46 protein-coding genes and 1 CRISPR repeat array (2 of these 47 cut by a window edge) are annotated in these 57671 nt (G+C 39.4%); of the genes, 30 read left to right on the top strand and 16 right to left on the bottom strand.

The window, feature by feature from the left end; translation table 11 throughout:
- The 4 genes in view from A3G3_RS0110325 to A3G3_RS0110310 are tightly spaced (at most 40 nt apart) and all read left to right on the top strand, a layout consistent with a single transcriptional unit that may run on beyond the window.
- Positions 1 to 645 carry the 3' portion of an HvfB family MNIO-type RiPP peptide maturase gene (locus tag A3G3_RS0110325; protein WP_019520442.1) on the top strand. The gene continues 255 nt to the left of window position 1, outside the view, so the window shows 645 of its 900 coding nt (coding positions 256-900); its start codon lies beyond the left edge, outside the window; the stop codon is at positions 643 to 645.
- Entirely contained in the window at positions 642 to 1451 is an 810-nt protein-coding gene (locus tag A3G3_RS0110320; protein WP_019520441.1) for an HvfC family RiPP maturation protein, read from the top strand. Before A3G3_RS0110325 ends, A3G3_RS0110320 begins: the two co-directional genes overlap by 4 nt.
- A 3-nt stretch (positions 1452 to 1454) precedes the next feature.
- Positions 1455 to 2084 carry a sigma-70 family RNA polymerase sigma factor gene (locus tag A3G3_RS0110315; RefSeq protein ID WP_156802156.1) on the top strand — a complete coding sequence of 210 codons (630 nt, stop codon included), beginning with the start codon at positions 1455 to 1457 and terminating at the stop codon, positions 2082 to 2084.
- A 40-nt stretch (positions 2085 to 2124) separates the two neighbouring features.
- On the top strand, positions 2125 to 2340 hold the full coding sequence (locus A3G3_RS0110310) for a hypothetical protein (RefSeq protein WP_019520439.1): 216 nt from the start codon (positions 2125 to 2127) through the stop codon (positions 2338 to 2340).
- Between the two features lie 19 nt (positions 2341 to 2359).
- Here A3G3_RS0110310 and A3G3_RS0110305 read toward each other — a convergent pair whose 3' ends face one another.
- Positions 2360 to 2650 (bottom strand): cell division protein ZapA, encoded by a 291-nt coding sequence (locus tag A3G3_RS0110305; RefSeq protein WP_019520438.1) that lies wholly within the window; start codon positions 2648 to 2650, stop codon positions 2360 to 2362.
- A gap of 63 nt (positions 2651 to 2713) precedes the next feature.
- Positions 2714 to 3118, bottom strand: a complete 405-nt coding sequence (locus A3G3_RS0110300; protein WP_019520437.1) for a hypothetical protein — start codon at positions 3116 to 3118, stop codon at positions 2714 to 2716.
- A gap of 174 nt (positions 3119 to 3292) precedes the next feature.
- Between A3G3_RS0110300 and A3G3_RS0110295 the strand changes: the two genes are divergently transcribed.
- The 9 genes from A3G3_RS0110295 to A3G3_RS0110250 all read left to right on the top strand — a co-directional run bounded on the left by A3G3_RS0110295 (position 3293) and on the right by A3G3_RS0110250 (position 11943).
- Positions 3293 to 4057 carry a UPF0149 family protein gene (locus A3G3_RS0110295; protein ID WP_019520436.1) on the top strand — a complete coding sequence of 255 codons (765 nt, stop codon included), beginning with the start codon at positions 3293 to 3295 and terminating at the stop codon, positions 4055 to 4057.
- A 23-nt stretch (positions 4058 to 4080) separates the two neighbouring features.
- Positions 4081 to 4797: a nuclease-related domain-containing protein gene (locus A3G3_RS13665; RefSeq protein WP_019520435.1), complete on the top strand. Its 717-nt coding sequence runs from the start codon at positions 4081 to 4083 to the stop codon at positions 4795 to 4797.
- Between the two features lie 26 nt (positions 4798 to 4823).
- The gene (argE, locus tag A3G3_RS0110285; RefSeq protein ID WP_019520434.1) at positions 4824 to 6029 is read left to right on the top strand and encodes an acetylornithine deacetylase; all 1206 of its coding nucleotides are present in this window, start codon (positions 4824 to 4826) and stop codon (positions 6027 to 6029) included.
- Positions 6010 to 6231, top strand: coding sequence for a hypothetical protein (locus tag A3G3_RS0110280; RefSeq protein ID WP_156802155.1), 222 nt, complete (start codon positions 6010 to 6012; stop codon positions 6229 to 6231). Before argE ends, A3G3_RS0110280 begins: the two co-directional genes overlap by 20 nt.
- A 90-nt stretch (positions 6232 to 6321) precedes the next feature.
- Positions 6322 to 6513, top strand: coding sequence for a hypothetical protein (locus A3G3_RS0110275; protein ID WP_156802154.1), 192 nt, complete (start codon positions 6322 to 6324; stop codon positions 6511 to 6513).
- A 114-nt stretch (positions 6514 to 6627) separates the two neighbouring features.
- Positions 6628 to 7968, top strand: coding sequence for a Xaa-Pro aminopeptidase (pepP, locus tag A3G3_RS0110270; protein ID WP_019520431.1), 1341 nt, complete (start codon positions 6628 to 6630; stop codon positions 7966 to 7968).
- A 380-nt stretch (positions 7969 to 8348) separates the two neighbouring features.
- Complete coding sequence (locus A3G3_RS0110260) at positions 8349 to 9761, top strand: sodium-dependent transporter (RefSeq protein ID WP_019520429.1); 1413 nt, start codon at positions 8349 to 8351, stop codon at positions 9759 to 9761.
- A gap of 131 nt (positions 9762 to 9892) precedes the next feature.
- Positions 9893 to 11218 (top strand): phosphopyruvate hydratase, encoded by a 1326-nt coding sequence (gene eno, locus A3G3_RS0110255; RefSeq protein ID WP_019520428.1) that lies wholly within the window; start codon positions 9893 to 9895, stop codon positions 11216 to 11218.
- 194 nt (positions 11219 to 11412) lie between these two features.
- Positions 11413 to 11943 (top strand): inorganic diphosphatase, encoded by a 531-nt coding sequence (locus tag A3G3_RS0110250; protein ID WP_019520427.1) that lies wholly within the window; start codon positions 11413 to 11415, stop codon positions 11941 to 11943.
- Between the two features lie 127 nt (positions 11944 to 12070).
- Here A3G3_RS0110250 and A3G3_RS0110245 read toward each other — a convergent pair whose 3' ends face one another.
- The 10 genes from A3G3_RS0110245 to A3G3_RS0110200 form a co-directional block, all read right to left on the bottom strand.
- Positions 12071 to 12760 carry a hypothetical protein gene (locus tag A3G3_RS0110245; protein ID WP_019520426.1) on the bottom strand — a complete coding sequence of 230 codons (690 nt, stop codon included), beginning with the start codon at positions 12758 to 12760 and terminating at the stop codon, positions 12071 to 12073.
- A gap of 42 nt (positions 12761 to 12802) precedes the next feature.
- Entirely contained in the window at positions 12803 to 13294 is a 492-nt protein-coding gene (locus A3G3_RS13660; RefSeq protein WP_019520425.1) for a YaiI/YqxD family protein, read from the bottom strand.
- On the bottom strand, positions 13294 to 13623 hold the full coding sequence (locus A3G3_RS0110235) for a TIGR01244 family sulfur transferase (protein ID WP_026212988.1): 330 nt from the start codon (positions 13621 to 13623) through the stop codon (positions 13294 to 13296). Before A3G3_RS0110235 ends, A3G3_RS13660 begins: the two co-directional genes overlap by 1 nt.
- 28 nt (positions 13624 to 13651) lie before the next feature.
- Positions 13652 to 14644 carry a hypothetical protein gene (locus tag A3G3_RS0110230; protein ID WP_040631748.1) on the bottom strand — a complete coding sequence of 331 codons (993 nt, stop codon included), beginning with the start codon at positions 14642 to 14644 and terminating at the stop codon, positions 13652 to 13654.
- Positions 14645 to 14687: 43 nt separating this feature from the next.
- Positions 14688 to 16484 (bottom strand): SulP family inorganic anion transporter, encoded by a 1797-nt coding sequence (locus A3G3_RS0110225; protein WP_019520422.1) that lies wholly within the window; start codon positions 16482 to 16484, stop codon positions 14688 to 14690.
- A complete protein-coding gene (locus A3G3_RS0110220; RefSeq protein WP_026212985.1) occupies positions 16465 to 18846 on the bottom strand; it encodes an esterase/lipase family protein in 2382 nt (793 codons plus the stop codon). Before A3G3_RS0110220 ends, A3G3_RS0110225 begins: the two co-directional genes overlap by 20 nt.
- A 143-nt stretch (positions 18847 to 18989) precedes the next feature.
- Entirely contained in the window at positions 18990 to 19982 is a 993-nt protein-coding gene (locus A3G3_RS0110215) for a tetratricopeptide repeat protein (RefSeq protein WP_019520420.1), read from the bottom strand.
- Positions 19983 to 20100: 118 nt separating this feature from the next.
- Positions 20101 to 23934 carry an AAA family ATPase gene (locus A3G3_RS0110210; RefSeq protein WP_156802153.1) on the bottom strand — a complete coding sequence of 1278 codons (3834 nt, stop codon included), beginning with the start codon at positions 23932 to 23934 and terminating at the stop codon, positions 20101 to 20103.
- 62 nt (positions 23935 to 23996) lie between these two features.
- The gene (locus A3G3_RS0110205) at positions 23997 to 25424 is read right to left on the bottom strand and encodes an exonuclease SbcCD subunit D C-terminal domain-containing protein (RefSeq protein WP_019520418.1); all 1428 of its coding nucleotides are present in this window, start codon (positions 25422 to 25424) and stop codon (positions 23997 to 23999) included.
- 16 nt (positions 25425 to 25440) lie between these two features.
- Complete coding sequence (locus A3G3_RS0110200; RefSeq protein WP_019520417.1) at positions 25441 to 26340, bottom strand: hydrogen peroxide-inducible genes activator; 900 nt, start codon at positions 26338 to 26340, stop codon at positions 25441 to 25443.
- Between the two features lie 329 nt (positions 26341 to 26669).
- Here A3G3_RS0110200 and ahpC point away from each other — a divergent pair, with 329 nt between their 5' ends.
- From ahpC to A3G3_RS0110170, 5 genes are all read left to right on the top strand, one after another.
- Positions 26670 to 27236: an alkyl hydroperoxide reductase subunit C gene (gene ahpC / locus A3G3_RS0110190; RefSeq protein ID WP_019520415.1), complete on the top strand. Its 567-nt coding sequence runs from the start codon at positions 26670 to 26672 to the stop codon at positions 27234 to 27236.
- A 135-nt stretch (positions 27237 to 27371) separates the two neighbouring features.
- Positions 27372 to 28013 (top strand): hypothetical protein, encoded by a 642-nt coding sequence (locus tag A3G3_RS0110185; RefSeq protein ID WP_019520414.1) that lies wholly within the window; start codon positions 27372 to 27374, stop codon positions 28011 to 28013.
- Positions 28014 to 28215: 202 nt separating this feature from the next.
- Entirely contained in the window at positions 28216 to 29331 is a 1116-nt protein-coding gene (locus A3G3_RS0110180; protein ID WP_228702730.1) for an efflux RND transporter periplasmic adaptor subunit, read from the top strand.
- A 1-nt stretch (position 29332) separates the two neighbouring features.
- Entirely contained in the window at positions 29333 to 31300 is a 1968-nt protein-coding gene (locus A3G3_RS0110175; RefSeq protein WP_019520412.1) for a MacB family efflux pump subunit, read from the top strand.
- Positions 31301 to 31303: 3 nt separating this feature from the next.
- Positions 31304 to 32677 (top strand): TolC family protein, encoded by a 1374-nt coding sequence (locus A3G3_RS0110170; RefSeq protein WP_019520411.1) that lies wholly within the window; start codon positions 31304 to 31306, stop codon positions 32675 to 32677.
- 55 nt (positions 32678 to 32732) lie between these two features.
- Here A3G3_RS0110170 and A3G3_RS0110165 read toward each other — a convergent pair whose 3' ends face one another.
- Together A3G3_RS0110165 and A3G3_RS0110155 are read right to left on the bottom strand one after the other, a co-directional pair.
- The gene (locus A3G3_RS0110165) at positions 32733 to 34682 is read right to left on the bottom strand and encodes an Lnb N-terminal periplasmic domain-containing protein (protein WP_228702729.1); all 1950 of its coding nucleotides are present in this window, start codon (positions 34680 to 34682) and stop codon (positions 32733 to 32735) included.
- Between the two features lie 114 nt (positions 34683 to 34796).
- Positions 34797 to 35021 (bottom strand): YdcH family protein, encoded by a 225-nt coding sequence (locus tag A3G3_RS0110155; protein WP_019520408.1) that lies wholly within the window; start codon positions 35019 to 35021, stop codon positions 34797 to 34799.
- A gap of 349 nt (positions 35022 to 35370) precedes the next feature.
- Between A3G3_RS0110155 and ahpF the strand changes: the two genes are divergently transcribed.
- From ahpF to cas6f, 7 genes are all read left to right on the top strand, one after another.
- Positions 35371 to 36927 (top strand): alkyl hydroperoxide reductase subunit F, encoded by a 1557-nt coding sequence (gene ahpF / locus A3G3_RS0110145; protein ID WP_019520406.1) that lies wholly within the window; start codon positions 35371 to 35373, stop codon positions 36925 to 36927.
- 265 nt (positions 36928 to 37192) lie between these two features.
- Positions 37193 to 42743: direct repeats of the CRISPR family, unit length 28 nt; unit sequence TTTCTAAGCCATCTATGCGATGGTGAAG.
- Positions 42744 to 42991: 248 nt separating this feature from the next.
- Complete coding sequence (gene cas1f / locus A3G3_RS0110140) at positions 42992 to 44032, top strand: type I-F CRISPR-associated endonuclease Cas1f (RefSeq protein ID WP_019520405.1); 1041 nt, start codon at positions 42992 to 42994, stop codon at positions 44030 to 44032.
- Positions 44033 to 44074: 42 nt separating this feature from the next.
- Positions 44075 to 47467, top strand: a complete 3393-nt coding sequence (gene cas3f / locus A3G3_RS0110135) for a type I-F CRISPR-associated helicase Cas3f (protein ID WP_019520404.1) — start codon at positions 44075 to 44077, stop codon at positions 47465 to 47467.
- A gap of 4 nt (positions 47468 to 47471) precedes the next feature.
- On the top strand, positions 47472 to 48740 hold the full coding sequence (locus tag A3G3_RS0110130; protein ID WP_169333205.1) for a type I-F CRISPR-associated protein Csy1: 1269 nt from the start codon (positions 47472 to 47474) through the stop codon (positions 48738 to 48740).
- 3 nt (positions 48741 to 48743) lie between these two features.
- On the top strand, positions 48744 to 49718 hold the full coding sequence (csy2, locus tag A3G3_RS0110125; RefSeq protein WP_019520402.1) for a type I-F CRISPR-associated protein Csy2: 975 nt from the start codon (positions 48744 to 48746) through the stop codon (positions 49716 to 49718).
- Between the two features lie 38 nt (positions 49719 to 49756).
- Entirely contained in the window at positions 49757 to 50761 is a 1005-nt protein-coding gene (gene csy3 / locus A3G3_RS0110120) for a type I-F CRISPR-associated protein Csy3 (protein ID WP_019520401.1), read from the top strand.
- On the top strand, positions 50758 to 51366 hold the full coding sequence (gene cas6f / locus A3G3_RS0110115; RefSeq protein WP_019520400.1) for a type I-F CRISPR-associated endoribonuclease Cas6/Csy4: 609 nt from the start codon (positions 50758 to 50760) through the stop codon (positions 51364 to 51366). Before csy3 ends, cas6f begins: the two co-directional genes overlap by 4 nt.
- 124 nt (positions 51367 to 51490) lie before the next feature.
- Here the strand turns inward: cas6f and A3G3_RS0110110 are convergent, their stop codons facing one another.
- Positions 51491 to 51730, bottom strand: a complete 240-nt coding sequence (locus A3G3_RS0110110; RefSeq protein ID WP_019520399.1) for a glutaredoxin family protein — start codon at positions 51728 to 51730, stop codon at positions 51491 to 51493.
- 232 nt (positions 51731 to 51962) lie between these two features.
- Between A3G3_RS0110110 and mtgA the strand changes: the two genes are divergently transcribed.
- From mtgA to scpB, 3 genes are all read left to right on the top strand, one after another.
- Complete coding sequence (mtgA, locus tag A3G3_RS0110105) at positions 51963 to 52649, top strand: monofunctional biosynthetic peptidoglycan transglycosylase (RefSeq protein WP_026212983.1); 687 nt, start codon at positions 51963 to 51965, stop codon at positions 52647 to 52649.
- Positions 52650 to 52775: 126 nt separating this feature from the next.
- Positions 52776 to 54944, top strand: a complete 2169-nt coding sequence (ppk1, locus tag A3G3_RS13655; RefSeq protein ID WP_019520397.1) for a polyphosphate kinase 1 — start codon at positions 52776 to 52778, stop codon at positions 54942 to 54944.
- Between the two features lie 4 nt (positions 54945 to 54948).
- Positions 54949 to 55494: an SMC-Scp complex subunit ScpB gene (gene scpB / locus A3G3_RS0110095; RefSeq protein ID WP_019520396.1), complete on the top strand. Its 546-nt coding sequence runs from the start codon at positions 54949 to 54951 to the stop codon at positions 55492 to 55494.
- Positions 55495 to 55511: 17 nt separating this feature from the next.
- On the opposite strand, the gene yiaA is transcribed toward scpB, so the two are convergent.
- Positions 55512 to 56009 carry an inner membrane protein YiaA gene (gene yiaA / locus A3G3_RS13650; RefSeq protein ID WP_019520395.1) on the bottom strand — a complete coding sequence of 166 codons (498 nt, stop codon included), beginning with the start codon at positions 56007 to 56009 and terminating at the stop codon, positions 55512 to 55514.
- A gap of 106 nt (positions 56010 to 56115) precedes the next feature.
- On the opposite strand from yiaA, the gene A3G3_RS0110085 reads away from it, so the two are divergent.
- Positions 56116 to 57120, top strand: coding sequence for a hypothetical protein (locus A3G3_RS0110085; RefSeq protein ID WP_019520394.1), 1005 nt, complete (start codon positions 56116 to 56118; stop codon positions 57118 to 57120).
- Positions 57121 to 57195: 75 nt separating this feature from the next.
- Positions 57196 to 57671, top strand: partial view of a 23S rRNA pseudouridine(2605) synthase RluB gene (rluB, locus tag A3G3_RS0110080; RefSeq protein ID WP_019520393.1) — the 5' portion only. The gene runs 370 nt beyond the window's last position; 476 of the gene's 846 nt are visible here — the first part of the coding sequence; the start codon lies at positions 57196 to 57198; its stop codon lies off the right edge, out of view.

The raw sequence follows: 57671 nt of genomic DNA, 5'->3' as shown, positions 1-57671 counted from the left end.
TTAAATGTACCTTTTGTTAAAAATATTGCTAAATTTTTAGACTATCACAATATTGCTTTGTTCACTGAGCATTTGGCATGGTGTTCTGATACGCAAGGTCATTTATATGATTTATTTCCAGTTGCTTGTACTGATGAAGCCGTCATGTGGGTAGCCTCTCGTATTAAACAAATTCAAGATATTCTAGGACGACAAATTGCCATTGAAAATGCGTCTTATTATTACCAACCCAAGATAAGCACGCTATCCGATAGCGAATTTATCACTTGCATTGTGCAAGAAGCTGACTGTTTGTTGCATTTAGACGTCAATAATATTTATGTCAACAGTCAAAACTTTGGCTTTGATGCTAAGAATTATTTACAAAGTTTGCCTCTGGAACGTACTTGCTATCTACACATTGCTGGGCATTATCAGGATAATGATTTATTGATTGATACCCATGGCAATGCGGTAATAGACCCTGTATGGGGATTGCTTGACCATGCTTATGCACTCATTTATCAAAAAACGCAAAAAAATCCTTGTCTGCTACCAACTTGTTTGGAACGTGATTTTAACTTTCCGCCTTTAACAGACCTATTAGACGAAGTGAAGATTATCCATCAAAAACAACACGGATTTTGCGAGCAAAGTGCCTCATGACCAATTATCCTACCGCTCCTAGGCTATCTAGACCGCTTAATAAGCTGTTTGTGGCTCATCAGCAGGCATTTGCGACCTTTTTACGTCAGCAACGCTTCTATAACGAGTCTGTAGTATTAGCTGATACAGCCGATCAGCCTTTACTTGATGATTTGTCGCCCCGCATTGGTAAATTATATCGATCGCTGGTGTATAACAATGTATCAAGTTTTATCAATCAGTGTTTTCCTGTGTGTCAAACAATGGTGGACAGTAGGCTTTGGCAAACCTTAATCCAGTTATTTATAGCATCAAATCATCTAAAAAGTCCCTATTTTGTTGAAATTAATCAGCAATTTTGTGCATTTTTGGCAGAAACTGCTTTTGATAAACTTGATATACCGCCATTTTTGGGTGAGCTTGCTCATTATGAATGGATTGAGTTATTGGTAGAAATGTTGCCAGATGAGCCCTTTTGTCGGGTGTTGCCAACGTTATATCTTAATCCAACGTTGCAAGTATTGCATTATGATTGGGCAGTTCATAACATCAGTGCTGATAGAGTGCCTGACGCTACCGCGACTTTTTTATTGGTATATCGTCAAGAAACGGCGGTAAAGTTCATGCAGACCAATAGTTTGACGTATTTGTTGTTGGATTTTTTGCAAGCAACATTAGCAAATCATCATACCTTTGAAGACCCCAATGCTTTACTCACTGCCTTTGCCGAGGCGTATGAATTGCCAACATTGTCGCTTGATGAATTTGAACAATGGGTCAACCAGTTTAGCCAACATCATATTTTTTGCACCACTGAGGCTGTTTAGCTTATGATGAAAACACCCCCGTTTGCAAAAAATTCGTATTTAAACGATGAATTTATCCAACAAACTTATGCACAATTATTAAATTTTGCCAAAAATCAGCTCGGCGATAGTGATGAAGCCTTTGATGTGGTGCAAGAAACTTTTGAAAATGCCTATAAATACGCCACACATTTTAAGGGTAATTCCGCCTTTAAAACGTGGGTTTTTGCCATTTTAAAAAATAAAATCGCCGACCACATTCGCCAAAAACAAAAATATGTGAGTTTAACTAACCTAAACATAGATGAAAGTTCTGATAATAGGTTGGACGACGATATTTTGCAACGTCTGTTTGATGAAACTGGGCATTGGCAAACGGCGACAGGCATTGCGGCGTTCGATGACAGTTGGCAAAATCCAGAACAGCACGCTGAGCAGGACAGTTTTTGGCAAATTATGGAATTATGTTTGGCAAATTTACCCGAAGACCAAGCCCAAGCGTTTTTGATGAAAGAATATATTGAGCTATCCACCCCTGAAATTTGTCAGGAAATCGGCATTAGCACGCAAAATTTTTATGTACTCATTCACCGTGCTAGATTGCGTTTGCAACGCTGTTTGTCGGTGCATTGGTTTAACCACGATGATGTTTAAAATTAAACAATTACTTTAAAAAAATTAATAAATGAAAGAAATGCCCATAAAAAAAATCTCACGCCATATCACCACTCGTTTTACGTTAAGCTGTAAACAAGCGACCGAAAATATCAGCTTATCGCACGAAATGACTTTGCCAAAATCTACCCAGTGGCGGTTAAGAATGCACCGAATGCTCTGCAAAGAATGCGAACAATTTTATCAAAATGACCAAGAATTAACTCGGATTATTGATGCCCATAAACAGCGTTGATAGATTTAATTAAATCGTTTTAATGAATAGACTTTTTAATATCAGTTAATATTTCATCTAGTAACCCATTGGCATCGGCAAAACCGTCCAATTCATTTTGCAGATTTTCTGCTTTTTCAAATAATGTTAACGCACATAGCACCAACAATTCTTCTTGTGGTAATTGTGGGGCAGAACGGCGGATTTCTTGGATAAAGTTATTGATATAGCTAGACGCACGTTGTAGGGCTGGTTCTTCTCCTGCAGGACAGTTGATGCCATAGCTACGTCCATTGATAAAAATATCCACTTTTTGGCTTTGATTTGACATAAAAATTCCTTAATATTTTTTTAAAATTAATTGTTAAGTTAATCTTTTAACTGATTGATTTTATTAATTTTCGCTATCAATTTTGGCAAGCCGTTCTAACACGAGTTTGGTGTGTTCGGATGCCACATGATTTTTTTCAATTAGCTTTTGATTGGTTTGAGTCAGCGTTTCAATTTGGGCTTGGGCTTGTTCGTATTCGTTGCTTAGTATACTGTGCGAGTCGGCGAGCGATTGATAACGGTTTTCTAGTTCAGCGTGTTGTTGTTCGTGTTTGACAATGAGCTGTTCAAGTTTTTCAATACGTTGTTGGGTGTTGTTCAATTCGGTTTGTACAGCTGACATTTGTTCGCTACTGATGCTTGGCTGGGTTTTAATGCGGGCTAATTCACTGCTAAGATATTGATTTTTATCGGTTAATTTTCCGATGTAGCCTTTTAGTTCGGTTAATTGTGAAAGCAGGTTGGTCATGATAACGTCTTCAAAAAAATTAAGATAATGTGAAAAAATGAAAGTAAAAATTTACCCTTTAATAATGCCACAAAAGCCCCTATAATGGCTAGTGTTTTTTGCAAAATTGTTAAAAAAGAAAGGCAATTTTTGCAAAATTTTTAAAATTTCCATAAAAATTGAAAAGGTGAAAAAATGGACGATTATTTATCAGGTTGGCAAGATTGGCATGAAGCATTGCATGGTTGGCACGATGTGTCGGTGAGTGAGTTGCATGGGCTGATGACAGGCGTGCTTAGCGTGTGCGATGCACCTACACCTGAGATTTGGCAAGCCTTACTGACAGAGCTGAGTTTTACCGAGCTTGAGCCAAAAGCCCTTGAGCTGTTGAGCGAAGAAGGCGAAGATTTGGTGGCGTTATTGACTGATGATGAAGATAGCTATCAGTTTTCGCCGTTGTTGCCTGATGATGAGCATCCATTGTATGAGCGACTGCAAGCGTTGCGAAATTGGGCAAACGGCTATTTGACAGGATTTGGTGTCACGGATAGTGCGTTGCGTCCTGAAGAAAATGCGTTGTTTAACGACTTGGCAAAAGTTGGGGCGTTACGTATTGATGAATTTGACGAAAATTTGCAAAGCAATGCCAGTGACGAGATTAACCCTGAAGGCGAAGTGCAATATATGGAGTTGCTTGAGTTCGTGCGAATGATACCTGTGAGCGTGGCAAGTGGGCGTGTGCGAAAATTGGTGGCAAAATTGCCGTTGATTGCAGGATTTAGCATGACGGCGAGCATTGGCAAACCGTTGGTAAGTCAAGATGAGCAACACCTTGATTTTATTGAAAATGTGCAAGTGTTTGATAATGATGAGTTGGATTGGCAAGCGGAAAAAGATGCCAATGATGCGTTCGTGACCAATATGGTGATTGATGCGATGAATGGGAAAAAGCGGTCTTGATTTTTTGATAATTGGAGTGCTGGATGTTTTCAGAGTTTAGGGCAGGGTTCACAGGTTTGTTGGGCGAAACAGTCATTAGTTTGGCAGCATGGATAAAGTTAGATAGCGATATTTATTTTAAAATTGATAATGTTACCTTGCCTTTGTCAAATGGCGGAACAACACAAATAGACCATGTGATTGTATCTAAATTTGGCATTTTTGTGATTGAAACCAAAAATTATAAAGGTTGGATTTTTGGTAGTACAAACCAGGCTCAATGGACGCAAGTTTTGTATGGTGGCAGAAAATTTAAATTTCAAAATCCATTAAGACAAAACTACTTACACATCAAAACGTTAGCAAATTTGTTAAATCTTGAAGAAAAATACTTTCATTCCGTGATAGCTTTTATTGGCGAATGTGAAATAAAAACTCAAGATGAATTACCCGAAAATGTGATGAATCAAGGTATGATGCGTTATATAAAAACCAAACAAGATGTTTTATTTTCATCGGAACAGGTTCAGAGTATCTATCAAGCGATTAAACATAGCCGATTAGATGACACATTGCAAACAAGAATGGAGCATAAGGAATTTATTAGAAATAAACAACAATCTGATAGCAATAATCCCAAATGTCCAAGCTGCCAAAGTTTAATGGTAAAAAGGGTTGCAAAAACTGGCAGTAATGCAGGCAAAGAATTTTGGGGTTGTTCACAGTTTCCTAGATGTCGTAGCATTTTTAATGTATATTAAATTGATAATAAAAAGGAAGTTTGAAATTGATTTACCCAAAAACCACCCTTGAATGGCTAAAAATATTAATTAGTTTTGATACCACTAGCCGACATTCAAATTTAGCACTCATAGACTATATTGCCCAGTTTTGCCAATCGCTCAATCTCACGCCACGCCTGACGTTTAACTTTGATAAAACCAAAGCCAACCTATTCGTTACCGTCCCTGCCACTGCCGATAACCAACAAATTTTGACAGGTGGCATGGTGTTTTCTGGGCATACCGATGTCGTGCCTGTGGACGGGCAGGCGTGGGATAGCGACCCCTTTGTCGCCACCGTAAAAGACGGTAACGTCTATGGGCGTGGCACGTGTGATATGAAAGGGTTTATTGCTTGTTGTTTGGCGATTTTGCCAAATATTGTTAAATTATCGATTGAAAATAAATTAATGAAGCCCATTCATTTTGCTTTATCATTTGATGAAGAAGTTGGCTGTTTAGGCGTGCCGTTTTTGCTAAAAGATTTGCAAAATCAAGGAATTATGCCTGATTATTGTATCGTGGGCGAGCCGACCATGATGAAAATGGTCACCGCTCACAAGGGCATACAGACCTTTCGCTGTCGGGTGCATGGCAAATCGGCTCATTCATCGCTGACACCGCAAGGCGTGAATGCGATTAGTTATGCCAGTCAAGTCATTGGTTTTATTGATAATTTGGCAGAAAAACTACAACAACAAGCCGAGCCGTTACGCTTAGTCCAAGGTTTTGACGTGCCATTTTCTACGCTGTCGGTTGGGACGATTTCAGGCGGAACGGCGACCAACATTGTGCCGAATTTTTGCGAATTTAGCTTTGATTTTCGCAATTTGCCCCACGTTTCGCCAACTGCGGTTATTGAGCCAATTCGTGAATTTATCCAAAAACTTAGCCAACACATGTCTGCCAAAAATACCGACAGTTATATTGAACTTATTCAAGACTGCCAAGTACCTGCGATGACTGACAGTGAGAGCCACGCTTTGCAGGGCTTGATTGAGCATTTGGTGGCGGACAAGGTGCGGTACAAGGTGGCGTATGCGACCGAAGGCGGACAGTTTACTGAGTTTGGCGTGCCGACTGTGATTTGTGGCTGTGGCGATATCGTGCAGGCTCATAAACCCAATGAATTTGTTAGCCTTGAGCAGTTGGATTTGTGTGAACAATTTTTGGGAAATTTGGTGAAAATGTGTGAGTATTCAGATGAATGAATTTTGGCGAGAACATTTTTTTGCGATAAAACAACTTATTCAAGATGAAAAGAAACATTTTATAGTCGGCTTATTTTTGATATTGATTGTTGGCTATGCTATTGGCGGTTGGTTAATGGCTGGGTTGATGTTAGGTTTATTTTTATTAGGTATATTTCTGATGCCTTTTGCATCTTGGGAAGATGCTTTTCACGATAATTAATTTTTGTAAAAGGTTGCACAAGACCAAACTTTGAACCCTTTCAAGGCATGGATATAAGGGTTTTTTATAGCCGAAATGATTGTTATCCAAATGAATAATATTTTAAAGAAATACAAAACGTCGCTGAAAAAATGCACCAATTTCCAAAATATTTTGTTAAAATTGAAAGTCATGCGTCCAAAGCCCAAAAAAAATCCTGAAAAAATAAGCCGTGAACGAGCAGAAATTTTGGCTCAAATTTTAAAAGAAAAATACGGATTGATGAAAGTCGTATTAGCATAAAATTTTATGAGACTGAACGTCCGATTGTGGACAATAAAACAGCAGAAGGGCAAGCCATAAACCAAGGAGTTTATGCTATTGCTATAATTAATCTTAAAAGCAACAAGGAAACATATGAAAATCAATCTATTAGAAAAACTTCCCCAAAGCGAATTTGCCAAACGCCGAGCCAAATTTGCCAAAAAATTACCCAATAATAGTTTAGCAATTTTATCCACCGCACCACACCACATACGCAATAACGATGCCGAATACAAATACCGCCCTGACAGCAGTTTTTTTTATTTAACAGGCTTTAGCGAGCCTGAAAGCACCTTAGTTTTGGAAAAAATTGACAATAAAATCAACTACATCTTGTTTTTACGAGAAAAAGACAAATTGCGTGAGATTTGGGACGGTAAACGTGTCGGCTTGGACGGAGCGATTAGTGAACTTGGGGCGGATAAAGCCTTTGCCATTAGCGAGCTTGATGCACAAATTCCACAACTTATTTTGGGGAAACAACATTTGTTCGCTCGTTTTGAGAGGTCTGTGGGTGAGTGGTTGGCAACCGCAAAAAACTTGGTGCGTGGCGAAGGTGTGGTTAATGAAATTTATAATATTGACAGTATTATCAATGAGATGCGATTGCTGAAAGATGAACAAGAAATTGCCTTGATAAAAAAGGCCTGTCAAATCAGTAGCCTAGCCCATGTGCGAGCCATGCAAAGTGTGCGACCGCAAATGTACGAATACCAGTTAGAAGCCGAGCTAAATTATGTGTTTGGGCAATATGGCTGTGTGCCGTCCTACAACAGTATCGTGGCGAGTGGCGATAACGCCAACATTTTGCACTATGTGGAAAATGACCAAGCCATGCAAGACGGCGATTTGGTGATGATAGATGCAGGTGCGGAATATCAGCTGTATGCAGGCGACATTAGCCGAACGTTCCCTGTTAATGGCAAATTTAGCAATGTGCAAAAACAGATTTATAATATTGTATTAAAAGCCAATGTAGAAGCAATTAATAGTTTAAAAGCGGGCGTACATTGTAAAATCCACCACGAAACGGCTTTAAGAGTGCTAACCCAAGGCTTGATTGAGCTTGGGATTTTGTCGGGTGATATAGAAACCTTGATTAGCGAAAAAGCCTATCAACCGTTTTATATGCACGGCACGGGGCATTGGCTTGGGCTAGATGTGCATGATGCGGGGCGGTATTTTACTGATGAAATCGTGGACGGCGAAAAACAGCCACGCTTGCTACAGCCTGGCATGGTGATGACGGTTGAGCCTGCTTTGTATTTTGCTAAAGATAACGAGCTTGTACCTGAGCAATATCGTGGTATCGGTATCCGTATTGAAGATGATGTGCTGATTACCGAAACTGGGGCGGTGGTACTGACAAGCGATGTACCAAAAACGGTGGCAGAAATTGAACAGTTAATGGCGAAAGAACAGAAAATTTGTTAGAACCTGTATTCATAACATTTTTCATGCAAAAGCAAACTTTTATTGACTAATTTTACAAAAAAATTAAGTTGCGTAAGGTTGTGAATACAGGTTCTTAATAATGAGTAATGATTTGCCAAATAATAGCCAAAATTTATAATGGCTATAAAAAGAATTTATATTTTTAATAAAATTTTTTAAATAATTGATTTTATTATTTTTTTTATAAAAAGTAACGGCAAAATTTGTCGTTTTTTTGTTTTTGCACACAAATTTTAAAAAGATAGTTTGACTTTATGGCAGATTGCATTAAAATTTGGAATATAAATCACAAAATGCTTACAAATTTTTGCATTTTTTAACAGTTTCACAAACTATAAATTGAAAAAAGGAGCAATGAGATGAGCCAAAATCATAAATCTTCTCATGCACAATGGAGTTCAAAGATCGGCTTTTTGATGGCGGCGGTTGGTTCTGCGGTTGGTCTGGGCAGTATTTGGAAGTTTCCCTATATGACAGGCGATAGCGGTGGTTCTGCGTTCGTGTTGGTGTTTATTGTTAGTATTACGTTGATTGGTTTTCCTGTGTTGGTAACCGAATGGCTGATTGGTCGGCGTGGGCAGTCAAATCCACAGGCGAGTTTTAAGAAAGTTGCATTGCAAAATAATACTAGCCCTGCGTGGGCGTTGCTTGGGGTGTTTGGGTTGCTTGCCGCCTTTATGATTTTGTCGTTTTATAGTGTGATTGGCGGTTGGTCACTCAATTATACGGCAAAGGCAGGCACGAATGTGTTTTCTGGCATGAATGCAGATGCCACAGGGACGATGTTTACCGATATGTTGGCCAGCCCAATGCAAATGGCGGTTTGGCATACCGTATTTATGGGTTTGACTGCGTTTATCGTCGCAAGTGGTGTAACTTCTGGTGTGGAAAAAGCGTCTAAAATCATGATGCCTGCCTTGGCGGTGATTATGGTGCTTATCGTGGGTTATAATGCGATTAATATGGATTTTGCCAAAGGCATTGAATTTTTGTTCAAGTTTGACTTGGCTCGTATGCAAGAAGTTGGCGTTGGTAAGGTGTTAATGGCTGCCTTGGGTCATGCGTTTTTCTGCTTGTCGCTTGGTATGGCGATTATGGTGAGTTATGGCTCGTACCTAAAACAAGAGGTGAACCTGCTAGCCACCGCTCGCACGGTGATTATTTGGGATATTATTTTCTCGTTAATGGCGGGTTTGATGATTTTCCCAATTTTGTTTAGCAACGGTTTAGACCCTGCGGCAGGTCCGGGCTTGATTTTCGTTACTTTACCGATTGCTTTTGGTCAAATGGGTTTTGGTGTCGTTGTTGGGACATTGTTCTTTATTTTGCTAACTTTTGCTGCCTTGACATCGTCAATTTCAATCTTAGAACCAATTACCGAATTTTTAGAAGAGCGTACGCCACTTAGCCGTAAAGCATCTGCGTTGGTTGGTGCGCTGGCGACTTGGGCGGTTGGCATATTGGCGTTGTTGTCGTTTAACGTGTTGAGCGATTTTGCCGTATTTACCATTACCGTGGGTGGTGAAGCCAAACCGCAGGGCATCTTTGACGCATTAGACTACATTTCTAGTAAAATCATGTTGCCGTTAACAGGACTTGGTACAATCATCTTAATGGGTTGGTTTATGAACCAAAAATCAGTGCAAGATGAACTTGGAATAACAGGTACCAAATGGACACTTTGGCAAGTGGCGGTAAAATTTATCGCACCGCTTGGCGTGATTGCCGTCTTTTTAACCGAATTAGGCTTATTTGACTTCTTAATTAAATAAATTTTTTAATTTTGTTAAATAAAGTCCCAAAAATTATTTTTTGGGATTTTTTCATTTACCAAATCCGTTCTATCCCTTATAATAACAAATGATTTTTTATTTTTTTAACTGTTAACGCCAAGGAAAAACTTATGTACGCCGAAGAAACCACCAACACTATACAAATTAAAGACATCATCGCCCGTGAAATCTTAGACTCTCGTGGCAATCCAACCATTGAAGCGGACGTGATTTTAGCCGATGGCACGATTGGGCGTGCTGCCGCTCCAAGTGGGGCGTCAACGGGTTCCCGTGAAGCGTTGGAACTCAGAGATGGCGATAACTCTCGCTATCTGGGCAAAGGGGTAAAAAAAGCGGTGGCGAACGTCAATAGTGAAATCCGCTCGGCGCTCGTGGACAGCGATGTCACTCACCAACAAGCGATAGATGATAAACTTATCGCTTTAGACGGTACGGACAACAAAGCCAAACTCGGGGCAAATGCAACGCTTGCGGTATCTTTGGCGGTAGCTCGTGCAGCATCCCAAGCCAAAAAATTACCACTTCATCAATACATCGCTAACTTACGTGGGCAAACATCGCTATCTATGCCTGTACCGATGATGAATATTTTAAACGGTGGGGCCCATGCGGATAATACCGTGGATATTCAAGAGTTTATGATTGAACCTGTGAATTTTACCAGTTTTGGGGAAGCATTGCGTGCAGGAACAGAGGTTTTTCACAGCCTAAAATCCGTTTTAAAAGCGCAAGGTTTAAACACGGCAGTGGGCGATGAGGGTGGTTTCGCCCCAAATCTACGCTCTAATGAAGAAGCGATTACTGTCATTTTAACAGCGATTGAACAAGCAGGCTACAAGGCAGGTCAAGATATTTATTTGGCATTGGACTGTGCGTCATCAGAATTTTATAAAGACGGTCAATATATCTTAGCAGGTGAAGGCAATAAGGCGTTTAGCTCACAAGGATTTGCAGATTATTTGGGTGATTTGGTACGTCAATATCCAATTATTTCTATTGAAGACGGCTTGGATGAGAGCGACTGGGACGGCTGGGCGTATTTAACTGAAAAACTTGGCAAAACTGTGCAGTTAGTTGGTGATGACTTATTTGTTACCAATCCAAAAATTTTGCAAGAAGGCATTGATAAAAATATTGCCAATGCGATTTTGATTAAATTTAACCAAATTGGTACATTGTCAGAAACGCTGGATGCAATTTATTTGGCAAAACAAAACGGCTATGCGACCGTGATTAGCCACCGTTCTGGCGAAACTGAAGATAGCACCATTGCAGATTTGGCGGTGGGTACAGCAGCAGGTCAAATCAAAACAGGCTCGCTCTGCCGTTCTGACCGTGTGGCAAAATACAACCAATTGTTACGTATTGAGCAAATGGTAACCGCAAGCTATCACGGACGTGATGAGTTTATCGGACTGCGCAACCCAAAAGCGTAATGTGAGCTTGTCACTTAAGAAAATGGGCGATGCAGATAGCCCATTTTTTTGGCAAAGTGAAACATGGCAAAAATTCCAAAAATGAATAACTTTAGCCCAAATTCTACCCTAGAGAAATGAAGCAAACTTTGTTATAATCGTTGCACTTTTTTACCTTAACTTCATTTTTTTAAATCTATCAAAAAGGAAATGCTATGGCAGACTTTAACCAAATCCTTGACGCAGGTGATGTTGACGGCGGTGTTATTCACGTGGTAATTGAAATCCCTGCAGGTTCAAACAATAAGATTGAATGGAACCGCAAATTAGGCGTGATGCAACTTGACCGTGTTGAGCCAAAATTGTTCGCAAAACCAACCAATTACGGCTTTATCCCCCAGACCCTTGACGAAGACGGCGATGAGCTAGATGCACTCATTATCACCGACGAGCCATTACCGACAGGTATTTTTATGCAAGCCAAAGTGATTGGTGTGATGAAATTTGTAGATGATGGTGAAGTGGATGATAAAATTGTGGTTGTCCCTGCCGATGACCGAAATAATGGCAATGCAATCAATACCTTAGCGGATTTGCCACAACAGTTGATTAAACAAATTGAGTTCCATTTTAATCATTACAAAGATTTGAAAAAAGCAGGCACGACTAAAGTTGAAAGTTGGGGCGATATTGACGAAGCCAAAGCGGTAATTAAAGAGTCGCAAGCTCGCTGGAAAAATCAATAATTTTAGCCGTTGATTTTTAGTGGATTGAAATTTTTATAAAATCAATAACTTATATCCTGTGAAATGGTGGGTTACGCCCAAAAAGATGGGCTAACCACACCCTACATTTTGAATTATTTCAAAAAAATTAAACCAACGTATCCCATGCCACTGCCAGCTGATTTGCCACACGGCTAAAGGCTGTCGTATCTTGACCGCCCATATAAAACGCATTGGGCAAATTCATCTCATTAAATGATAGCATGAACACGGTTTTGTAATCGTCAATTTGAAAAAATCGCTCGTGTTCTTGTTGTAATTCGTTAATTTCTAGTGCACCGATATTTTTCAGTTTTTCCCCGATGTCGCTCGGAATAGTATCGCCAATAAAATCAAACACTTGTGCGTAATGATTTAAGCCACCATTCACGCCATTAAAAATTGCTTGAGCCAACAAAAAACTCGCCAACGGCAATTCTTTTATCCAATGAATATCGGCAAGGTCGTAAGTATCATGGTTGCGACTGACGAACACGAGCGGATTGGTTTGGTTTGGGTCGTCTTGATGAATGCCCCAAATCGCTTCGCCATGACTGTCTTTGGCAATCACCAAATGTTCGGCGGTTTTAGCAAACGGTAACGGCAATAGCACATGGTGGCTGTGGTTGAGCGGTTGCACCTTGCCCAATTCTCGGCAATAATGAAACAATAATGGCGGTAATGTTAGCTGGCTAAGCTGTTCTAAATCGCTAATTTCGTCAATATCAAAACCCAAAATTTCTGGGTTATGCTTGTCTAATTGGTACAATTTTTTGATTAACACAATCGGATTTATCATGCAATATCACTCATTACTATTAATTATCGGAATAACGATAAGCTAATTAGAAAAACGGTTGGGTTTTGGCTTGGCAGATGATTGTAGCCAACGGTTTAATATATTAGCAAAATTTTGTTTATCTTTTTCACTGTAGGGAGCTTGTCCGCCCATTTGTTGCGGTTGTAATACGCCAGTACTTCGCATGGTATCCATAAAATCTCGCATATTGAGCTTTTGCTTGATATTGCTTTTATCATAAATTACACCACGAGCGGTACAAACTTTGGCATTGTTATCAATACAAGCATTGGCAAGCGGAATGTCGCTGGTAATAACCACGTCATTTTCGCTCACATTTTCGGCGATATAGTCATCGGCTTTATCAAAACCATCTGCCACCACAATCATCTGCAACATCGGCAAACGTGGCAAGGCAATCGTACGGTTAGCGACAAAAATCGCTGTGGTTTGCGTGCGTTCGGCGGTTTTGATGATAAGCTGTTTGGCAACGTTGGGAATAGCGTCAGCATCCACCCAAATTTTGCAGGTCATTAGTCTAATAAATCCAGTTGTTCGGTGGCTTGGAATAAAATGTTGCAACGGTTGCCAGTGCGACAGAACATAAATACAGGTTTTTCGGCTTGATTAAAAATGTTGGCAAAATCTTCGCAGTCTTGGGCGTTGATTTGGCTTGGCACAACAGGTTGAAAATGGTAGGCAATGCCAACCTCGTTTGCCATTTTTTCAATGTCGGCATTTAAGGGTTGGTTGGGTTCTTCGCCATCTGGGCGGTTGTTGATGATAGTTTTGTAGCCTTGAGCTTTGATTTGGGCAACGTATTCTGGGGTGATTTGCGGTGAAAATACGGTGTTGTTTGGCATTTTGATTGTTCCTTGTTGAAAAAAATTATTAATGAGTGGTGTTGATATCATGGTCGCATTTTGCAAAAAATAAAGCCTTTTTGCTAATGCTTAAATCGTCCAATGACATAGGTGTTTTTGTGCTTTCTAAAAATGTATAACGGCGAATGGTATCAAGTCTTCCATCAGAATTGTCATAAGCAATTTCACCCATTTCATCGTAAAATTGGGTTTTAAGAGAATAGGTATTTAGTTTTTCATTATACTGATAATATTTCGTGTCGTCAGGAAAATCATTAAACTCATTACGCAGTACTGATGTGGGCTGTGTATCGCTATCCATTTTTGAGCTTAATGCTTTAAACTCAAGTATTTCTTTGTCGTTTTTATTCAAAGCCTTCACTACATGGCTAGGTTTGCCGTCATAATCTAACAAAAATACTTTGTTATTTTTATACAAAAATGGCACGCTAGTCGGTGTATAAACATCATCATCAGCATCTAAATAGTTGATAATAATACGGTTATTTTTTTGGGGTAATTGATATTCCCAAACATAATCCTTGCCTTGTAAATGTGAAAATAGCTGTATTGTTTTAACAGAAGGAAGCGTTTTAAAAGATGGATAGGATATGCAATTTGGACTGCCATTAAATATAGGCTGAAAATTTTGTTTATCAAAACTTACTAAAGCGTCTGTATTATCAAAACCATCAAATTGAATATATACGCCCTTTTGTTGTGGGTCATAAGTGCTAGTTACTTCAAACATTTCTGGACGCATAAAAGCCATATCAATCGTATCTTGTTTGATTTGATAATTACCGAATTTTAAAAAACCAAAACCAGCGCCCAAAAATTTGCCATTTTTAAAAAAACAAACTTGACTACTGCCTTCAGGATTACGCGAACTCTCATCAAGGGCAGAAATACAGCCTTCAAAGGTTTTTGGCACGGTGTTTGTTGCTCTCTCTGTTTCGTTTGTTTTGGCGTGGCTCATTGTTGCTACCAATAATAGACTGGTCATTAGTAATTTTTTCATTTTTAATTTAAATCTTTGATGTTAAAATTATTTTAAAAAACAGTTAAGAAAGTTTATTTACCGCTTGTTGTGTACTTAAAAACACTTGTCCACTTAAATCTTTTATCACAGGCGTTTGCTCTAAAATATCCATGATAGGTCCTTTAATCTCAGAAAAATGTAGACGAATACCACGACTTTGTAACGCACGATTTAGCTCGGTTAACATCTCTTGAGCGGTTAAATCTACATGGTTCACCGCCGATAGCATGAGTACCAAATGTTCACAATGCATATTGATGGTTAACTGTTGCTCAATAAACCCACGCACCGACATGGCATTGCCATAAAACAAACGCTCGTCAATCCGAATAATCAGCAGTTTATCATGCTTGGTAACTTGATGTCGTTGTATATTGCGAAAATGCCCCGTATCGCCAATTTGCCCAACCACCGCAATATGTGGATGGCTAGATTGCCAAATCAGCCCTGCAAATGACACCAAAATTCCCACGATTAAACCAATATTTAAGCCAAAAATTAACACACCGCTAACCGTTGCCAAAAAAGCCAACGCATCTAGCTTATCAAATTTTAACGCATAATGTAACGTTTGTAAATCAATCATGCTGGCGATACTTGCCATAATCATCGCCCCAAGCACCGCATACGGTAACGGTGCAAATAGATTGCCAAAAAATAACAAAGTCACCACCATAACAAACACGCTAATCACGCTTGCCAACGGCGTTTTTGCCCCTGTTGCGGTGTTAATCGCCGTGCGAGACAGTCCACCTGTTACCGCAAAACTTTGAAAAAATGCCCCAATGACATTTGCCAAACCCAAGCCTTTTAGCTCTTGATTGGCATCAAACGGTTGTTGAAATTGTTTGGCAAAACTGCTCGCCACCGCATGGCTAGACACGAACGCAATTAACGCAATCAGCCCTGCGGACGGCAACAGATGAATGAGCGTGTTGATTTCCATGATTGGCAAAATCGGGGCTGGCAACCCTTGAGGAATGGCGTTTACCAAGGCGATATTGAGTGTTACAAAGCCAAAAATTTGACTACAACCAATCATCAACATCACCCACAATAACGGCAACATTCGGCAAATTAATGTGATGGTGGGAGCCGATAGTGGCAAAATGGCGAACCATCTGGGAAAATGCGTGCGGTTTAACCAAAACACCGCCAATGACAATGCCCCAATCACAAAGGTCGGCAAATGAAAATCGTCAAAATCTCGCCACAACGACACCGTATTTTCTAGCAGGGTGTTGCCTGTGATAGGAATGTGGGTAATGACTTTGAGCTGACTGATAAAAATCAACAAGGACGCCCCACTGACAAAGCCTGCGGTGACGCCACGACTGATAAATTGCGTTACCCAACCGAGCCGAAATATGCTTGCCAAGGTTAATAATACGCCAACCAATAATGCCAAACTCACCGCAAAATGGGCGTATTCATTACTCGGCAAATGTTGATAATCTGATAGGGCTTGTGTGGTCATTACCGCGGTGAGTGACACTGCACCGACCGCATTGACCGAGCTTGAGCCAACCCATGCATAAATCAACACAGGCACAATGGACGCATACAGACCGTATACAGGTGGTAATCCTGCTAACACCGCATAGCCTAAACTTTGTGGAATAACCACCGCACCGACCACCAAGCCTGCAATCACATCTGCGGATAAATCTGCTTTTTGATAATGACGCAACCAATGGGGACACTTGGGCAAACTGCCAAAAAAATCTACCAACAACCGCAAAAATTGCCGAAACAATCCTTGTACGTTCTGTTTGTCAAGGTAAGGTGGCTGAAGCGGATTAGGGTTGTTGGTCTTCATGTTTTGGATTGGTATTGGCAACGGTGGTTAACTGTTTATGCAAAATCCGTCTTAACTCTAGCACTGCTTGCGGACTGGTATGTACGTTGTGCTTGCCTGACAGGATTTTTTCACTTTCCACGTCTTTTAAACTGGCACTTTGATACGGTACAATACCGTCAGATAGGCGTTCGGTCGCCCCTTGGCTGACTTGTTTTAGCAGTTGTTGGCGTTGGGCTTGTAAACTTTCGGCTTTATTTAAATTGGCACGGTTATATAAATATGAGTTTTGGCTTGATTGGTTAAGTTGCTTAGATTGGTTATTGTTGAAATCGGTTGGCAAATTGGTAATTATTTGGTCATTATTGTTAAGCTTATTTTGTAAGGTATCATTTTTTAACGCATCGTACAAATCCCTATCATCGGTGGCAATCAAGGTATTAATCGCCACATTGTCGGCGATGCTAATCGACTTGGTAAGTTTGACAAAAAATGATTGATCGCTTAATTGGCTCGCCCCATTTTCCAAAAATAGCCCTGCTAACGGATTGTTGGCTAATTGGGCATCACTCAATAACGCATTTAGGCTTGCAGTAACGGTTTTGACAAAACCTGCAGGAATGGACACAATTCGGCGTAAACCCCTTGTAAACCAACGGTCAGCATAATCCGTCCCTGCAAAGGGGGCGGAAATAAATACCGCTCGGTCAACTTGAGGCAGAGCGTGTAACTGCAAACGTTTACTGAGTTCTAGCTGTTCATCGTTGTTTAGACGTTCAAAATTGCGATAAACGCTCGGTAATTCTTGTTTTTGGATATGATTTTCAATCATCTGTTTTAAATTAACCGTTAAATCGTCATTAGATACCAATAATCGCCCAATCACACCGCCCATACTATGCCCAATCAGTACAGCGTGCTGACTGGCAAGGTCATCTTGTTCAGGATCAACTTGATGAAAAGCGTTGTTAATCAAGCTGTGAAGCTGATAACGATTTTCCAAAATTGGGATGTTGGTCGGATAAAACAACTGCCAAACTTGATAATTATCCCGCAACGTTGGGTCGTTAAAAATATCGTTGGTTAGGCGTATCCACGTTTCAGGGCTAGATGCCAAACCATGAAGCATTAAGATAACTTGCTTGTTTGGGTTATAAGGTTCAAGCATAAATAATTGTGGTTGGCTGTTTTGGTACGCCGAGCCGAGCATATTAAAAATGCTTAACGGCTCAAGAGAATTTTCCTTAATCCACAAGCCATACGGTGCAGAAAAATTTGCCGACAACGCAAACGGTTTGCCCAAAATAGTGACACGGTTGGTTTGATAAGGGTCATACAAGTCAAAACGAAAATCGGTGGTGGTTAAAATCTCGTCTATACTATCGCCTTGTGGTAAAAGTAGGGCGGTAACAGGCAAATGCCCTGTGGGGTGAATGCGTTCACTCGCAGGCAAATCATGTTGATTTTTGTTCAAAATCTGATTGCGAATGGACGTGGTATAACGGTCGTCTAACACCGCCACATAATTAATACCAAAACCGTCACGACGACTAATACTATTTAGATTGGTTAAATTAATTTGGTAGCTAGAGATGAGTTTTCCTGTGTTGTTTTGGCGTTTTTCCTTGTCAAAACCGTGAAAAGTGACGTGAATATGGTTGCGAGTAATTTGGTAATTATCTTGTAGATTTTTTTCATACAGACTGTCGCCTAACTCATCAATCGCCACATAATACAAATCTTGGATTTGGGTATCTCGCTCTTTCGGCAAATACACCAAGGTATTGTTAGCTTGATTACTAGTGGTTTGATTAAGCATATCATACATCAAATACAAATAGGAAAACCGCACCGTTTGTAACAAATCATCTTGTTTTGCCATCTCACAGTCAATGCGGTTGTCAGTTTTTTGAGTGATAGATCGCTCGGTTTTCTGTTGTTCAGATTGCTGGGATTGATAACGTTTGCCAACGTCGGTGGCAAGTTCTCGCTTGGCAGATTGGCAATTGATGGCTTGTGAGCGTTGTCTTGACGATGCAAAAAATAGCTCCGCCACCGCTCCGTACAGCCCTTTGTCAGGTTGTTGATTGAGTTCGGCTTGTTTTAATTGCACGATGCAGTTAGGCATATTGGCAAGGCATTCGCCTTCTTCTAGCCCTGCCTGTATCAGTCGGCTCTGCGTGTCATTGCTTAGTCGAGAGCCTGTCAGCACGTTGGCACGCTCTTCCATAATCGCCGTGGTGGTGCTACGTTTGGTCGTCATTGTGCTACAAGCGGTAAGATTAAGCACTATCAGACTAAAACAAGCAAGTTTGACAGATTTTGTCAATGGGTGTTTTTTCCATGGGCGAAAATGCGTGAAAATGGGACGTAAGTTGTGCATACAAAACCGTGTCAAAAGTGTTGTTAAAAAAGGTAGGGTATTGATAACCAAAAAACACGCAAGCTGGGCGTAAAACCCAGCTTGTTTTTTAACCAAAATATCAAAGATTGGTCAAATTTTAAAACGATTTTCAACGTTAAAAATTAACGCACCACTTTTGCAGGGATTTTCCAAATGTAATATTCACCGCTATTTACCAAACGCAGTTGTTCGTCAATATATGGATCGTTTGGATACTTGGCTTTAAAGTCGTTTAGGCGTTGAATGGCACGTTCCTTATTGTCATTTAACAAATCAGCTTGGGCAAGGCTTTGGCTTGCTTCGGCAAACCCCATTTTTTCGGCTTTTTCTAGATATTTTGAGCCTGTTTCAAAACCGCCCCCTTCCGACAACATCGCTCCGTATAAGAAGTTCGCTTCGGCGGTATTGTTGATTTTCATCGCACGCGTGACATATTCGCTAGCTTTTACTGCATAATCCGAGCCTAAATCTAGATTGCGAGCCATGGCGTTGAGCTTAGTAGCACGCAGTAGCACGTCATACGATGCGTTTGGGTCTTTGGCATAGCCATCAATCCAAGTGCTTAATTGTTTGATTTTTTGAATGGCGTTATAGCTTTCAGTGCGGTTACGAAACACGGGCGGATAGTGGCGTGCCATAGGCGAAATTTCGGTGATAAAATCATCAATCACGCTTACATCAATTTGTCTCGTGCCTTGTGTCGTTGTCGGAATAACCACGGTCGGCACGGTGCTAACATTACTTAAAGTGAGCGTTGGGCGTGGTACATTAATCGCTGAATTTTGCAAATCTGAACCGACAAATTGTACCGTGTTAAACTTTGGATAAGTCACTGTGGTTAATGATAAATCGTTGCTCGTTGTACTGTTCAAGGTGTTGTTTACAGGTTGATTTGACAAGTTGTTTAAACTTGCCAAATCAGGCGGTAGTTGATTGCTAATTTGTAAGGGTTGTGACTGATTTGCCGTTGGGCTAGCGTTGCTAATATTAGCCACTTTTTGTTGCACATTTTGCATAGTTTTCGGCTTTTCTTTGATGATTGCTGAATTGGCAGGCAATGCCAATGTTAACGCACCCAATGACAATAAGGCAGGGGCAAGCGATTGTTTTAACATAATCGTTCCTTTCAAATTTTAAACTTAACGTAAATTCTAAAAAAATTCGCTATATCATGCAAAATTTTTGACAAAAAATCAGTAATGATATTGTTAATTTTTATCAACCGATTGCAAATTATGCCAATTTTTTCACCCCTTGACCGACAATTTTACTCACACCGCCTGTGGTCGGCATGACTGTGATTTTACTGCTAATACGTTCTTTCAACGCTTGAATATGCGAAATCACGCCAATCAATTTGCCTGATTGTTGCAAGGTTGACAAGGTGTCTAACGCCGTATCCAACGCTTCATCGTCCAATGTGCCAAACCCTTCATCTAAAAACAATGAGTCCACCTGCATTCGATGACTTGCCATATTGGATAAACCCAACGCCAACGCAAGGCTGATGATAAAACTTTCTCCGCCCGACAAATTTTTACTGGTTCGCACTTCACCGCCTTGATAATTATCAATCACGTTCAAATTTAGCGGTTGCTCACTGTCGGCAACCAACAAATAACGCTCGCTCATTTTGCCTAACTGCTCATTGGCGTGGTTAATCATTAACGAAAAAGTCAAACCTTGGGCAAAATTACGGAATTTTTTACCGTCGCTTGAGCCGATTAAGCTGTGTAAATGTTGCCATTGTTCATGTTGTTGCTGATGTGTTTGTAAGGCTTTGACCGCTTCTGCCTGTCGTTGTTTGATACGTTCGTTATTGGCTAAGTTTAATGATAAACTGCCCAGTAATTGTTGTTTTTCATTAAACAAACTTTGTTTTTGGTTTAATTTGTCTTCTAATATTTCTAAGGTTAAATCCGTTAAATTTTGTGCGGTAAGCTGTTGATATTCATCATGAATTTCTTGTAATTTATGTTCGGTAAGTTGCTGTTGTTGCTGTAAGGCATCGGCAGTTTTTTGTAATTTTTCCCGTTCGACATCGGTTAAGCAGGCTTGTAAATACGCATCAATGCTGTCAAAACCAACATCATCTAGTTTTTGTAAAAAATGTTGTTGTGTTTGATTAAATGTTTGCTGTTGTTTGCCAATCAAGGCAGTGATTTGTCGCAAATTTTCCGTTAACACGTGCCAATCTTGGCTAAGCTGTTGCGTGGCTTGGCTGGCGTGTTGCCACGCCTCAAAGGCTTGCGATTTTTGTGTTAATAATGCTTTTTCGGCTTGGTTTACGTCTTTATCACCAAATAAGGCAAAACGGCTTTGTTTTAGTTGCTCGCTTTGTTGGTTAATTTGGCTAAGCTGTTGATTTAACTGTTGATTTTGTGAGGTTAAATGCTCGGTTTCGCTTTGTAGCGTTAGCAGGGTTTTTTCTGATTGTTGCTTATGTTCATTGAGCTGTTGTAACTGTTGTTGCTCGGTTTGACATTGCTGAAATTTTTGCTCAAGCTGTGTCAAGGTCGGTGCAAGCGTGCTATTTTTAACTTGTTTAACCGTATTGGATAATAAATGCCCAAACGGCTGTAAAATCTGCTCAATTTTCGTATGAATTTCAATCAGTTGGCTGTTTGCTTGCTCAAGCTGTGCAGTGAGTTGTTGCTCATTAGCCATTGCCTGACGCTGTGCTTGCTCGGTAAGGTGGCGGTCGTGCTGTAGCTTGTGACTTTTTTCAGTTAGGGTTTGTTTCTGCGAATTGAAGGTGTCTAATTGACGTTGATACTCGGCTAATTGTGCGATAATTTGTTGTTTTTGGTCTATATTTTGGTGAATTTGTTCGGCAAAATCCGTCAAGTCTGTTGACAAATCCGTTGACAAGGTTGCTAAATTAGCATTTTGCCAATCTTGAATATGTTCAAAAGTTAACAAATGTGGATAATTTTGATAAAAATCACGCATTTGGTTAATAAGCATTGACGCTAATTCGGTTAAATGTTGCTCAATTTTTTGTTGGTTTTGATTCAAATGTTGCTCGGCTTGGTTGAGCTGAGCCAATTTTTTTTCGCTATTTTGGCGGTTTGCTTGCGTGGTGGCAAGTTTTTCTTTGGCAATTTTCAACTGTTGTTCAGTTTCACTCAAGGCATGTTCAGCATTTGGCTGTTGCTTGGCATACGGATGCGATGTCGCACCGCAGAGCGGACAGGGTTCACCGTTGATTAGGGCGTGGCGTTCGTGTTGTAGATTGATGATTTTATGCTGTAATTGTTGATTTTGCCATAGCAAATCGACTGTTTGTTGCTGTTGTTGCTCGCTTTGCAAAAGTTGTTGACACTCACGTTGTGTCTGGCTTATCGCTTGGGTGAGTTGGGTTTTTTCTTGTTGTAACTGATGGGCATCTGCCACCGATGTTTGCCATCGCTGATGTTGTTCTTGTAAGGTTTGTAGCAAAAATTGGGCATGTTGCAGTTGATTTAGCACCTGATGTAACGGTTGGATAAAATCGCTCGGCACACTCGTAATCAGTGCGTCAGAAGTCGGCGTGTTCGGCTCTAAATGATTGCAAAAAGATTGAACAAAAGCGTTAATTGTTTGCTCAAAATTTTGACGATTTACTTGGGCAAGTTGTTGCTCAGTGGCGTGTTGTTGTTGCTGTTGTTCAAGTTCGGCAAGGCGGTTGCCAATCGTCTGTGTTTGATGTTTTGCCTGTGCGATTTGCCTGCTTATCCCTTGTACTTGCTGATGTTGTTGGCGAGTTTGTTCCGCAAGGTCTTGCAGGCGTGGCAATGGATTGGCGTGTTCGGCAAATACTGCCAGTTGCTGATGTTGCTCGGTTAGCTGTTGGTATTGTTGTTGGCAAGTGTGTAGGGCGTGCTGTTGCTGTTGATAAGCGTGATGATTGTGCTGTAATTTGGCAGTTAATGCTTGTTGTTGCTGGTGCAAAGCTTGCTGTTGTTGTGCCAAATTATGCAGTTGATAATCGTGTTCACGCACTTTTTGAAAAAGTGATTGGTTGTCTTGCCATTGTTGTTCGGCGTGTTGGTGCTTGGTGCGGTACTGTTGTTCGGCTTGTTGCTGTTGTGTTAAACGTTGCTCAAGGCTAGGGGATTGTTGTTGCCAGTATTGTTGCTTGTCAATATTAGCCGATAATTGTTGGCGAATATGTTCATACTCACGGTAATCAGCGGTTAATTGGTAGGCGTGTTTGCCTTGTGTTAAGCGTTGTTGTTGTGGCAAAAAATCCTGCAACTGGGCGTGGATATCTCGTTGTTTTTGTTGATAAATTTCTCGTTGTTCTTGGATTTTGCTAATCTTAGCTTGCCAGTCTTTTTGGGCTTGTAGACTACTAATTTTTTGGTTAAGCTGTTTGATTTCTTGTTGGGTGATTGCCAATTTATTCGTATAATATTGCTGTTGTTCATCACTTAATGGCTCTGCCCCTGCCAGATTCGCTTGTAATTCTGCGAGTTTTGTTTTGCTTTGGGCAAAGATTTCATGTACTTTTTTGGAAATATCGCTATAAATCGCTGTGCCTGTGATTTGTTCTAAAATCGGCGAGCGTTCATCGCTACTGGCTTGCAAAAATGCCGAAAAACTGCCCTGAGCGAGCAACATCGCACGGGTAAAGCGTTGAAAATCCATGCCTGTGATACGTTCAATTTCGCCTTTGGTTTTACTGGCTTTTTCTTCAATGATATTGCCTTTGACGGTGTCACTGACAAAGTGAGCGATTTCATGTTTTGGGGCTTGGAGTTTGCCATCAGGTTTTTGTCTAGCACGTTTTTGCCCCCAAAAACTGCGAAAATTGCCTATATGTGTGGCAAATACCACTTCGGCAAAACATTCGCCGGTTCCCCTTGACATAAGGTCGTTCTTGCCTTGTGTGATATCGCCCAAGCGTGGCGTCGCCCCATACAATGCCAAACAAATCGCATCTAAAATCGTACTTTTGCCCGCCCCTGTCGCCCCTGTAATGGTAAAAATACCTTCGTTGGCATAAGCAGGGTGGCGAAAATCAATTTGCCATTTTCCTTGTAATGAATTAAGATTTTGAAAGCGTAACATTAAAATTTTCATGGCGGTTTTTGATTTTTTTAAAAATTTGTAGAAATACGATAAAATTTAGGTTTTATTCAGCATTATTCCACCGTTTGTAAACGCTGTAACACATCGGCATAGCGTAACCGCAAGCCATCTTTTTGCTCATCAGGCACGGCGTTGGCAGTCAAACACCGCTCAAACACGGCGATTTCGTCCAAGTCATCTAACACTTCATTGGCATGGCTGGCTTGTAGGGCTTGTTGGCGAGTTTGTAGATTTTTGATGCGTAATACTTCAAGCGAGCTGTCTTTGGTCCAATCTGCTACTTTTTCACGCAAATCTGCCACCCAATCATCACCTTGATAAATCACTTCTAACCATGCGTGTTGTGCAGATTTTTTTAAAGATTTTAAGGTGATTTCAAGGTGCGTTAAATCGCCTTGTACTCGGATTAGGGTTTGAAAGGTTGGCACGCCAAGGGATTGTACCAACACGTTTGTGTCGGCACTTAGGGCAAGCGAATAGGGGTTTTTAAGTGTATTTTCATCATTTTGTTGATTAATTGGTTTATCAAAACTAAACAAATCATCGCCAAAAGTTGGCTCGGTTAAGGTGGTAGTTTGTACCAAATTTTTTTGTAAGGCTAACAACGGTGCATTGCGTTCATCGCTTTTATCGTTTTGCTCAACAGGTTTGGCAAAAAATTTGACAAGGTTAACTTGTTTTTGTTGTTTGGCTTCTCCGAAACCCATGGCAATCGGTGAACCGCTATAGCGAATAAATTCATTTGCACCAACGCTCTGCGGAACGTGCAAATGCCCCAACGCCACATAATCATAACGGCGGTCAAACATCTGGGCTGACACTGAACCGAGCGAACCGACGTACAAATCTCGCACACCGTCACCATCCAAGGTTTGTCCACCGACCATAAACAAATGCCCTGTGGCAATGATTGGAATTGACTTGTCAAATTGCGTTTCTAAAGCGTATTTTTTGGCAAATGCTCGTTCGCTCACCGCTTGATAATGGGCGTGAATACCTGCTACCAGCTGATTTTCTTTATCGCCTAAGGTTTCGGCTTGTCCGACTTGGCGTACATCACGGTCTCGCAGATACGGCACGGCACACACGATACATTCAGGCACACCATTCGCATCGTTTAACAGCAAAATTTCATCGTCCAAATCTGCATGCATACTACCGACCACATGAATGTCAAAATTTTTAAGCAACGACTTTGGAGCGTCCAAAAAACTTGGCGAATCGTGATTACCACCAACAATCACTACATGACGGCACGGCGTGGTTTTGACATCATGCAAAAACTGATAATACAGTTGTTGGGCTTGATTGCTTGGGCTATTGGTGTCAAAAATATCCCCTGCAATCAGCAAAATATCCACATGATTATCAATAATTGCCGAAATCTGCCATTGTAAAAACGCCTCAAACTCAGCATAACGTGGCTTGCCGTACAGACGCCGACCCAAATGCCAATCCGAAGTATGAAGTAATGTTAACATAACCTTTGAATTTATTTTACTGGCTCTGATCTAATGCTTCAGCAAACGCATTACCAAGCAGACTCACATCATCTACCCGTGCATAATTTAGTCGTGTGATAAACGCCAATTTACGGTGTGGTCCGGGTTCTGCCAATGGAATGGCGGCAATATCAGGGTTTTGTTGTTTGATTTGAGCGACCGCCATTTCCGGAATTAAAGTCGTCCCCATACCGCTCAATGCCATTTGAATTAAGGTATTTAAACTGGCATCACTAAAGCTACTCTTAATTTTGTTTTTATCTAAATGGCACACGGATAAGGCATGGTCGGTCAAACAATGCCCTTCACCAAGCAACATCAAATTACGGTTAACAAGCGTGTCGGTATCCATGATTTTCGGCTGATTTTCGGCATTTTTTTGGGTAAAAATTGCCAAAAAATTCTCTTGCCAAAATTCAAATGTCAACAAGCCGTCAGTTGCATACGGCAACGCAATAATCGCCGTATCAATCATGCCATACCGCACTTTTTCAATCAATCGCTCGGTCTGCTCTTCTACGATAGATAACTGCACATTCGGATAGCTTTCACGCAATTTTGGCAGTACTTTTGGCAACAAAAACGGGGCAATGGTCGGAATAATACCAATCGTCATCGGATAGGCGAGTGGGGTTTGGTGAGTTTGGGCTCGTGTGGTCAAGTCATTGACTTCCGAAAAAATGCGTTTTGCCCGCTCCAAGATCTCTTCACCAATCGGTGTAATCAACACTTGTTTGTTATTTCTCTCAAAAATCTGGGTATCTAGCTGTTTTTCCAGTTCGGCAATTCCTAGACTTAATGCAGATTGGGAAATATTACATTCTTCGGCTGCCCGCTTAAAATGCTTGTATTTTGCGACGGCTAGGGCAAATTCTAATTGGCGTAAGGTAATCATTTTGGCGAAATCCTTCTGTTAAACTATCAATGCAAATGATAGGCAAAGTTTTACAAGTCGGTGATAAAAAATCAAATCTTGCTTTTAAAGTATTATACCGCTATCATTTAAAAAATAAAACAGTTTTATAAAAAAAATTAACTAGATTAATCATAATATTGCGTTAAGATAACCCTACAGAAGTTATTAACAATTTACTATTATTTTAAACCAGTAATTTTTTTAAAACAAATTTTTAAAAAAATTACTGGTTTAAACTTAAGAAATGTTATGGTAAAATGAAAAACGTTTAGTTTTAATTGAGTTTTTTAACTATAAAGGAGTCAACCGTGACTGCAATTATCAACCAACCTATCCCAGAATTTACCACCGAAGCATTCGTAAACGGTGAGTTCAAAACTATCTCAACAGCTGACGTTAAAGGCAAATGGGCTATCTTTATGTTCTATCCACACGATTTTACGTTCGTTTGCCCAACAGAACTTGAAGACATGGCTGACCATTACGACGAGTTGAAAGGTCTTGGTGTTGAGGTTTACGCTGTTTCTACTGATACGCATTTTGTGCATAAAGCATGGCATGACGCGTCACCTGCAATCGGTAAAGTAAAATATCCAATGTTAGGCGATGGTACTGGGGCTATCACTCGTGGCTTTAACGTGATGATTGAAGGTCAACACGCAGCACTTCGTGGTACATTCCTAGTTGACCCAGACGGTCTTATCAAAGTTGCTGAAATTCATGATTTAGGCATCGGTCGTTCTGCGAAAGACATGATTCGTAAAGTAAAAGCCGCTCAGTACGTGCGTGATAACGACGGTGAAGTTTGCCCAGCAGCTTGGGAAGCAGGTCAAGAAACCTTAAAACCAAGCCTAGACTTAGTTGGTAAAATCTAATTCTTTAGATTAATTAATTTTAGAAAAATAAACTCTTGTTGTAAAATAGGGGTTTATTTTTTTTTGGGCGGTGTTATAATGCGTGGTCTTTGGATATTTTTGGTAACTATTTTTAAGCAATTTTAAGGATATTGTATGAACCAGGGATTTATGCGTACTTTGTTGGCGTTAGCAGTTTCTGCAAGTTTTTTGACTGCCTGTAATAAAACTGACACCCCAAAAACAGAAGCCCCAACAAAAGCTGAAAATGCGTCTGCATCAGTCTCTGTAGCTAACGCAAGCACTGCTAAAACCGTTAATACAGACGGTATGCCAGCCAGTGTTGCAAATATGATTATCCAAAGCCCATATATGGATTTTCAAGTGACTGCTAACCGTGCTATGACTATCTCTGCTATTGAACAGACTTATCCAAATTTGACCGACGTTCAAAAAGCATGTCTAAGGAGTATTGAAGGTAATGCCAATTATTTGTCGGTATTAGAGCCTTATTTTAAAGGTATTTTGAGTGATGATGAGATTAAGCAGGCAGATGAGTTTTTGGTAACAGCTGCGGGTGATAAATTTGAAGAAATGATGTATCAAGCCATGGGTGTGCCAAATCGTCCGCCATTTATCGAGCCTGATGGGAAAGAAAAAGTTGAAATCACCAAAGCCATGATGATGCCATTTGTTGTTAAGGTTAAAGCAAAAACAGCTGCGATGAGCGATGAAGAAGCGACAGCATTCTTACAAAAATTAGCCGAAAAAGAACTAGCGCGTTGCAATATTCGCTAATTTAAGTTAAAAAAATCATAAATCTCCAAAAGTTTTTGGGGATTTTTTAGTTTGAAAATCGTAGCAGATTTATTTATACAAAAATGGTATTAAATTTGATTTGCATATATTATAATGATAATTATTTTCTTTTATCTTATGGCCTGATTTTATGTTGGTTGCGAAAAAATCAAAAAAGACTTTAATTTTTCTAATTATTTTTGTGTTATGTGTAACATTGCTTGGGGTGTTTTTTTGGCAACGACAACAACCACCCAAACTCCAATATTTAACCGAAACTGTCAAACTTAGCGACATTGAAAACACGGTGATTGCAGGTGGTCAAGTGTATGCCGAAGAACTGATTGACGTAGGGGCTCAAGCAACTGGACGTGTGGATAAATTACACGTTACTTTGGGGCAACGGCTAAAAAAAGGCGATTTGATAGCCGATATTGATGCCACGCAACAACGCAATGCCTTAAAAGATGATGAAGCCAGTTACAAAGCATTACTGGCTCAGCACGACATAAAAAAACTTCAATTAGCCCAAATTCAAAATGAGTTTGAGCGACAAAAGCAGGGTTTTCATGCAGGCATTGTGGCAAAAATGGAGTTTGTAAAGGCAAAAACGGCGTTAGAAACGGCTCAAAAAGAGTTAATTGCCAGCAAATCGCAATTGGAACAATCGCAATTAAAAATTGCGACCGCCAAAAATAATTTGAGTTATACTCGGATTACTGCACCGATTGACGGCGTTGTGGTTGCGATTGTTACCAAGCAGGGGCAGACCATTAATGCCATGCAGTCATCACCAACCATTATTAAATTGGCTCAAATTGATACCGTGCAGATTAAGGCAAAATTTTCTGAAGCGGATATTCCCAAACTAAAAACAGGTATGAAAGCCCATTTTAATATTCTGGGTTTGCCAAATCAAAAATTTGAAGCTACGCTCCAAGATTTAGAACTTGCACCGATTGGCGATACGAGTGGTCAGGCAGGGGCGGTGTATTATTATGGTTTATTAAGCGTGCCAAATCCAAAACATCAACTATTTATTGGCATGACAGCAAATGTTACGGTGGAAATTGATAAAAAACAACAAGTTTTGACCATTCCAACGACCGCATTGGGTAAACAATTGCCTGATAATCGTTTTGAAGTGCAAGTCATTGACGATGAAAATAGCCCAAATCCCAACCTAGAAACTCGTGAAATCAGCATCGGTCTGAATAATAAAATCCATGCCGAAGTCTTGTCAGGTCTAAAGCAAGGCGAAAAAGTGGTGGTATCAACATCAGACGGTAAGGTAGAGAGTTTGGACGTGGGATTGTAACATGGCATATCAAAGTGATAAACCACCCATTTTGTCGTTAAAAAATATTACAAAAACCTTTGCGTTTGGTGAACAATCGTTGCAAGTGTTGCAAGGTATTAGTTTGGAAATTCATGCAGGCGAAATGGTTGCCATTGTCGGTCAGTCAGGTTCTGGCAAATCTACTTTGATGAATATCATGGCGTGCTTGGATAAGCCAACATCAGGTGATTATTTGATTGAAGGTAATCTCACCACACACATGGATAGTGACCGTTTAGCCAGTTTACGCAGGGAAAAGTTTGGCTTTATTTTTCAACGTTATCAATTATTAAGCAGTCTAAACGCACTTGATAATGTTGCTATGCCCGCCATTTATGCAGGCATTCACCCAAACACACGTCAGCAAAAAGCACAACAATTATTAACCAAATTAGGACTAGAAAAACGCCTTGACCACTATCCCAATCAATTATCAGGTGGACAACAACAGCGTGTCTCTATTGCTCGTGCCTTGATGAATGGTGGTCAGATTATTTTTGCAGATGAGCCGACAGGGGCATTAGATAGCCAAAGTAGCCGTGATGTTATGCAGATTTTAAACGATTTAAATCGTGAAGGACACACCATTATTTTGGTAACGCACGACCCAAAAATCGCCCAATCTGCCAGTCGGGTCATTGAAATTGCTGACGGTAAAATTATTCAAGACAACACCTTACAAGCCGTTAGTCATCAATTTTTAGCAAATCAGTTCAATCAATCAGACAATAAACAGAGCGAAAATCATTTTTTACAATCCTTTAACCGTATTAAAGAAGCCTTTCGCATGGCAATGCTAACCATGACTGCCAACAAAATGCGAACCCTTTTAACCATGCTTGGTATTATCATTGGTATTGCTTCGGTGGTGTTGATTGTGGCGTTAGGAAATGGTTCAAAACAACAAATTTTAAAGCAAATTAATAGTATTGGCTCGGCTACCATTACCATTACGGCAGGCAATGCTCAAGACGAAACGCAAACCAGTACGCCTGAACTTACCCTTGACGATATGTATGCGTTGGAAAAACAAAAATTTGTTGAAAGTACGGCACCAGACTTAAGCTCGTCCATGCTGGCACAAGTCGGCAACCACAGCAAAACCGTACAGGTGGACGGCGTGGGTATCAATCATCACCGTTTGCAAAACGTACGCTTTATCACTGGCGGTATGTTTCGCCAAAGTGATTTGGACAATTTTAGCCAACACATTGTTATTAGCGATAAAACCAAACAGTCCCTGTTCCCCAAGTCGGAAGCTTTGGGACAAGTGATTATGTTAAATGGCGTACCAAACCGTGTTATCGGTGTGTTTTCGTACAATGGGATAGAAGGAAATTATGACCGAAGTTTAAAAATCTGGCTACCTTACCGTACCTATCAAGCCCGTTTTGCAGGACAATCACCAAATCTAAACAGCATGACGATTTTGCTAAAAAAAGGCTACTCGTCTGCCCTAGCCAGTCAAAATATTACCCAAATTTTAACCAAAAGACATGGTAAACAAGATTTTAGCCTATTTAACAGCGATAGCCTAGCCAAAACCGTAGAAAAAACCGCCAAATCCTTGACCTTATTAATTGGAGCGATTGCGGTAATTTCTCTGCTTGTCGGTGGCATTGGCGTGATGAATATCATGCTGGTTTCTGTTACCGAACGTACGGGTGAAATCGGCGTACGCATGGCGGTAGGGGCGACTTACCAAGACATAATCCAACAATTTTTAATAGAAGCCATGGTGGTGTGTGCGATTGGTGGTATTATCGGTGTTTTATTGGCGTTTGGCTTGGGATTATTGTTAAGTATATTTAATATTCAGGTGATTTTTTCTATCAATGCCATTATCATGGCAGTGGCTTGTGCCAGTCTGATTGGGCTAGTTTTTGGTTTTATGCCTGCTCATCGTGCAGCAAAAATGAACCCGATAGACGCTTTAAACAAAGGATAAATCATGAATAAAATCAAATATTTATCACTCATTGTGATGATTAGTTTATTAACCGCTTGCCAAACGACACAAATCAACCCAACAATGATTGATAACATTCAGCATAATGATGTCGCATTGCCTTGTCCAACGGATTACCAACTATTTTGTCAAGAAAATTGGTGGCAAATATTTGATGATAAAGTTTTAAATGATTATATGAAAAATCTAATCAAGGGTAACCACGAATTAGCCGTTGCTACTTTAACCTTACAAAAGTCTATTCTTAATCAACAAAAAACAGATAACCAAAAAATCACCATAACCCAGCAAGCCCATGCCAACCACCAAAAACAAAAATCGCTTGCAACGGGTGACACAACTACCAATAAAAATTTTGACATAAACCTAAACGCCAGTTGGGAAATTGATTTATGGGGAAAACTACAACTGCAACAAAATATCAGCGAATGGGAAAAAAATGCGGTAGAAGCTGACCGTAAAGCGGTTTTTCTTACCTTAACTGCCAACGCAGTGCGAGAATATTTTAACTTAATTGGCATTAATCAAAAACTTAGCGACAACCAAAACGCCCAAAAATTCCAACAAAAACAACGCCACTATTTACAAACACAGCTAAAACTAGGCTTGATTGCCCAAGCAGATTTATTGGTAATAGAACAAACCTTAAATAACTTGCAACAAACTCAACGCAATCTTATCACTCAAAAAAATGAAAGTCTAAATAATCTTGCTTTATTGAGTCATACCAGCGTTGATGAACTTTCGGTTGCGTTAAAACAGCAACAAAATTTACCAAAATTACCGACAAAAATTGAACAACTACCTGCTCATGCAATTCAAAATCGCCCAGATATACAAGCCATGCTTTGGCGATTGTCAGTCAGTTTGCAACAGGTCAATCTGTTACAAAAGAACCAGTACCCAACCCTTGTCCTGACCGCTGGGGCAAACTCACAATCTGCAAATTTGATTGACTTGTTAAAAGTGCCTGTACTCAATTGGGGGATTTCGCTCAATTTGCCGACCTTTAACCAAAAAGACTATCAAAATAATGTCCAAATCGCCAAAATTGATGAAAAGATTGCTACCTTGAATTATCAAGAAACGGTTTATAAAGCCTTAAATGATGTACAAAATAAGTTAGTGCTTTGGCAAAATCAACAACAAAATCATGAATTGATACTAAAATCTGCAAAAATTGCCAAACAACAGCTTGATTACCAACAAAAACGTTATCAACTTGGGTTTATTGCTACCAAAGAATTGGCAGAAAGTCAAGAAAGTTTTCGCCAAGCCCAAAATGCCATTACGGATAGTTTGATTCAGCAAGCACAAACAGGGGTTAACTTATATCAAGCCATAGGTTCTTGGTAAGTTAGCCGAAGAAAAATACCCAAAGTAGTGATTTTTTTAATCAATAGATTGTTCGTTAATCAAAAAACCAATGGTAACTTAGCAGATAGTTGATGTCGTTTTGTTCATGGTTTCGTTGATGGCTGACGCCTGCTCGCACGGCGGTTTGTTTACCAATGTCGTATTGTCCTGTTAAGCTGACAATTGGTTGAAAATAATGATTGCGTTCGTTGTCATCATTGCCACCGCTACCATCAAGTTCGTGAAACCAATACGGCAACTGAGCATCGGCAAGTACTCGCAATTTTGGGGTCAGATGATGTACACAGCCTGTATGTACGCCCACGCCGATACGAAAGCCATTATTAATCCGTCCAATTTGCCCTTGTCCCATTGCCAAACCATAACACAAAGTATTCGGCAATTCGCCCGAACCTGCCTTACCTTTGCCAATCAGCCACGATGAGCCGTATTCACCGCCCACACTTAGCACCCGATGTTCGTTCGTTTGCTGATAACTACCGTCCACGATAGGCGTGATTTTTAGATGTCCGCCGAGCGTGGCTTTTGGCGTTGTACCATTTTCTGGGTTAAACATGGTAATGTCAAGCAATGTTGCATCGTGGATTTGCAATTGACTGCCACGGTTAAATGTTTTGTCCGCATCGTGGCTAAGCTGAACAGATAGCGTGGTTAAATTGAGAAAATCTCGCTTGCCAGTTGGATTGTCTAATAAATCTTGATAACCACCACGCACCCCGAGCAAAAATTTTAGCTTATCCCTTGCATCGCTGTGCAAAACGCTGAGGTTGGCACGGTGCAAACGTGTGGCATTTAACGGATTATTGTCGTTTGGAATTAAGTTTGGCAATTTGGTAAATTGAGCATTTTTGGCATAATTATCAATATCGCTTTGTTGAACCACGTTTCTATTATTGGTGTTGTCATTGTGTTTGGCTTGCTCTAAAGTATGGCGAGACGGGATAAACTGCTCGTTTGCCAACACGCCTTTTTTTGCCAAAATGCGAGAGACTTCGGCAGGCGAGATAATTTTGCCTGTATCATTAACAAAATTATCTTGTGGACTTACGATGTCTAATAAACGCAAAATTTCACTGGCACAGTTATTGCTCAAAAAATTATAATGGCGAGCCACGTCCTTAACTTCCCAAAAATGTCGCATCATTTGACGGATGTCAGCGTTGGATAATTTAAGCGTATATTGCCAAATGTCTCGCTCATCCTTAATCAGATAATTGGCTTGTTTATCCGTATAATTGCCAAAGGTCATTGCACCCTTACCATGCCCACGCACCGCATCAAAAGCCGACGACAACGGCGAACTGTGTTGGCTATTATCAGTAGCAAAATTGATAAAATATGCCAAATCAGTATCATGCGTTGCCAAACTTTGCGGATTATCCACTCTAATCAGCGTATGTCCAAAGGCTGAAGCCATACGGTTAACGTGTTCTTCGGCATAAATTAGCGATAACTGTGTCGCATTGATTTTGCTTAGCCAGTCATTTACTTGTTGACATTCATGAAAACCGAGCAACGCATCCACATTTTCTGCTAAACTTGGCACTTCAGCCATGAGCCAAGCACTACGAGCGGGAAAACGGCATAGATAATCTTCGGCGGTTTTGGCAGATTGTAACGCTTGCAAGTTTGCCAACAATTCTGCCTTAGCATCGGTTTTACCTTGTGGGCTGACAAAAAAACTATCGCTTAACACGCCACTTTTACCATTTTTATATAACAATAGACGTTGCCAAATCGTATGCGTGCTTAATCGCGTTGGATTATCAAGAATGATTAACTTGGCATTTTGCCAAATCGTATGCGTGCTTAATCGCTCAATGAGCGCTTCATTTTCGCTAAAACTAAGCGTGCTTTTGATGTTGGTAGCAGGGTTATTGGTGGCGGTAATCATTGGCAAAAGTGGTTTGTTTATATTCGCCAAACTTACATGGGGCAGGGCGGTGATTGCCAAAAATGTTAAAGCAGAAAATATCTTACGCATCATCAAAATCCATCTTAAAATTTTTAATAAATCACGAAAAAATGGGAAAACGTCATATAAAAAATCCCACCAACGCCAAAACGCTGATGGGATAGCAATTTTCCAAGGCAAGCCTTAGCCTTGTTTGCTCTCTAAATATTTAAACAGCTCGTCTTTTAGAGCCAGTTTTTCTTTTTTCTTGGCTTCAATCTCAACTTCACGGCTTACGCTTGCCACTGGGTCTTTTTCAAGGTTGGTAATTTCTTCGTCAAGCTCATTGTGAGCGTTGAATAATTTTTCAAAATGCAAATCATTTTCAGATTTTAGTTTGGTAATCAGTTCACGATATTCTGGAAACATAGCTATTCCTTAAGTAAAATTAAAAATATATTAAACACTACTTCATAAAGATAAGGTTAATGATAATCTAACATCGCCCTTATGCTGACTACCATTTTAACCAAAAAAACATCTTTTGACTATAGCAAGTTTGTAGTTTCGTGTGTATTTTTGCTAAAAGACTATAAAATAGTGGGAAAATTGCTAAAATTGTGGTTTTTTGATTGGTTAGATAGAAAAATATTTATGAAGAGTTTTGTTTTTTTAATTATGATGATTAAACTTCCAAGGTTGTCAAAGATAAATTTTTCTTGGATAATAGGCATATTAAATCTATTTTCCAAATGAATTGCTAAATTGGAGCAACACCATGATTGATAAATCTTTACTTGATGCGATTAAGTCTTACAGTGAACGTATGACACGTGCCATTACTTTTGTGATGGGAAGCGGTGACCACGCTAAACGTGCCGAATTAGAAGAATTTTTGGCACAAGTTGCCAGCACCACCGACAAGATTATTTTGGCGGATAATACCGATGAAAACTTGTCGCCAATGAGCTTTAAAATCCAGACGCAAGGGGCGGATACAGGTATTATCTTTAGCGGTATTCCGTCAGGACACGAGTTTACATCGCTGATTTTGGCGGTACTGCAATCGGGCGGTAGCGAGCTAAAACTGGATAAAAATATCCAAAATATCATCAAAAATATCAAACAACCGCTAAAATTTCAAACCTTTGTTTCTTTATCTTGTCATAATTGCCCTGATGTGGTGCAGTCGCTTAATCAATTTGCCTTACTTAATGACAACATTAGCAACGAAATGATTGACGGTGGCGTGTTCCAAGATTTGGTTAATGAAAAAAACATTCAAGGCGTGCCAGCGGTATTTTTAAATGGCAAACCGTTCGCCAATGGTAAGATTGACACCGCCAAACTCATTGAAAAATTGCAAGAACAGTTGCCTGACTTGATGAGTGGCGTAGCGACTGGCGAAAGTTTGCCATTGCAAGATGTAACCGTGATTGGTGGCGGGCCTGCTGGTGTGTCGGCAAGTATCTATACCGCTCGTAAAGGCTTAAAGGTTGCTATGATTGCTGACCGTATCGGTGGACAGGTCAAAGACACACAAGACATTGAAAACTTGATTTCTGTGCCTTTAACCAATGGTAATGAGCTTGCCAATAATTTTGCCAAGCACGTCAAAGAATACGCCATTACCGTCAAAGAAATGGTGAGTGTCAAAGAAGTGAGTGAAAACGCTGATTTGACTTACCAAATCACATTAAACACAGGCGAAAGCTTCGCCACTCGCACAGTGATTGTTGCAACGGGGGCAAAATGGCGAAAACTTGGCGTAAAAGGTGAAGATGAAAATATCGGTAACGGCGTGGCGTTCTGCCCGCACTGCGATGGTCCATTTTTTAAAGGCAAAAACGTGGCGGTTGTCGGTGGCGGTAACTCAGGTGTGGAAGCGGCGTTAGACTTAGCGGGTATTGTCAATCATGTAACTTTGATTGAATATGGTGATAAATTGCGTGCTGACCAAGTACTTGTCAATAAAGCCAAAGAGCGTGCCAATATTGACATTATGACAAGCATCGCTACCCAAGAAATCACTGCACAGAACGGCAAAGTAAATGCGATTGTTTATCAAGACCGTAATACTGGCGAAAACAAAACCTTAGAACTATCGGCAGTCTTTGTACAAATCGGACTGGTGCCAAACTCAGAAGTGGTGAAACATTTGGTCGAAACGACAAATGTAGGCGAGATTGAAATTGATGTTCGCTGTGCGACATCACGACGTGGGATTTTTGCTTGTGGGGACGTTACCACCGTACCATTTAAGCAAATTAACATTGCGATGGGTGAAGGGGCAAAAGCTGGGCTGTCGGCATTTGAGTACCTAGTGATGCAATAATTTCTTTTATTGAAAATACAGCATTGCCAAAAAAGCATTTCTATAAACCGACCCCCAAATCTTAAACGCAAGATTAAAGGTTAGGTTGATAGGCTAATTGGTTTTACTAAGGACTAAGTCTTCCGTATCGTTCTTTGAACTTGACAGGACTTAGTCATTTTAGCTTGGTCTTTATTCTATTAGACCAAGATTTCCATTTTTAATGCCCAAAGAAGCTTTTTGCGATGGATAACATCATCATACCAAAGCGGTGCAGTGTGTCGGCTTTCTAAGCCATCTATGCGATGGTGAAGATTAAATGAATGGGAACAGAAAGAAAGTTATCTTTCTAAGCCATCTATGCGATGGTGAAGATTGCTTTGGGTAACAATCCCTATTCTCATTGTTTCTAAGCCATCTATGCGATGGTGAAGTTAAAAAAAACAATTTTTTTAAATCAATTTATTTTCTAAGCCATCTATGCGATGGTGAAGATCTTTTGCATTGTTGTTCGTCAAGATACACATTTCTAAGCCATCTATGCGATGGTGAAGTAGCCGAAGAATTGCAAAGAATGGCCGAAGCTTTTCTAAGCCATCTATGCGATGGTGAAGCCATGAACCAAACTCAAATGCAATGTCTTTGTTTTCTAAGCCATCTATGCGATGGTGAAGCATCAAAGTATTTTTTTCTTCTGCCATACGCTTTTCTAAGCCATCTATGCGATGGTGAAGTATGGCAACACGTATTATTTGGACGGCTCAAATTTCTAAGCCATCTATGCGATGGTGAAGAGAAGCCAACTTATCGCCATTTTGCAAATGACTTTCTAAGCCATCTATGCGATGGTGAAGTACTCAAACAATCGGCTAGGTTGAATATGCAATTTCTAAGCCATCTATGCGATGGTGAAGAGCTTTAAGTCTTGAAAATCAAGGCATGGCGGTTTCTAAGCCATCTATGCGATGGTGAAGAGCTTTAAGTCTTGAAAATCAAGGCATGGCGGTTTCTAAGCCATCTATGCGATGGTGAAGAGACTTTAGAAATGCTTATGATGTGAAATGGTTTTCTAAGCCATCTATGCGATGGTGAAGGGTACTTGGTTAATGTCTAACTTTATTGGCAGTTTCTAAGCCATCTATGCGATGGTGAAGTTTCGTATTCACGTTTAAAGTGGGCTAATGTTTTTCTAAGCCATCTATGCGATGGTGAAGAATGAGAGTGGCGAACAACAAATAGGCTGGCATTTCTAAGCCATCTATGCGATGGTGAAGCTTGATAATATCAATCATTTGAATTTAACCGTTTTCTAAGCCATCTATGCGATGGTGAAGTTTCTCACGTATAAGCGTTGCAATTTCTTGTCTTTCTAAGCCATCTATGCGATGGTGAAGATGGTGGTTGGTATCGCGATCCCGGAACTTCTTTTCTAAGCCATCTATGCGATGGTGAAGACGGTGATTTAGTCGTAGTACAAAAAGCAGATTTTCTAAGCCATCTATGCGATGGTGAAGTTTTCACAAGACAATAAAAAACCGCCTTTTGGTTTCTAAGCCATCTATGCGATGGTGAAGTAAGTTGGCTTCTGCCAATGCGTTTTTGCTGTTTTCTAAGCCATCTATGCGATGGTGAAGTCAATGTACGGCTCAACTTCGCCTTTGACTTTTTTCTAAGCCATCTATGCGATGGTGAAGTTGGTATAACTTTTCGCATAAGTTTAGCTTGTTTTCTAAGCCATCTATGCGATGGTGAAGCCAGTCAGTCGGTTTTCGCTTTCTCCCCATGCTTTCTAAGCCATCTATGCGATGGTGAAGCAAAAAGCAGGGAGCTCAAAAGGTTTTGTCTCTTTCTAAGCCATCTATGCGATGGTGAAGTGAGTTTTTAGTTTAGAGCCACAATGGGGGCAGTTTCTAAGCCATCTATGCGATGGTGAAGATCCCAAATTTTTCCTGTGATTTCATCGTCTATTTCTAAGCCATCTATGCGATGGTGAAGGTGGGGCTGTCATATCCGCAATGAAGTCAGACTTTCTAAGCCATCTATGCGATGGTGAAGAGCGACTTGTATTAAAAACGGGGTCGGCTGTGTTTCTAAGCCATCTATGCGATGGTGAAGCATATCGTCAAGCACCACGCCACGCTCCAGGTTTTCTAAGCCATCTATGCGATGGTGAAGGCTTGCCATAAGCAAACAATCGTCATCAGGTATTTCTAAGCCATCTATGCGATGGTGAAGTGACAACCGTGTTACCGATTTAACCACTGTTCTTTCTAAGCCATCTATGCGATGGTGAAGTCGCATTATGCGGACAATCATGCCAATCTTCATTTCTAAGCCATCTATGCGATGGTGAAGGTTTAGTGTTAATCACTGGGCAAATTGGCAGTTTTCTAAGCCATCTATGCGATGGTGAAGAATTCAAATACTTTTGGTTTATCATTTTCAAATTTCTAAGCCATCTATGCGATGGTGAAGTGATATATAATACCATTATTTGGCTTTTATTATTTCTAAGCCATCTATGCGATGGTGAAGGGTATTTTAAATTTGATGTCAGTTAATGGCATTTTCTAAGCCATCTATGCGATGGTGAAGTTCACGCTTTCTTTTTTTATCAACGGTTAGTTTTTCTAAGCCATCTATGCGATGGTGAAGTTCATCGTTGATATACCACACCGCTTTTTGCATTTCTAAGCCATCTATGCGATGGTGAAGTCGGCAATGCCATTAAATACCTATGGCGAGCATTTCTAAGCCATCTATGCGATGGTGAAGTTGCCAACTCAAAACCAATATTTTTTTCAATCTTTCTAAGCCATCTATGCGATGGTGAAGCTTGATTGACCTGCAAAATGCAGAAATGGCACTTTCTAAGCCATCTATGCGATGGTGAAGTAGCACTATATGGACTAGATAATGCCCTGCGTTTTCTAAGCCATCTATGCGATGGTGAAGATTTATTATGCTAACAGGCAATCTATCCGCAATTTCTAAGCCATCTATGCGATGGTGAAGTTGTCATTGGCAAGCAATCCTGATTTTGATGTTTTCTAAGCCATCTATGCGATGGTGAAGCTTAAAAATGACAATGCAAACGCTATACATTTTTTCTAAGCCATCTATGCGATGGTGAAGCAGTTATTCGCCGATTTCTAGCTTTTGGCATTTTTCTAAGCCATCTATGCGATGGTGAAGTGATTGTCTGTAATTTAATTTTTGCAATACTGTTTCTAAGCCATCTATGCGATGGTGAAGTGTTGTCGGTTAAAGTCCAGCATTTTTTGATATTTCTAAGCCATCTATGCGATGGTGAAGGTTGCATTTGTTTGTAAATGTCTTTGCTTTCATTTCTAAGCCATCTATGCGATGGTGAAGACAAATTGGCGAAAACTGCCAAATCCACCAAATTTCTAAGCCATCTATGCGATGGTGAAGCTTTGTTTTGGCTAGTTTCTCTCCACCGCTTATTTCTAAGCCATCTATGCGATGGTGAAGCTTATCGTGATAGCAAGGGTATTCCAACGATTTTTCTAAGCCATCTATGCGATGGTGAAGAGAAAATATGGGTGTAGAAAATAATTTTGATTTTTCTAAGCCATCTATGCGATGGTGAAGACAAGGGGTTAATTATGAAAAATAATCTAATATTTCTAAGCCATCTATGCGATGGTGAAGTGTAATTTAATTTTTGCAATACTGGCAAGTTCTTTCTAAGCCATCTATGCGATGGTGAAGGATTTGTCATGTCAAAATAAACACAAAATTCTTTTCTAAGCCATCTATGCGATGGTGAAGCGTCAGGGCTTGCAACCCAATGAGATTTAGTATTTCTAAGCCATCTATGCGATGGTGAAGATTCAACTTTTATCATGATTTTATAACCCATTTTTCTAAGCCATCTATGCGATGGTGAAGTGAGTGGTTGGGTAGAATGTCTGCAACAAGTTTTTCTAAGCCATCTATGCGATGGTGAAGTGAATATGTCATCATTAACAAAAGCCCTTAACTTTCTAAGCCATCTATGCGATGGTGAAGTACCTTTGCAATCTCGCCTGTTTGTTTGTTTTTTTCTAAGCCATCTATGCGATGGTGAAGAAAAATCCAAAACCACCCATGTAACCGTTATGTTTCTAAGCCATCTATGCGATGGTGAAGATTAATGGCTTTTTTATATCCTATTTTAGCTTTTTCTAAGCCATCTATGCGATGGTGAAGGAAAAGCATCCATTTGTTGGCAAAGCTCATCATTTCTAAGCCATCTATGCGATGGTGAAGTATATACTACCCAAATGGTGAGCATTTGTAAATTTCTAAGCCATCTATGCGATGGTGAAGTATACCCCATTATTTCAACATTTAGTTGCATATTTCTAAGCCATCTATGCGATGGTGAAGCCAAAGGCGATAGCGAGTGCGGTTGCAAGCACGTTTCTAAGCCATCTATGCGATGGTGAAGTATTTACAAATTATTGCTGAAGAACACCCAAATTTCTAAGCCATCTATGCGATGGTGAAGGTCATATTGATATAACGTATTCTAGCAATGTTTTTCTAAGCCATCTATGCGATGGTGAAGTCGAAAAATCTACTTCACAAAAACGAATCAGCGTTTCTAAGCCATCTATGCGATGGTGAAGAGATTAAAGCAAGTCCAGCCAAGTTAATGCAATTTCTAAGCCATCTATGCGATGGTGAAGGTAACTAAAAGTGGTAGAAAGTCTTACACCAATTTCTAAGCCATCTATGCGATGGTGAAGTATTTCCAAAAGCTCTTGTATTGCCTTTAGTTTTTCTAAGCCATCTATGCGATGGTGAAGATATTCACTTTGTGGAGCGATATATCCCGTTGTTTCTAAGCCATCTATGCGATGGTGAAGTGTTAAATTTTCCTTGTAATTAAACCCAATAGTTTCTAAGCCATCTATGCGATGGTGAAGTTTGCATAAGTTAATAAATCAGCGGTATAAACTTTCTAAGCCATCTATGCGATGGTGAAGTTTACGATAACTTGAAAAACCTTACTAATGCTTTTCTAAGCCATCTATGCGATGGTGAAGGGATTACCTGATTTTGAAGTGCCTTGGCGATTTTTCTAAGCCATCTATGCGATGGTGAAGCATAAGCATTTTTAAAAGCCGTTTCAGTTCTATTTCTAAGCCATCTATGCGATGGTGAAGACATTTCATAGATTTGTTCGTCGTTAGCATAGTTTCTAAGCCATCTATGCGATGGTGAAGGCACGTATTAAAGCCCGAAAACTTGAAAGAATTTTCTAAGCCATCTATGCGATGGTGAAGCAGAAAAAACTGTTTTTAATAGATTCAGTGCATTTCTAAGCCATCTATGCGATGGTGAAGTTATTAACTTATGCAAAACCGTTAATTCGTTGTTTCTAAGCCATCTATGCGATGGTGAAGATACAACACCTATTTTAAAAATGCTCGGTTATTTTCTAAGCCATCTATGCGATGGTGAAGAAAAGATAAAAAGTATGCAACAACTGCTTATTTTTCTAAGCCATCTATGCGATGGTGAAGTTTTGTAGGGCGAGTTTGACCGCTTTTAACACTTTCTAAGCCATCTATGCGATGGTGAAGAATAATTTTGCGTTAAGTCTGACATATCCAAATTTCTAAGCCATCTATGCGATGGTGAAGGCAAGGCTTACCGATTAAATAGGCCTTGTCTTTTTCTAAGCCATCTATGCGATGGTGAAGCACGGCGTGGGCTTTGGCGTTGATGAGATGATTTTCTAAGCCATCTATGCGATGGTGAAGGCAGAAAATGTACAATATCTGTTTCTTGTATCTTTCTAAGCCATCTATGCGATGGTGAAGTAGAATTCTAACACAACAACTTAAATAATTGCAAGGCATAGAGAGCAAAAACCCTTATTTTACCCTCTATTTTTTAGCATTTTATAAGTCCTTGATAAATAAGCAAGTTTTTAAATAGTTCAAAAAAAGGGTTCTTCACCAATTTTGTTTTTACAATAAACGATAAAAAATCCCTTGTCAAATATATTTTAGTTCTGTATATTAGGGACAACTTTAATTAATTTTTATAATTTAGTGATTAAAGTGTTATGAATAAAAATGCTTACACAAATAACAGTTTTAACTCATCCGATTTAAAAACCATTTTGCATTCAAAACGTGCCAATTTGTACTATTTGCAATATTGCCGAGTTATGCAAAAAGACGGGCGAGTGCTATACCTTACTGAAGCTGAAAAAGAAAACCTGTATTATAATATTCCCATTGCTAACACCACTTGCATTTTATTAGGCACAGGCACGTCTATCACTCAGTCGGCGATGCGATTATTATCACAGGCGGGGGTATTGGTGGGGTTTTGTGGGGGCGGTGGCACGCCCTTATTCATGGGTAATGACATTGAATGGTTTACCCCACAATCCGAATATCGCCCCACCGAATATATCCAAGGCTGGTTATCGTGGTGGTGGGATGAGAAATCTAGTGCTTTTAAGTCTTTTTCATCAATATGCTGGTTATCGTGGTGGTGGGATGAGAATAAACGATTGTTTATGGCAAAAAAATTACAATTAGCACGGATTGATTTTTTAAAAACAGTTTGGCAAAAAGATAAAGAATTTAAAGCTTTTGGATTTCATTCTAGCGATGAAAAAATCCATCAATTATTAGAAAACTATAAAAAACAAATTAATACTCAAAATAGCACCAATGATTTATTAGCCCTAGAAGGTCGCATGACCAAAGAACTATATAAAATCGCAAGTATAAATACCGATAATGCAGGGTTTAACCGTGAACATGAAGGGATTGACAAAGCCAATAGTTTTTTAAATCACGGTAATTACTTGGCATATGGATTAGGAGCGACCACCGCTTGGGTTTTGGGTATTCCCCATGGCTTTGCAGTGATGCATGGTAAAACTCGGCGTGGAGCATTGGTATTTGATATTGCTGATATTGTCAAAGATGCGATTGTGCTACCACTTGCCTTTATTTGTGCCAAAGACAATGCCAATGAGCAGGAATTTCGCCAAGAATGTCTGAACTATTTTACCGATTATCATGTTTTAGATGTTATGTTTGACACAGTAAAATCAATGGCATTAACCACTGAATTTGACGTTGTCTAATATGCTAAGTTGACAACAACCCTATGCCCAAAGAAAATTATTATGATAGTCACGTTTATTTCCCAATGTGAAAAAAAGGCATTAAACCGTACACGCCGAATATTAGACGCATTTGCCAATCGTATTGGCGATAACGTTTGGCAAACGGCAATTACCGAAGATGGCTTGGACACCGTCAAAAAGTTACTCAGAGCATCTGCTACCAAATCCACCGCAGTCGCCTGCCACCGTATCAAGACTCGGCACAGAACACAACTGGTGTGGGTGGTGGGTAATAAAAGACAGTTTGATGAAATGGGTAAGGTAGCGGTGAATTGCACCCAAAAGGATATTTCAATCTATCAAGATAGTAAACTTTGGCAAAATTTACAGCTAGTGGGGATTGCGTCTGCTTTGGCAGGATTATTCCATGATTTTGGCAAAGCGAATACTTTATTCCAAAATAAATTAAATCCCAATAAAAATAAAGGCACAAAAAACCATGAACCTTATCGACATGAATGGGTGTCTTTTAAATTATTTGAAGGTTTTGTTCAAAATCGTCCGATTAAAGAGTGGTTAGAATCTTTAGTAAATTGCTCAAAAAAAGATGAGTCATTTATTTTGGATTATATCGGTGATATAAAAAGAAGAAATAATTTAACCACTATCCAAGAAAATACTGGATTTAAATATTATGATGATTTTACTAAATTAGTGGCTTGGCTTATTCTTTCTCATCATCGATTATTGGTTTATCCTTATTTTTTAGATAATGCTCCAACTTTTGATAATAATAATTTAAATCAATATTTTTTGAATGATTGTGATATTAAATGGAATTCACCTAATTATGAAAAGACTGATTGGCTAGATATAGATAAACAAGCTAATTGGGAATTTCCACAGGGCTTGCCAATAAGAAGTCAAACTTGGCAAAAAAAGGCAAAAGAGATTGCATTAAATGCCCAAAAATCTTTGGCGAGTATTGAGCGTTTTTGTTGGCAAGATGATTTACTGACCAATCACCTTGCAAGAATGATGCTGATGATGGCTGACCATTTTTATTCAAGTCAAAATGCCAATCGATATTTTTGGGATAAAAATTATTTGGCATACGCCAATACAGATGCAAATAGACAATACAAACAACATCTTGATGAACACAATATAATGGTCGCTCATCATGCTTATCAGTACAGCCAAAAACTGCCAAAATTTTTAGCAGAATTACCCGTATTGGACTATAATCGTACCTTAGAGCGTGGTTTTGATAATGCCGACCCACAGCTTAGTGAGTGGCAAAATAAAGCGGTGGCTTTAAGTCATAAGATCAATGAACAAACTCAAAATGCTGGATTCTTTGGCATCAATATGGCATCAACAGGTAAAGGAAAAACATTTGCTAATGCTAGAATCATCTATACACTGGCTGATAAAAATAAAGGCTGTCGCTTTAGCGTGGCATTAGGTTTACGTACGCTGACCACCCAAACAGGGCAAGCTCTACAAAAAAATCTGCATTTAGATGATAGTGAGATTGCCACATTGATTGGTTCAAAGGTGATTTTAAGATTATTAAACGCCAACAATGAAGCAAATCAAAAAGATAGCCAATTATTAAAAGAGCAACGCCAGTTATTAGAAGATTTAGAAAAAACAGCATTAGCACTTAGAGGTAGTGAAAGTTTAGAGTTGGATAATGATTTTGAGGTTGAATATGATGAAGATATTCAGATTGAGAAAGAGTCTTTATTAAATCAATGGTTTGCTCATCAACCTAAATATCAAAAACTGCTTCATGCCCCTATTTTGGTCAGCACGATTGATTATCTGGTTCCAGCAACGGAAGGCTTGCGGGGTGGCAAGCAGATTTCCCCGATGTTACGGCTTTTAAGCGGTGATTTGGTGTTAGATGAGCCTGATGAATTTGGTTTGGCGGATTTACCTGCATTGGCTCGTCTTGTAAATTGGGCAGGCATGCTAGGCTCTAAAGTATTGCTCTCAAGTGCAACCATACCGCCTGCAATGGCGGTTGCTTTATTTGAGGCGTATCAAGCAGGGCGAAAAATTTATCATCAGTGTATGATTGGTGATAATCAGTCGCCGCCTGTTGTTTGTGCGTGGTTTGATGAATTTTTATCAACATCACAGCAAATACAAAACCATAAAGAGTTTATCAATGGGCATAAAAACTTTATTGATAAAAGGATTAAAAATCTATCTGATGATAAAAATCCAAGTCGCAAGGCAAAAATTATTCCGATACAGCCACAAGATACCGCTTTAGATGCTTTGGCAAAAACGATTTATCAGACGATATTTTTAGCTCACGACAATCACTATCAGACCAATGGTCGTTATAATATTTCAATGGGCGTGATTAGATTTGCTAATATCAATCCTTTGGTGGCAACCGCTCAAATGCTTATTGGTCAAGATAATAACGATGATTATTGCGTTCATTATTGCGTGTATCACAGCCAATTTACTTTGGCAAGTCGCTCATCAATTGAAGAAAAATTGGATAATTTACTAAATCGCAAACAACCCCATACGATTTGGGAGCAATCAGATATTATTAAAGCAATCAGACGTAGTCCAAATAGCAAAAACCATATTTTTGTGGTGTTGGCAACATCTGTATGTGAAGTTGGACGTGACCATGATTATGATTGGGCAATTGCAGAGCCCAGTTCTATGCGTTCACTGGTGCAGTTAGCAGGTCGTATCCAGCGACATCGTAAACAGCCTGTTAGCACTGAAAATTTACTTATTTTGGATAAAAATTATAGGGATTTAAAAGGCAATAAAATTGTCTATGAAAAACCAGGATTTGAAAGCAAGAAATATTATCTTGATGGTGATAAATCTATCAGTAATACGCTAAAACCTGAGCAATTTGAACACATCAATGCTATCCCAAGTATTCAGTTAATCCAACCAAGTCAGCCACCTTATACCAATCTGGTAGAATTGGAGCAAAGTGCTTATTGGTATAAATTAGTGGGTGATTGGCAAAAAGGGCAATTATTTGAACCTAACAATGCCAAAATTTGGTGGCAACAGCAAATAACATGGACGGGCGAAATCCAACGTCAGCAATCTTTTCGATTGTCTTCACCAGAGATGACATTTATTCTTGCACCTAATTCTCAAGACAAGCTGATTTGGTTAATACGAGATGAGTCTGATTATAATCTCCCTAAAATGATTGAAAGTCGTCATATCATATCGTATAATGAAATTAAGTTTGGAAAAAATAGTTTTGCATGGTTTGGAACTGATGAATATGCTCGCTATGAGCAAATCGCCGAGCGATTGGATATTGATGTTGAGAAAATACCTTATATTTATGGAGAGGTAAGCGTACCTTACTATAAGGATTTTTATAGACAATATTTTTACCACCCATTTTTGGGCGTGTTTTTAGAGCTTTCAAATATAAAGAGGTGATATGGTGGATGCTACAATTATCAAACAAACAATTGATGATTTTTTGACACAAAAAATTCAAACAACCATTGAACAAAAACAGAAAAAAGCAAAAGGTGTTTTTAGCGAAGAAGAAAAACAAAAAATTCGTGATGAATATGAAATTTTGTCTTGGCTAGATAAAGTTTCCGAAAATATCAATAAAGTTTTTTTGAATGTTTCTCATGTTGCCAAGCTAACGCATTCTAGTAGTCAGGCTATGAGTTTACGGGATAATAGTCAATCTGATAAATATCCTTATCTTATCACCACCCAAACAATTAACAGCCATTTTTTAGACAGCGGTTATTCTGACGCCAAAGTATCTCCGATTGCAGAATTTTTAAGTTTTCCAGTTAAGAATTCTAAAAATCAATTAGGTGAATTTTTGGCAGAAAACGCAAGTTTTTTTGATAAAATCAGTGATGATAAAGAAAAGAAAGAATATTGGTCATCTCAAATTAAACAAGCCTATCAGTCACAGCAGATTCGTAGCCATACGTTAGCTAAGCAAATTTATATTCCGATTGATAAAGATGACTATCATTTAGTGTCACCAATGTATTCAAGTTCTGTGGCACATGAGATTGCACTTGCCATTAAAACCAGTAATGACAAAACAAATACAGCTAAAGTGGCGAGAAAACAAAATGCTTGGAGTGATGAAATTTATATTTTTTATCCTGGTATTGCCACGCTTGGCGTTACTAAGAGCAATCATCAAAATGTCTCTGCTTTAAATGGTCAGCGAGGCGGGCAGTTATATTTATTCCCTACCTTACCACCAAAATGGACAACAAATCCAAATCCGCCTACTTCGATAAAACAAATTCTACATAAAAGTTATCGAGGTCATTTATTTTCTCAAGTGAAATATCTGCTTGATATTTTTAAACAGAATGATTTATTTATCAATTACGAACGCAAAAAAGCATTAAAAGAATTGATTGAAGAGATTGTTTTTGCGGTGTGTGATGAGATGTTCTTGATAAGAAAATCTCAGTTAGCTGGCTGGACTAAAGATTATCAAATACCGACTTATTTAGCCATTATGATTGATAGACAAATATTGGCAGAGAATAACTTTTCACAACCTGAAATTGAGATGTATTTAGATGAATTAAAAAAAGAAATCGTCAGTTGGATAAGTCAAGGTATTGATGATGAACTTCGCACAAAGTCTTTAGAAAATTTATGGTTAAAAATTATGACGCCGATTTTACAGCAGTTTTATCAAATATTAAAAGCGGAGTAACTGATGGCAAATTATATTTTATTGGAAAGAATTCAAGTTGAAAACGCCAATGCGATTGCTGGATTTACTTATGGTTTTCCTGCTATTACTGCTTTTCTTGGATTTGAACACGCTTTATCACGCAAATTAAAAGATTTAATTGGTGTTGAGTTTAACGGCTGTGCGATTTTTTGTCATGATTATATTGTGAATAGCTATCAAGATTTTTATACAAGATTTATCCAAAGTCGTAATCCACCTTCTACATTAAAAGGTAAAAGTGGCGATGCCAAAAGCCCTGCACCTATTATCGAAGAAGGGAAAATAGATATGACGGTTTCGATATTATTACGCTGTGATGGTGTACTATCTAGCAATTCAGAAATTCTAGAAAGCTACAATCAAACCATTAAAAATTCAGTATATCAATCCCGACTTGCAGGCGGTAGCATTAAAAACATTAAAGGTATCTATATTTTAAGTGACTCGGATAAATTATTAAATCACATTAAGCATATTTTATTGCCTAGCTTTGTGCTGATTGATGGGACACATTTATTAAAAGAGCATTTTGAAAATACTCAGCATGAAAATAAATCACTGCTAAATATTTGGACAGATTTTTTTGCTTTTAAAGAGATGGCAATTAAAAGTCCACAAACCGAAGAAATTACTTGGCAACGTTATCTGCCTGCCAATAAAAAAGGCTGGATTGTACCGTTGATGATTGGGTATAAAGGCATTAGTCCGCTTTATTCTCCAGAACAGGTGGAAAATCTGCGTGATACCCGTTATCCTTTTCGCTTTGTTGAAGCGGTGCATGGCTTGGGTGAATGGAGAAGTGTTCATCGTATTCAAGCGTTAGATTCACTATTTTGGCAATATCATGTAGAAAATGAATGGTATTTATGCCAGCAAAATACAGATACAAACATAGATACCAAGTATCAAGATGATGAAAGTGAATCAGATTATTTTGATGATATTTTTAACAATTAACTATTAACCGATTTTTTTTAATTTAAGGAGTCATTCACATGGCAAAACAACCTAAAAACGAATTACCTGAAGTGCTGGCATTTAGCCGAAAAATAGAACCATCAGACGCTCTTATGCAAGCAGGCTTATGGGAAAATAAAGCCAATCATGAAGCGTGGCAAAATATTGAATTGCACGACAAACGCAACCGTGCTACAAAAAGCCAATATAATCTTGCTGATAAAGAAAAAACCCAACCGAATATCGTATGGGGCGATGATGCCAGTATTCCGCACGACATGGATACGCTAAAAGTTACGTTTACGGTTAAGTTTTTGGGAAATATTGACCAAGCTGTTGCCAATAATCGTCCAGAATTCTTGGATAAACTGCAAAATGCCTATCAAGCATATCAGCAAGAAATCACGCTTCTGCCACTGGCAAAACGTTATGTGCAAAATTTTGCCAATGGTCGTTTTTTATGGCGTAACCGAGTAGGGGCTGAACAAATTGAAATTAAAATTACTGATACGGAAAATCATGATAAATCTTGGATTTTTAATGCCCATAACATTGCTTTGCAAGATTTTGATATTACAGATGCTCAATTAGATGATTTAGCTCAATATGTTGCCGATAGCTTCTCTACAGGCAAATATTTGCTATTAAAAGTAGAGGCTTTTGCTAAAGTAGGGCTTGGACAACGTGTTTTCCCATCGCAAGAAATGCGTGATAAAGACAAAGATAATAAATCCAAATTTTTATATCAAATCAAAACACCTAAAGGCTTGTGTGCAGGAATGCATTCAGAAAAAATTGGTAATGCCATTCGTACGATTGATACTTGGTACACCTGTGATGAAAATCAGATTGTCAAGCAAGCTATTGCAATTGAACCTTACGGCTCTGTCCCAACGCAAGGCAAGGCTTATCGCATGAGCAAAACAGATTTGTACTCTTTAATGGTTAAATTTATCAATAATGAAGCTATGGCGATTGATGAAAAGCACTTTGTCGTGGCAAATCTCATTCGTGGCGGCGTATTTGGCGGAAAAGACTCATGAAATTCTACCAAGAAATCACGCTAATCTCAGACAATGAAATCAGTATTTATTTTTTGTGGAGCAAACTCTTCACCCAAATTCATATCGCCCTTGCCCAGATGGAAAAGTCAGGGGTGAAATCCATTGGTGTGTCATTTCCCAATTATCGTTATGAGATTAAAAATGGTAAAACGTTTGCTACTTTAGGGGACAAAGTACGGATTTTTGCCCTAACCCAAGAAGTGCTGGAGGTTTTTAGCATTGACCTAAACGCACGCCTAGAACGCTATACACTTACCGATTATGTGCATATTAAGGCGATAAAAGCGGTGCCTGATGAGCATGGGTGGGTGGTGGTCAAACGCTACCGCAAAAAAGATATGGAAACTGTGGCGACAGAATTTGCTAAATTCAAAAATATCAGTTTTGATGAAGCCTTAATCCATTGCCAAACGCACAAAGCCAAAGCTGAAAATTACCCCTACATCAGCCTAAAAAGCGAAACTAACCAATCATTTTACCGTTTAAATATCATGCAAATTTTGACCGATAATCCACAAATAGGCGAATTTAACAGCTATGGCATGAACGGCATGATGGGCAATATAACCATTCCGCATTGGTAACTTATAGACAATACTCATATTCTGTTTATTATTCATAAAAATATTAATGATAAACAGACCCTAATTTCTTTGATTTAAACTGATTTTTGAAGATAGCTAATCATATTTAAAAATTTAACTTAGTTTAAAGACAGTCTAAAATATCCATCACAGAAAATGGATAAAATAACGTGCGATTTGGCGTTACCAAAACAGGAATTTTATCCGCCCATGCATGAGCCAACGGATTATCAAATTCAGCAATATCCACATATTCCCACTCAAATTCTGCCACCGCTTGAGCGTGGATTAACTCAGCCGTTGCCAATTCGCACAAATGACAACCAACCGTGCCATATAACCGCCAAATCATGGGTGAATTCATACGCTTACCTTGACAAAATGTGGTAAAATCATAAAAAAATAGCCAAAATCGCTATAATAAGGTATATTTTTCATTTTAACAAGTTACGATTTGCCCAATGGGTCATCTTATGTCAAATTTTTATGCTAATGCGAACGCCAACGCCTTACCGCCAACCCCAACCAAAGCAAAAGCCAAAAAACACAAACGTAAAACCACCAATACGCCCCAACCGTTACCGCCTGTAAAACCAATGACAGGCTTTAAAAAGTGGTTAAAATGTTTGTTTTTGGGCTTGGTTGCGTTATTTGTAGCATTTCATCTAATGGTGCTGGCGTTGTTACTGATTTGGCAAACTCAGCCGATTAACAACAGTATGTTTATGATTTTACACCGAATTTCTACCTTTAGCGGTGTCAAACAAACGTGGGTGGACGACAGCCAAATTTCGGTCAATGTCAAACGTGCCGTGATTGCCAGTGAAGATGCGAATTTTGCCAATCATCAAGGGTTTGACGTGCAAGGTATTGAAAATGCGATTAAAAAAAATCAAAAAGCAGGCAAAATATCCGCAGGTGGCTCAACCATTAGCCAACAACTTGCCAAAAATCTATTTTTGTTTCCGCAACGCTCCTATATCAGAAAAGGCGAAGAAGCGATTATTACGGTGATGATTGAACAAATATGGACAAAAGAGCGGATTTTGACCGCTTATCTCAATGTGGCAGAGTTTGGCAATGGAATTTATGGGATTGAAGAAGCTTCGCAACATTATTTTAACAAATCTGCCAAACAGTTGACCAAACGTGAATCAGCGTCATTGGTTGCGATGTTACCAAATCCAAAATTTTATGAAAAAAACCGTAAAAATCAACGCCTTAACAACAAAACCAATATCATCTTACGCCGAATGGGTGGGGCAGATTTACCCAATGAGTAATCCTAATTATTAAGTCACAATTTTCTAAAAATTTTGGTGTATTTTTAGCATATTTTGCGATATGATTGTGTTGATTAAACAAATTTTGTGCTGAATTTTTGTGAAAAATTATTTTAAGGAAAAACCATGTCAAACACCCAACTAAAAACTACTGAAAAGACTTTGTTAAATCATATCCGTTATCCTGACATCGTTGCCGATACCCGTAGCGAGCTGTATTTTAACCGTGAATTATCCTTATTGCAGTTTCATCAACGGGTATTGGCACAGGCGACCGACCCACGTCATCCTTTATTAGAGCGTCTGTTTTTCTTAATTATTTTTTCATCAAATTTGGATGAATTTTTTGAAATTCGGGTGGCAGGTTTGATGCAAAATATGAAGTTGGGTGATGTGGCGAGCAGTATTGATGGGATGCCACCGAGTAAAGTATTGTCGCAGATTTCCAAAATCGCTCATGAAGCCGTTGCCGAGCAATATCGTATTTTGAATGAAACCATTTTACCCGCCCTTGCCAAACAAGATATCCGTTATCTAAAACGTGATGAATTAACCCCTGCCCAAGCCAAATGGGTGAAAGAATATTTTGACAGTCAAGTTGCCCCTGTATTAACGCCGATTAGCATTGATTTGGCACACCCATTCCCAAGATTGGTTAACAAAAGTTTAAACTTTATGGTAACCTTGGACGGTAAAGATGCGTTTGGGCGTGAGATTGATTTGGCAGTTGTGCCTGCACCACGCAGTTTGCCCCGTGTTATCCGCTTGCCTGACGAATTGACGGATGGTAAAGAGCATCATATTATGCTAACTGCCGTGATTCACGAACATATTGGCGATTTATTTCCAAACATCAAAATTACAGGTTGTCACCAATTTCGCCTGACTCGCAATGCCGATTTGGATTTGGCAGAAGACGTGGAAGACTATGCCAAAGCGTTGGAAGGCGAGTTGGATAATCGCCGATTTGGGGCAAAGGTGCGGTTGGAAGTGACGGAACATTGCCCACAAGATATCGTGGATTTTTTGTTAACAGAATTTGACTTAACTGAAGAACAATTGTATCGGGTCAATGGCCCTGTTAATTTAACTAGACTACTATTTGATTTTAAAATTCCTAAACTTCGCTATCAAGGATTTAACCACGAAATTCCCAAAGCCTTTCGCCGAGAAATGTGGGAAAAAAATGAAAATGTGTTTCACGCCATTCGCAAACAAGACGTATTAGTGCATCATCCATTCCACGCATTTGCTCCTGTCGTCAACCTAATCCGCCAAGCAGCAAGCGACCCGAATGTATTGGCAATTAAACAAACCTTGTACCGTTCTGGGGCAAATTCTGAAATCGTGCAAGCCTTAGCAGAAGCCGCTAGAAATGGTAAAGAAGTCACTGCGGTGATTGAGTTGCGTGCTAGATTTGATGAAAAATCTAACATTGAAGTGGCAAATCTGTTGCAACAAGCGGGGGCAGTTGTGGTGTATGGGATTGTTGGCTATAAGACCCATGCCAAACTGATGCTCATTGTGCGACGTGAAGACGGCAAACTCCACCGCTACGCCCATCTTGGCACAGGCAACTACCACGCAGGCAATGCCAAAGCCTATACCGATTATGGACTGTTTACCGCTAACCAAGCGATTACCGAAGATGTGCATAAGATTTTTAATATCTTAACCGGTATGGGCAAACCTGCCAAATTACAGCGGTTACTGTATGCACCGTTTAGTTTACATGATAAATTGTTACAGCTGATTGATAACGAGATCGCTCACGTCAACGCAGGTAAACAAGGGCAAATTATCATCAAAGTCAATGCCTTAACCGAAAAACAAATCATTGATAAACTATACCAAGCATCGCAAGCAGGTGTGAAAATAGACTTAATTATCCGTTCTATTTGTTGTTTACGCCCACAGTTGGCAAGCGTGTCGGACAACATCCACGTGCGTTCGGTGATTGGACGGTTTTTGGAACACACACGGGTGTATTATTTTGCCAATGGTTCGCTAGATGATAGCAAGCAAAAAGCCAAACTTTACTGTGCCAGTGCTGACCTGATGGAACGTAATTTGTTTAACCGTGTCGAGGTGGCGTTTCCGATAGATGACCCTGTGGTCTTTAGACGTATTCATGAAGATTTGCAAAATTATCTCAAAGATAACGCCAGTGCGTGGCAATTCACCGCAGATGGCACTTGGAAAACCGTTGAAAAAGCTGAAAATGAGGCAAGTTTTTCTGCCCAAGATTTTTTACTACAAAAGATTGTCTTTAACAAAAAATTGGTGGTGAGTTGACCCAATGAGCGATTTTCAACAAAAACACCAAACCGCTTTTAGCCACAGCCGTGCGATAGAAGCGGTTTTGCACGCATCAGAAAGCCCTGTTGCTGACAAGCAATTACGCCAGTATTTACACATTAGCCAAGATGAGTTAGACACCGCTTTGATTGTATTGCAACAACGCTTATCAACAGGGGCGTTGACGTTGGCAAAAACAGCGAATGGTTATCGGTTACAAATTGCCGATGAATTTAGTCCGTTAATTCAACAAATTTTTCCGCAACGTCAGGAAACCCTAAGCCAAGCGTTATTAGAAACCTTAAGCATTATCGCCTACAAGCAACCTGTAACACGAGCAGATATTGAGCAAGTGCGTGGCGTAACGGTATCTAGTCATATTCTACGCCAATTATTTGATAAAGGTTGGATTGAAGAGCGTGGTTATAAGGATACGCTTGGGCGACCTGCGTTGTTACATACCACGTCGGTGTTTTTGGAAGTGTTTGGGTTGGCAAGCATTGATGACTTGCCTAAAATGCCTGAACTGGGCAAAACCGATGAATAATTAATGATTGTTTTTAGTTAGTCTTTATTACGGCGAAACGGTGATTGTAAAAGGCTAGTTTTGTCAGGAATTTCTGCTGATGCGGTATCAGCGATGGCAGGTTGTTCCGCCTTTATCGTTGGTTGATTACTCATGGTATCACGAATATTTTTTTGAATGGTAATCACCGCAAACAAACTCATGGTAAATGACATCATGTAAAAGCCTTTTTCACTCAACAACAGTTGGGCATTCCACAAACCAATACAAATTAACCCAACAGAGGTAACCAACGCCACCCAACTCACCAAATAATACAGCCGAGAGGTTGGAATATTTTCAGCAATATCCCGAATGGTTTTTTGCAAACTAATCGCAGCATATAAACCCAAAATCAGCACCGCAAAATAATAGCCTTTTTCGTTAAGTAGCATTTCAGCATTCCATAAACCCACCAAATACGCTAAAATTCCAATTAACATCACAGCCCATGATGCACCTACATAGGCAGGGGTTGGTTGATTATTATTTGCCATAATTTTCCTTAAAATAATTTGATAGCATTTAAAACAGATTTAACATATCATAATATGCTTTTTCAAAAAAGAAAAGCCTTTTTATTTGATAAAATATAGGTGGAATATGCCATTTTTTTGGTTATTATTAATTCTAAGTCTAATCATCATTATGCCGATGTTTTTTATCATACGTGCAAAAAAACAATCGCAAAATCAACCTGTTATTCAGCAAAATATGAATACGCAACTGCCAACCCTAACAATTAATCTTGGTAAATTACCCCATTTGTTTCAACAAATTATTATGGATATTGAAGCCCAATTCACCCAAATTCAACAAAAAAATCAACAAAACAATATAATAAATGAAAATTATTTTGTGGCAAAACAGCTTTTTTATCAACGTCTGCCCGAAATGGTAACGGATTATCTTAAACTTGAGCCAAATTATGCCAAAAACCATATTATTGATACGCAAAAAAATCTGACAAGTTATGCGATCTTGCAACAGCAACTAAAATCTATTTTAAATATTTTTTATCAAATGAATCAAATGAATAATCAATTATATTTGCAAAATATTCTAACCAATCAACGTTATTTACAAAGTATTTCTGAACAAACAGGTATCAAAAACGATGCTTTAACGCAAAACATTCAACAAAATTTTGCGTTAAATCACACAGAACCAAGTAGTGATTATTATAGTGGTTTGCAATATTTACGGCCATATGTGCATGATATTCATCAAAAATTTTCCAGAAAATTTGTGGAAAAAATCGGCGAATTATTTTATTTTGCGAGTATTACGCAATTAGCCGTTAGTGAAAACCTAGGATATGATTTAAAAAAAATCCATATTCACACCGATTTGCGGTTGGAAGCTTTAGCCAATTTGTTAAATTATCAACTACCTACTTTGATGCAAAAAAATACGCTAATCTCAGAGGTGGAACGTGGAAATTTTGAAAAGATGTTAATGGGAGAATTTGACAAAATGATTGATATTTTAGAACAAATGTTGGCTATTTTGGATACGGGTTTGCCTGTTGCCGATAGATTGGCGTTAATCCAAAATTTACACGATGATTTTACCGAAATGAGTGAAAAGATTTTTCCCAAAAAATAATCCCAAATTTTTGCCAAATTAGCGTATAATACGCGTTTTAATCACATTGTGAAATGTTACACAGGAATTATCCCCATGAAAGATGAAAAATTGCAAAAAGCCCTTGCACGTTTAGGGTTAGGCTCTCGTCGCCAAATGGAAATCGTTATCCAAGAAGGGCGAGTGAGCGTCAATGGTCAAGTTGCCAAAATCGGCGACCGAGTTGGACAGGGGGACGAAATCCGTGTGGACGGTCGGCAACTACGCTACACGGCGGAAAACGAAAAACGTCGCCGTATCCTAATGTATTATAAACCCGAAGGGGAAATCTGCTCATCACATGACCCAGAAGGTCGTCCTACCGTATTTGAACGCTTGCCACCACTGAGCCATGACCGTTGGGTGATGGTCGGGCGTTTGGATATTAATTCAACTGGCTTACTTTTGTTTACCAATGACGGTGAGTTAGCACACCGATTGATGCACCCATCCAACGAAGTGGAACGTGAATATGCGGTGCGTGTCATGGGGGAGGTGACACCAGAAATCCTGCAAAATCTCACCAAAGGCGT

It is taken from the genome of Moraxella boevrei DSM 14165 (assembly GCF_000379845.1).
In the GTDB taxonomy this organism is placed as follows: Bacteria; Pseudomonadota; Gammaproteobacteria; order Pseudomonadales; family Moraxellaceae; genus Faucicola; species Faucicola boevrei.
Note: the sequence above shows the minus strand (reverse complement) of the source record. Positions and strands in the feature narration are given on the sequence as shown.

Excerpts from the sequence above, each read along its gene's own strand:
- A3G3_RS0110110 (WP_019520399.1), bottom strand. The coding sequence starts at position 51,730 with ATGAATTCACCCATGATTTGGCGGTTATATGGCACGGTTGGTTGTCAT.
- A3G3_RS0110165 (WP_228702729.1), bottom strand. The coding sequence starts at position 34,682 with ATGCGTAAGATATTTTCTGCTTTAACATTTTTGGCAATCACCGCCCTG.
- A3G3_RS0110320 (WP_019520441.1), top strand. The coding sequence starts at position 642 with ATGACCAATTATCCTACCGCTCCTAGGCTATCTAGACCGCTTAATAAG.
- A3G3_RS0110245 (WP_019520426.1), bottom strand. The coding sequence starts at position 12,760 with ATGATAAATCCGATTGTGTTAATCAAAAAATTGTACCAATTAGACAAG.
- A3G3_RS0110225 (WP_019520422.1), bottom strand. The coding sequence starts at position 16,484 with ATGAAGACCAACAACCCTAATCCGCTTCAGCCACCTTACCTTGACAAA.
- csy3 (WP_019520401.1), top strand. The coding sequence starts at position 49,757 with ATGGCAAAACAACCTAAAAACGAATTACCTGAAGTGCTGGCATTTAGC.
- A3G3_RS0110215 (WP_019520420.1), bottom strand. The coding sequence starts at position 19,982 with ATGTTAAAACAATCGCTTGCCCCTGCCTTATTGTCATTGGGTGCGTTA.
- cas6f (WP_019520400.1), top strand. The coding sequence starts at position 50,758 with ATGAAATTCTACCAAGAAATCACGCTAATCTCAGACAATGAAATCAGT.
- A3G3_RS0110310 (WP_019520439.1), top strand. The coding sequence starts at position 2,125 with ATGCCCATAAAAAAAATCTCACGCCATATCACCACTCGTTTTACGTTA.
- A3G3_RS13665 (WP_019520435.1), top strand. The coding sequence starts at position 4,081 with ATGTTTTCAGAGTTTAGGGCAGGGTTCACAGGTTTGTTGGGCGAAACA.
- cas3f (WP_019520404.1), top strand. The coding sequence starts at position 44,075 with ATGATAGTCACGTTTATTTCCCAATGTGAAAAAAAGGCATTAAACCGT.
- A3G3_RS0110250 (WP_019520427.1), top strand. The coding sequence starts at position 11,413 with ATGGCAGACTTTAACCAAATCCTTGACGCAGGTGATGTTGACGGCGGT.
- A3G3_RS0110210 (WP_156802153.1), bottom strand. The coding sequence starts at position 23,934 with ATGAAAATTTTAATGTTACGCTTTCAAAATCTTAATTCATTACAAGGA.
- ppk1 (WP_019520397.1), top strand. The coding sequence starts at position 52,776 with ATGTCAAACACCCAACTAAAAACTACTGAAAAGACTTTGTTAAATCAT.
- A3G3_RS0110220 (WP_026212985.1), bottom strand. The coding sequence starts at position 18,846 with ATGCACAACTTACGTCCCATTTTCACGCATTTTCGCCCATGGAAAAAA.
- A3G3_RS0110230 (WP_040631748.1), bottom strand. The coding sequence starts at position 14,644 with ATGAAAAAATTACTAATGACCAGTCTATTATTGGTAGCAACAATGAGC.
- ahpF (WP_019520406.1), top strand. The coding sequence starts at position 35,371 with ATGATTGATAAATCTTTACTTGATGCGATTAAGTCTTACAGTGAACGT.
- A3G3_RS0110235 (WP_026212988.1), bottom strand. The coding sequence starts at position 13,623 with ATGCCAAACAACACCGTATTTTCACCGCAAATCACCCCAGAATACGTT.
- A3G3_RS0110205 (WP_019520418.1), bottom strand. The coding sequence starts at position 25,424 with ATGTTAACATTACTTCATACTTCGGATTGGCATTTGGGTCGGCGTCTG.
- A3G3_RS0110200 (WP_019520417.1), bottom strand. The coding sequence starts at position 26,340 with ATGATTACCTTACGCCAATTAGAATTTGCCCTAGCCGTCGCAAAATAC.
- A3G3_RS0110185 (WP_019520414.1), top strand. The coding sequence starts at position 27,372 with ATGAACCAGGGATTTATGCGTACTTTGTTGGCGTTAGCAGTTTCTGCA.
- A3G3_RS0110295 (WP_019520436.1), top strand. The coding sequence starts at position 3,293 with ATGGACGATTATTTATCAGGTTGGCAAGATTGGCATGAAGCATTGCAT.
- A3G3_RS13660 (WP_019520425.1), bottom strand. The coding sequence starts at position 13,294 with ATGACCTGCAAAATTTGGGTGGATGCTGACGCTATTCCCAACGTTGCC.
- scpB (WP_019520396.1), top strand. The coding sequence starts at position 54,949 with ATGAGCGATTTTCAACAAAAACACCAAACCGCTTTTAGCCACAGCCGT.
- A3G3_RS0110275 (WP_156802154.1), top strand. The coding sequence starts at position 6,322 with ATGAATAATATTTTAAAGAAATACAAAACGTCGCTGAAAAAATGCACC.
- A3G3_RS0110260 (WP_019520429.1), top strand. The coding sequence starts at position 8,349 with ATGAGCCAAAATCATAAATCTTCTCATGCACAATGGAGTTCAAAGATC.
- A3G3_RS0110305 (WP_019520438.1), bottom strand. The coding sequence starts at position 2,650 with ATGTCAAATCAAAGCCAAAAAGTGGATATTTTTATCAATGGACGTAGC.
- A3G3_RS0110170 (WP_019520411.1), top strand. The coding sequence starts at position 31,304 with ATGAATAAAATCAAATATTTATCACTCATTGTGATGATTAGTTTATTA.
- pepP (WP_019520431.1), top strand. The coding sequence starts at position 6,628 with ATGAAAATCAATCTATTAGAAAAACTTCCCCAAAGCGAATTTGCCAAA.
- A3G3_RS0110155 (WP_019520408.1), bottom strand. The coding sequence starts at position 35,021 with ATGTTTCCAGAATATCGTGAACTGATTACCAAACTAAAATCTGAAAAT.
- csy2 (WP_019520402.1), top strand. The coding sequence starts at position 48,744 with ATGGCAAATTATATTTTATTGGAAAGAATTCAAGTTGAAAACGCCAAT.
- A3G3_RS0110300 (WP_019520437.1), bottom strand. The coding sequence starts at position 3,118 with ATGACCAACCTGCTTTCACAATTAACCGAACTAAAAGGCTACATCGGA.
- A3G3_RS0110175 (WP_019520412.1), top strand. The coding sequence starts at position 29,333 with ATGGCATATCAAAGTGATAAACCACCCATTTTGTCGTTAAAAAATATT.
- A3G3_RS0110315 (WP_156802156.1), top strand. The coding sequence starts at position 1,455 with ATGATGAAAACACCCCCGTTTGCAAAAAATTCGTATTTAAACGATGAA.
- A3G3_RS0110085 (WP_019520394.1), top strand. The coding sequence starts at position 56,116 with ATGCCATTTTTTTGGTTATTATTAATTCTAAGTCTAATCATCATTATG.
- cas1f (WP_019520405.1), top strand. The coding sequence starts at position 42,992 with ATGAATAAAAATGCTTACACAAATAACAGTTTTAACTCATCCGATTTA.
- mtgA (WP_026212983.1), top strand. The coding sequence starts at position 51,963 with ATGACAGGCTTTAAAAAGTGGTTAAAATGTTTGTTTTTGGGCTTGGTT.
- eno (WP_019520428.1), top strand. The coding sequence starts at position 9,893 with ATGTACGCCGAAGAAACCACCAACACTATACAAATTAAAGACATCATC.
- yiaA (WP_019520395.1), bottom strand. The coding sequence starts at position 56,009 with ATGGCAAATAATAATCAACCAACCCCTGCCTATGTAGGTGCATCATGG.